Below are 57,671 nucleotides of genomic sequence, written 5' to 3' on the forward strand. Positions count from 1 at the left end.
TGTAAACGTAAATTTATGTTTAACGGTACTATCAATGCACATAAATTGTTGGCCGTTTAATGTGAAAGTAGCATGTATTACTTTCCCTTCAAATTCACCCATATCTGCTCCATAACGCTTAATATTCACAACCTCTGAATCGTTAAAAAGTGACATATAAAAATTCATTGCTTCTTCTGCTTGTCCTTCAAACATTAAAAACGTTGTAATTTTTTGCATTAAAGTCAACTCCCTTTTCATTTATATTAAAAATTCATTGTTTAAACAATCTTGGTTTATAGTGATTTCATTTCTTCGTTTAATTTGTTAAAAATACTGCGCAGATCCTCTTTAGAAACTGTTGAATATAAATCTCCAATACTAATTTCGCAATAACAAACTTCCTCATTAACTGGTCTTAAGTTACCGGTAATACCAATTTTTGTTTCTTCATGAATAGATTGTAGTATGTTTTTAACCTTTTCGATCGGAGCATTAAAATGGACATGAAACATATTAGAAACAGGGATAGTTGGGACAGTATTGATTGCTTGGCAACTATTAAAAAATTTGGCTAACTCTACTGCATCTTCATAGTATTGCCCCATCCTATTTGCTCTTTGATCAAAATAATAATTTGCACTTATTATGTAAGGATAAAGACTAATTAAATCTCCTCCATGTCTTCTTTTCCAAACTTTCGATTCGTCGATAAAATCTCGGTCACCAGCAAGAATTGCTCCTGCTACTCCACCGACGCCTTTATAAAATGACATATAAACACTATCAAATAAGCTACATAATTCAGAAACTGTCTTATTATAGTATGGGAGAATTTCCAATAATCTAGCACCATCTAAATGCAATTTAATTCCCTTTTCACGGCAGTATGAAGAAATCGATTCTAGTGTTTCATATGATGGTAGTTGTCCCCCAATTTCTCGTTGTGGTAATTCTAGTAATAAACAAGAGATTTCCTCATCCATTGCTAAAACATCCTCTAACTTAATAACACGACTTTTATCCGCTAGTAAAATAGGCTGTATATTATGTAATTTTTTCAAACCATCTTCTTCATGAATTTCTAAATGTGATAAAGGATGATAAGCAACTTTATTAATTCCTTTTTGATCGCACCAAATTCTTAATGCGATTTGCTGCGCCATCGTACCACTTGGAAAAAACACTGCTGATTCCTTACCTAAAAACTCTGCCATTTTGTTTTGAAAATCTTCAATAAAATTCCCTGCACCATAAAGATCGCTTTCTTCACTACCATTGAATTCGTTTAGAGCATCCTTTAGTACTTGGATATTTCTGAATCCATTACCTGCTAATTGTTGGTTTGTATTTTTAAACGATTCTATAAAAGGATTAATGTTATTCAAATTGAACTCTTCCTTCCGACTATTTAATTTACTGTTATCCCACTTAAAAAAATTCTCCATAACGACCAATAAATCCTTGAATCTTATAAAATTAGTAAGTTAATCGATAGACTAAAAATCTTTCATTTTGATTTTTCGTATAAGCATCTGCTAATAGGATCTCTTGTTTTAATTCAAAGGCAGTCTGGTTTTCTAAAAAATAAATATAATCATCCGAACTATAATACAAAATGATTTCAACATTTCTTTTTGTTTGCTCAACTGAAATTAAAATATTATTTATGATATTCATAAAAATTTGGATTGAAAATGGATTAAAAAAATAGAAACAATTATCTAATGGATTAACTTGATAATCTTCAGCCAAGCAGCAATAAAACAGGATCTTGTCTTCGCTTGTCTTTGTTTTTTTTATGTAATTCTTTTTATTTTCAATCGCTTCATTATAATATTTTTCACTCATTTCAATTCCAACAACAGTAGCATTAAATAAGCTATTTATATAGAAATTTAATCTTCCTTTACCGCATCCGAAATCAACTATTCGGTCATTGCTGGAGAGTATGTATTGTTTAAATAGTTGTTGTAAAGCGCTATAAGGTGTTGGCTCATATCGATGATAATGAAAAGATTCATTAAATCCTTTTTGCTCTCCCTCTGTTTTTATATTCAGTAGGTTATCATAATACTTATCGTCCATTTTTCCACGACCATTCGAACTAATATTTTGTAAATATCTTTATCATACCGTTTCTAAATAGTTCAGTCTAACCTTACAAAAAGAAGCGTGTTATTTAAACACGCTTTAACTTAAACTTCTTACCCGCTCCAATATATTGTAATAGCGATAGATCGTCTTCAATAATCATTCCTATTACATTTACTTTCTCATCGCTTGGTAGATTAGTAAGCATAATTTGTAGTTCTCCTCCATATCTGCCATATAATTCATTATCGATTGTAATAGAACCCCTGTTTCTTATGATCATATTTGCTGGTTTTAGACTATTCTCGCCAAAGCTACCGTATAATCTAGATTCCATTGATCGAATACAATCGCGTGCAGGGTCTTCGCGATTCGTGTGGACTTGCTCCACTATGGAAAGGGTTTCTTCTTCTTGTGTATACGGTCTATATCTTAATTCAATAAAATCCTTTGTTCTCGAAAGTGCTTCCATCGTTTCTATTTTTATACTAATATCACCAACTAAAACTTTATCAATGTAACAGTTTTGAGTTAGGTCTAAGTAAGCTAGCAGTGGGTTAATTCCACGATGCTTTTCTAATGTTGGTAGTCCTTTAAAAAGTGGTCCTCTCATTTCATCATTTCCTGGAATAAATGCCATTGTTGAAATACCAAAGTTTTTTAACCATTTGTTTTTTTCGATTAAATAAGTTGTTGCTAATCCGGTTTCTGGGCGGGGATAAAAATTATGCCAAGCCTCTACATTTTTAGTTTGTAATCCATATTTAAGTAATTCGTCTAAAAATGCAGGCGTAAGTGTACTAGCATTAAGTGCAATCTTCATTTTTTTAGAAAGATCTGCTATTTGTTTTTCATTTAATCCGTAATCTACTCGTAATCCAGTAACTCCCCAATTTTGTAATTCGCTGACGTTTGAGTAATCTAACCCTAAATGTGTAAGTGTTTTTGCTGAAATATCTGCCATAAGCTCCATATCATTTTCTATTGCCCATGTACCTAGTAGTTGAAGAAGTTTTTTATAAGTTGAAGGGTCATCTTCTGGTATGTGTAGTGATGTAAAGATTGAATGAAATCCATTTTGTTTTGCTATTTCGATATATTTTTTATTGTTCTCAATATTTTTTTCAGATAAATAGATTGATATACCTAGCATAGTCTCTTTCCTTCTTCCTACTATTAGATTTATACTATTTGGTTATCATTTTAAACTTCCGAAATAAAAAGTCAATATAATACATTATATATACGAAATTTTATTTCATATTAAAGTAATATATTCTTAGTTTGTCTAGTGTTTTCCTATTAATCACTTAAAAACAAAAAAAGAAAGACAACATTAAGTTGCCTTTCTTAAGTTCATTATTATTTATAAACTACGATTGATCCAACTGATTTGTCAGTAGATTGACCATTAACTCGAACTTTTAATCCAAAGTGTCCGATGTTACGACCAGCATCTGGTAAGAATGCATTATTGTAGTCTTTGCTATCATTAAATAATGAGATACCTTCTAGACTTGGAGATACTAACGATCCTGTAGGTGCAACAACATTATACCCTGATGTTGGATTTAATCCGAATGCTGCATCCGCAACAGCGTATCGTGAAACTGCTTGATCACCATAGCTCCATAATAAATTCGTATCATCGTGTGCATCTACAACACCTAAGAAACCGTCTCCTGGGTGAATACCTGTCCAGTTTTCTGTAAATGTATCATCGACATACCATACTACTAAACCGCCATCATAGCTTACTAAAGAGTTTCCGCGTTTAATATGAGCTAAACCTTCGTCAGCACCTTTTTGGTTACGCCATTCTAATAAGTAGTAATGATCTGAATATTTGTTACCATCAAACTTAGTAAATCCTTTTAAAGTAAATGGAGAAGTTGCATTTTCAGCACCATCATCAACAATTGTAGCTCCATCTGCTACTACTTTAATATTGTCAGCAAAGAATCCAACGTTCGAAGTACCCCAGTCAGTTGCAGAACGTAAACGAAGCTGAATTTTTTGGCCTTTATATGCTGATAAATCAAAGCTTTGTGCTTCCCATCCATTTGATTTTCCAGTGAAACCAGGCATCGAATTTAAGATTGTTGGATATCCTTCAGCTACAACATCACTTCTAGTGTGGCCGTTTCCTAATGATTTCCAAGTTGCTCCATTATCAGTTGAAACTTGAACAAATGCGAAATCCCATTGTGCTTCCATATCGTACCAAGCATCAAAAGTTAATGTTGCTGAAGCTTTTCCTGTTAAATCTACATTTGTTACTAAACTATTATCCATTTCATCTGCTTGTCCACCCCAATACTCATAAGTGCCAGCAGCTGGTTTATTAATAGGTGTTACTTTTTTCGGTAAATTCACTTGAATTGCTTGGTTGTTTTGACCAAGTGGTGAATTTGCTTGATCTAATAAGAATTGAGTACCTTTTGTAGATACATCTTCCCAATTTACAACAGTTGGGTTAGTCCATTTTCCACCTAAAGTTGATTGGAAATATGATTTTGCCCAAGGAGAGAAACCTGTTGGCTCTGTTCCAGGGATTTTTCCTGCCCAAGAACCAGCTGACATGATTGACCAATATTCAACAGCTTCACCAGCACCTGAGTAGATTGTATCGTACTCATCTGGTAAACCTAAATCATGACCGTATTCGTGTGCGAATACACCTGTTGCACCGTCTTCAGCCATCATTGTGTAGTCATAGAATCCTGGTTTACCTTTTCCAAGTCCATCTGGATCTACGAATTTAGCAGAACGATGTGACCAAATTGCATTGTCTCCAAGTGTTCCACCACCAGCATCTTGTCCCATACCTGAGTGAATAATTTGTAGGTGATCTACTAAACCATCTGGCTCCCAGTAGTTTCCATCGCCATCTAAATCATGTGGATCTTCTAAATCATAATCTTGTAAAGGAATTCCAGCAGCTATTGCAGCATTATAAGTATCGACTACTAATTGTTTTGATCCACCTGGTGTTACATTATCATGTCCAGTTGCAGAATCCTTTCCGTAATATGCTGCAGTACCAGGTACTTTTAACCAACCGTAAGCTTTACCATCAATCGTATAAGTTCCACCAGATTGTTGTTCATAATATTGTTTTTGTGAAAGGAATGTTTCACCGTTTGGACCTTTCACTCCATTTTTACCAAAAATCAAATCTTCATAGTGTTGTGTATTGTAATCAGTATAGTAATTGTTTGTATCTTCCTTCTTTAGATTATTATGAGGAAAATCAGAATACTCTACCATTAATGTTAAAAGTTTACCCTTCTTTTGAACACCTGGAGAAGCTGATTCCGAAACTGGATCAGGAGTACCTTTTAATTGACCATTTTTCTTACCGTTTCCGTGTAATAGGCCATTATTAAAGTCTTTAAATTCACCATGTTTAGCAGCTTCTGCTTTTTTTACTTTGCTAGCAATTGGATCTTTTTCTGTTACTAGATCCGCTTGACCTTTAACCGCTAAATAATTCTGTAATGCGGCTTGTTTCTGAGCTTGAGAAGCATTTGCAGAAATCACCCCACGTTTAACTAATGCAGCTAATAACTCTTCGTCATTAACTAACGATAAATCTAAAGTACTTTTTGAATGCTTAGCCAATGCACTATGTACTTTACTTAAGCTTTCAGATGATGCTGTTTTTAATGGAAGTCCAGAAAATAAAGTTCCGGCAACCATTACTGATGCAAAACTAGTTACGACAAACTTGTTCAAAATAAGCCCCCCTTAATAATTTTCAAAGTACATTTTAATAATATTCTAAAAATTCTAAGGATTATAGAGGGTTTTATTCATCAAATACTTACAAAATTCACAATAATTTTACAAAAAAAATACTTTACTACATAAAAGCTCGTCGAATTTCGTCAGTTTTTATAACTTGCTTTTTCGACATTGCGTTCTTTAGTCTTATATTATTCTTTTAATCTAATTTTTAAAATTAGCACTTTAGAATTATTAAAATCACATTAAAACTAAAAATAAAAAAGTAATACATGTAATTGTAACTATATACAAAAATTACCTTCTTCAAATCTTGACATTTTTTTCCTTTTCCAATATAAAAAGAAGATAAGTCAAAAATTCACCTTTGCTTATCTTCCTTGAATCGTTATTAAAATTGGACTACCTTCTTAACTTGCCTGCTTCTTCACTATACTCATGAAGTTTACTAGATACTTTGTTACCAATTCGGTTAAAGCATATGACATATAATGAATCGATTATATTTTGCTGGGCCATTTTAGAGGCAATACTTCCTATTCGATTATCTTGTTCCATATCAGGTGTGCAAAGCTTGATATCAGCTTCCTTAAATAACGGAGACTTGCCAAGCTTAGTAATCGCAATGATCGTTGCTCCCTTTTTCTTAGCAAAGCGAGCAAGCTCTAATACATCCTTTGTTTTCCCTGAATTAGAAACGGCAACAAAAATATCGCCTTCCTCCATATGACCTACTAAAGTGATCACCATATGGAAGTCAGGAGACATAATCGCATGGTAGCCAATTTTCCCAAATTTATATGCTCCGTCCATAGCTGATACAGCTGAACCGCCTACTCCATAAAATATAATTTTCTTAGCTTTTACAATTTCTTCAGTTGCTTTATCTAATTCTCTTTTATCTAAAGTTGATACCGTCGCTTCAATAGCCGCTTTATTTACATAAGTTACTTTATTAAATAAATCATACGGTGTGTCTTTCTTATCCATTACAGAAAAATCATTAATATTCATTTCAGCTACAGTCAAATCTCGAACTAATGCTATTTTAAAGGCTTTAAAACTACCGATTCCTATTGTTTTACAAAATCTAACAACACTTGCTTCACTAGCTCCAGTATTATTAGAAATATCTTTAGTCGTTAAGTTTGGTACAATTTCAGCATGATCCATTATATAAACAGCGATTTTCTTTTCGGCCTGCGTAAATCGATCCATATAATTTTCAATTTTTGATAAGATTGTTAAATGTTTCATTTACTAAACACCTTTCTGTAAAAAACAAACAAAGTACTATTATTCTCTATTATGAACCAAATGTTTAGAAAATCATATTAATAACCAAATTAATGTTGTTTTTTAGTACTTTTTACATTTAAAAACTTATTAAAAATAAAAAAGTGTAGGAAAAATTCTTCCTACACTTTTTTGTCATTATTGTTGTACTGTAACTGTTTGTGGTTTTACTGATACTTTAAAACCATCTTTACTAGATACATCCGCAGATATTGTATATGTACCATTTGGAACATCTGCTTCTGGAGTCCATTTTAAGTGAATTTCATTTTTATCTTGTACATCCATTGAGTCAATTACATTACCATTTGCATCTTTAACATAAACTTTCCAATTTACATTGTTATTTGCAAATGCATTGATTCCTGCAGGAGTTTTTGTATTTACATTTTTATTCGGATACACACTGAAGTAGCTAACAAGCATTCCATCGTTAATATAAGAAGGATCTCCCCAAACTGTATAGCTTTGGTTTAGTGCATAGTCTGCTCCTAATACTACAACGCTTTTTGGCTCTTCTTTTACTAGAGTAGATGTTGCACCTTGAGGTAATGACTTATATTTTCCATTGTACCAAACAATCGCACCATTATAACCACTTCCAACATCATCCGCTTTGAACGAAATTTCATATTGACCGTCTTTAGGCGTTACTTTTATATCTGTGACAACTGGTGCAATTGAGTCAATATGCAATGGAAGTTTTACGATCTGTGGCTTCGCATCATTGTAATCAAGCGTTGTTTTGATTACATAATTATAAACGCCATCCTTCACTACTTGCCCATTTTGATCTTTTAAATCCCAACCATATCCAGTATTCAAATAGTCTCTGTAAGACATAATGTTTTTACGGAATTTCCATGGCTTACCAGTATATTCACTAAAATCACCTAAGTATTGAAGTAGTTCACCCTTATCATTTTCAACATACATTTCAGTTTTAGCTAAGTTTCGTAGCACTGTAAATGATGGGTATACTTCTTTCAATGGAGTATTTGGAGACATTACAATTCGATCCATATTAAAACTTCCTGTTCTTGGATCATACCCTAATGGGAATACCCCTTCTGCTCCTATTTCATCATTCCAAAGTGTTGTATAGCCTAAGAATGCATCTTTCTCATATGCTGCTGGATCAATGTTTTTTGGTTGATCCCATTTGCCGTAATACCCCATGTAAGGTACTGATAGCGGTACTGCTGAATCGCTATTATTTCCAGAAGGAACTAGACGTACGTATCCCTCGACAAATGAACCATCTTTTAAGCTTGATGGAAGTTGAATCTGAACATCTAAATTCTTTTCTTGTCCTGGTTTAATTTTTATTGTCTTTCCTTCTGTACTTGTTACTGTTTCACCATTTACAGTTGCCTTAGCACCTTGTACACGTTCACTTTTTAATGTTAAATATTCTTTTGAATCTAATTTCCCATCATTGTCTAGGTCAATTTCTTTTGTTTCTCTACCATCTGTATATACATCTACATACACTTGATACTCTAAATCTTTTACAGACAGATTTTGAAGAGCTTCTGCATTTAATTTGAAGTGAATATTATTATTAACTTCTTTTAGTGCAACTGCTCCAGCTTGCTCAAGTGGTGTTTTCTCTCTTGTCACAAGTACAGGCGTTTTAATTGCATTTTCAATTTGCATTAGACCAGAACCTTGTACACGAGGTGAATATGGTACTTCATTATTTGTACTTGGATCCTGAATTAGTTTAGAAGTATTCATTAAAGCAATTTTTGCTTTTAACACTGTTTCTTCTGAGTGCTTTAAGCCTTTTTCGTAAAGTGATTGTAGTACTAAAGCTGAGCCACCTGCCACATGTGGAGTAGCCATCGATGTACCACTCATTACCTCATAGCTATTACCAGGTATTGTTGAGTAAATATTACCTCCTGGCGCAGATATTTCAGGCTTAAAGTCTAATGTATGCGGAGCCCCGTATGATGAAAAATATGACATTGTATTCTTATTTGGATTGTCTACATATACACCTTTAGACGGTTTCATTTTTACAATATAACCGCTCTTTAATTTCGAAATTAATGCATCACCGATTGCTTTACTTGTCGTAGCTGCTTGTGGAAATGTTGATATAGGACTCCAATAAACTCTTGGGTAATCTATATCTTCATTAGCAGGGACCATAATAACTGCTTTTGCGTTCTTCTTTTTCGCTTCAGATTGAATATACGAATATGTACCATACTTTACATTTGGTTTCGCTACAACAATCTTGCCTGTTAAATCTGGAAGATTTTTAAAATCTGCTGTTTTACCTTCTCCAACATATACCATTTCATAAGAATCTAATGGTGATAATACTTTCGAAAGGTTAAAATTATATTGCGTTTGATCTTTGTATGGAAGTTGTAATCCATTTTCCTCTTGTAGCGTACTCATATGTATACTTGTATTTTCATATGAAGCAACAGATAACGCGAAAGGACTTACACCTGGTTCCCCAACTGTACCAATATCTGGATTTTCAGCATATGGCTTTGCAGAAGATTGTAACAAATTATTTTGTGTACTATAAGCAGAATTTCCTCCCGCTACAACTACAAGGGTACCTTGCTCAGTTGCTTCACGAATCGCTTTTTGAATTGGATCATCTATCTCACTAACAAATCCTGAATCAGAACCTAAACTCATATTAATGACATCTGCGCCCATCGTTACAGCGTGCTCGATACCTGCTATGATATCATCTTCATACGCACCACCGTTTCCTTTATCAGAGAATACTTTTTCTGCTAATAACTGAACGCCTGGAGCAATACCTTCTACACCATCATTTGATTCATCACCGTTTGCACCTATTGTACCTGATACGTGCATACCATGCTCATTTCCAGCAACACGCGGAATAACATCTGTATCATGATCTGCCCAGTCATATCCAGTTGGAACTTTGTCACTATACCAAACTTCTCCTACACTTGTCTCAGCAAGTTTACTTTTAATGTTTTCTTGATTCCATTTTTCTTTTGCTTTTCCTTTTTCAGTGATTGTCATGTCTTTATGCGTATAATCAATACCTGTATCGACAACCGCTACTAACAATCCTTCACCTTGATATCCGTAACTTTGCCATACTTTTTGAGCTTGTACTAATTCTTTACTTGCTCCCATTGAAGTCTGGAACTTTCTTGCAATATGTACATTTGTTACGCCCGATGTTTCTTGAATTTCTTTTAAGTTACGATATTCTGTCTCCATACTAAAACCATTAAATCCTTCATAAAAGCGTTGATTTATTTTAGGTACGGATCTTTCCTTTGTGATCTTTGAGATGACTTGATCTTGCTTTTCTTTATAGCGTGCTTTTTTAGTTTGAGTAGAATCCTCAGAAGTTGTTGGTTGCTCTACCTCAACGATTACACGTACCTTTTCATTTGGTTTATAAGCATGAGCATCATTTAAATTATTATAGCCAAATGGATCTACAGCTTCTTCCCCAGTTTGTTTTTGTTCTTCAGTAAAAATCTTTTGACCTTGCTTTGCGATTTCATCTAAACTTGGAGCTGGAACTTGATTTTCATCTGTTCCTTCAGCAAATCCAGTTGAAGTAAATAACATTGAAGCTAAAGTTGTCGTTGCAAGAACTTTGTAAGGAAAGCTTTTTCTCTTCTTCATTTCTAATCTCCTCTACAGTAAACTTTAATGTTCTTAATCTATTAAAATAAAAATAGATTCAATCCAAACAGATCCTATGAATTGCTAATGCTTTACTAAGAAACTTGGTACTAGTTTAATTTTAATTACGTTGTCTCTATAATCATATTGGGTTATTCAAGCGGACTTTTGGCATATTCAATTTGGAGAGAACTTAAAGAATTCAAGTAGAAAAAAAGTGGATTTTGACATATTCAGTCGAGGATGTTCGAAAAAATTTTATTAACTTGGGAAAATTGTATTAATTAGGTTATGACAAATTGGAGTTATATTAGTTTTTATTAGATAAAAAAAGCATTTTTCCATTTTCATCTGGGTCTATTATTTTATGAATAGGTAAAAATATGCTATTAATAGTAGTCAGAGTAATCTGTCTTCACTATATTTACGACAAGTTTCTACTTATTTTTCACCTGAACTTTGGTAGTGTTGGTGAGTTGAACTAAAATGGAGCATTTTTATGTAAAAATTGTTTTTAGCTTATTAATGAAGTAGTTTACAGAAAAAACACTTCAATTTAGGAAGTATCTTAATGGTATCTAATAAAATTTGATTGTTTTGATGTATTTATTGGTTATGTCCTTGTATTAATTGGGGTTTAGCTATTTTAATTGCATTTCCACGTTTTTAATTACCGTTTCCCATTTTAAAACTCCACTATTATTTCATTCCACCTCAAAAAAATCAGAATTTTTCATACAATTTTTAAATCTTAGTTTGTTAAATTACCTTTTTTTGGATAGAATGGATTTGTAGGCTTTTAAAGTCTTAATACATAACATTAGGAGTGAAAAAAATGCCAATCGATGTTTATTTAAATTTTAATGGTAATACACGTGAAGCAGTTGAATTCTACGCGGCTGTATTTAACACAGAAACACCAAAAATTATGACTTTCGGTGAAGCACCCCCAAATCCAGAATACCCACTTCCTGAAGAAGCGAAAAATTTAGTTATGCATACTAGACTGAACATTAGCGGTAGCAACGTTATGTTCTCTGATACTTTCCCTGGTTTCCCATTTAACCAAGGTAATAATATTCATTTATCTTTTTTAAGTGAGGACTTAGAAGAACTTAGATCTGTCTTTACTAAATTAAGTGATGGCGGTAAAGTAGAAATGGAACTTCAAGAAACATTTTGGAGTAAAGCTTATGGTAGCCTAACAGATAAATTCGGCATTCATTGGATGTTTAATCACGGTACTGGTGAATTTTAATTTATAGATAAAAAAAGGAAATGAACCCTGTTAATAGGATTCATTTCCTTTTTTTCACATATCTCTACTACACTTCCTCAATTGAGATCTCTCTCATCTTGCTCCTCAATCTATATTTCTTTTCATTCAGAATATTTACTATATAATAAAGTATATTTCTAGTTCTCTAAAAGTAGGTGAAATTTTATGCAAATACTATTAAAACGATTATCACAAAATAGAGAAAAACTTAGCCAGCTTGAAAAACAAGTATTGGATTATATTTTACAAAATACGGATTATATTACGAAGCTGAATCTTGATGAATTATCAAAAGAGCTTTATGTATCTACAGCAACAATTAGTAGAACATGCCAGCAATTAGGCTTTCGTGGGTTTCAAGATTTAAAATATACCCTTTCAATGGAAACAAATAAAGTTCAAAGTCCAGTTTCCTCTACCTCCTATCTACTTAATACGCATATGGAGAGAATGAAAGAAGAAATGGAAAAAACATTGGAATATATTGATGAAGAAAAGATTAAGCTAGCTGCTAATTATCTAAAGCAAAGTACACATGTTGAAATATTCGGAGTTGGTAACTCACTTCCCACTTGTGTCGACGCTTCTAGAAAACTCATGTTTGCAGGAAAGTTATGTAATGCGCGAACTGATTGGGACGAGCTACGTAGTGCTGCAAATAGTTTAACAGAAAATGATTTGGCCATACTAGTTTCATTTAGTGGGGAGACTTTACATATGTTAGAATTTGCCCATATTTTAAAGAAAAGGAATGTTAAAACGATCGCCATAACTGGCAACCACTCAAATCGTTTACAAAAAGAAGTTAATCTATCACTTCAAGCTTATATTACAAGCACATACTTTGGTGAGCTTGATATGACTTCAAGGTTTCCATTAAGTATGGTACTAGATTTCATTATTATTGCCTATTTAAACGAAATGAAAATATGTTAGGTATTCAAAAGAGACAGAAGTCGTCTATTACCAGACCACTACTGACTCTTTTTATTTATGAACTTATTAAGCTACTTAAAGTAAGCAATATACAAAAAATGTACACGCTTACATAAACACCTCAAACGGTTGTTAAACGATTTTGCCGTGAGTATTTTTAAAACATAATAAAAAACGAAGGAGCTAAAAACATGGCAAAGAAGAAGTCCGTTAAATCACAACTTTGGGAATTTTTTCAAGGGCTAGGTAAGACCTTTATGGTGCCTGTAGCATTATTAGCCTTTATGGGGCTTATATTAGGGATCGGAAGCTCATTTACTAGTCCGACAACTATCGAGACATTCCCATTTTTAGGAAACTCCGTACTCCAAGTTATTTTTAGCTTTATGTCCACTATTGGTGGATTTGCATTTTCATACTTACCAGTTTTATTTGCAATGGCAATTCCGTTTGGACTTGTACGATATGAAAAAGGTGTTGCTGCTTTCTCTGGATTTGTTGGCTACGTCATCATGCACTTATCGATTAATTTTTATTTAACTGAAACAAATCAATTAGTAGCAGCAGATAAAATGCGTCAAGCTGGTCAAGGTATGGTTATGGGTATACAAACAATTGAAATGGGTGTATTAGGCGGAATCATCGCTGGTATAGTTGTTTATTTGCTACATAACCGCTTTTATAGTATTAAACTCCCAGATGCATTTGCATTTTTTGGTGGTGCCCGCTTTGTTCCAATCATAACGACACTTGCTTTATCAGTAGTTGGGATCATCATTCCGATGATCTGGCCGATTTTCGCAATTGCGATTACTGGAATCGGAAGTTTAATTCAAAAATCTGGCGTTTTCGGACCATTTTTATTCGGTGCTGGTGAGCGTTTACTACTACCATTCGGTCTTCACCATATTTTAGTTGCAATGATTCGTTTCACGGAAGCTGGTGGTACTGAAGTCGTTAATGGTCAAACGGTTTCTGGAGCTTTAAATATTTTCTATGCACAATTAAAAGCTGGTGCTCCGATCAGTCCATCAGCGACCGCTTTCTTATCTCAAGGAAAAATGCCTACATTCATGTTTGGTTTACCTGCAGTAGCGCTTGCGATTTATCATACTGCCCGTCCAGAAAATCGTAATAAAATTAAGGGGCTATTAATCTCTGGTGTTATTGCAACTTTTGTAACCGGTATCACTGAGCCAATCGAATTCTTGTTCTTGTTCGTTTCTCCACCTTTATATTTCATCCACGTTATTTTAACGGGACTAGGTTTTATGGTAATGGCTTTATTACATCTAACAATTGGTAACACAGATGGTGGAATTTTAGACTTTATTATCTTTGGCGTTTTACAAGGAGTAAAAACAAAGTGGTATCTTGTACCTGTAGTAGGGGCAATTTGGTTTACCGTATACTATTCAGTTTTCAGATATGCAATTTTGAAATTTAATTTAAAAACTCCTGGTAGAGAAGAAAAAATTGATGATCAACAAAGTGAGGAACCATTGGTGAAAGGCACAAATGCCCAAGCATTAAAAATTCTTACTGCTTTAGGTGGCAAAGAGAACATTCAATCACTAGATAACTGCATTACAAGATTAAGACTTGTTGTAGATAATATGAATATAGTTAATGAAAAAGTTCTAAAGGATTGTGGTGCACTTGGTGTTGTAAAGTTAGACGAACACAATTTACAAGTCGTTATTGGTCCACAAGTTGGTATTCTTAAAACACAATTAGAAAAATTATCATCTTAAATTGGGGTTGTACGAAATGAAATACAAATTTGATCAGATCGTTGATCGGACCGGTACTTATTGTACACAGTGGGATTATATTGAAGATCGATTTGGAGTACCGGATTTACTACCATTCTCGATTTCAGATACTGATTTTCAAAGTCCCGATGAAATAATATATGCGTTAGAAAGGCGAATGAAACATGGTATATTTGGCTATACGCGATGGAATCATGCTGAATTTAAAGAATCAATAATAGACTGGTTTCGTAAGAGATTCTCCTGTGATATTAAAGAAGATTGGATTGTTTATAGTCCTAGTGTCATTTATTCAATTTCAAAAATAATTGAATACTTAACGAATGAAGGTGATCATGTCGTTGTCCAAACTCCTGCATATGATGCTTTCTTTAAAGTAATTAAAGATAACAATCGTTTCATTTCTGACAATCAATTAATCTACGAAAATGGAAAATATCGAATCGATTTTGATGATTTAGAACAAAAACTATCTCACGAGCGTGCCAAGATTCTTCTACTATGTAGTCCGCATAACCCTTCAGGACGTGTTTGGACAAAGCATGAATTGGAAAGGATTGTAGGTTTATGTAATAAACATAATGTATTTATTATTTCTGATGAAATTCATATGGATATCGTATATAAACCTAATTTCCATATTCCGATTATAAACACAAGCATCAATTTGGAGAATGTATGTATTTGTACTTCTGCAAGTAAAACATTTAATACTCCTGGGCTAGGTGGATCATATATGATTTTACCAAACCAAATGATCAACAAAGAATTTCTTCTATCTTTAAAAAATCGAGATGGCCTTTCATCCGCAAGCATTTTTGGGACACTAGCGACGATCGAAGCCTACAAAACCTGTGAGGACTGGGTTGATGAATTATCGGAATATACTCATGATAATTTAAAAACAGTAGAAAATTATCTTAACAATTATCTTCCAAAACTTAAATTTACATTACCAGAATCAACCTACTTAGCATGGATTGATATTTCCGAGCTATCTTTTTCTAGTGAGCAATTACAACATGCACTAGTTCATCACGCAAAAGTTGCCATTATGCCCGGGGAGACATATGGTGAGATTGGGAAAGGATTTATCCGTATGAATATTGGATGTCCCAAATCTAAAATTATTGAAGGATTAAATCGTCTAAAAAAAGCAATAGATTACTTAGAAGGTAATAATTAGTTAATTTAATGACCCTCTAAAGGTAGGAGATCAGTAAACTACTTTTAGAGGGTCATTCATTTGAGAAAATAGTTAAAAATTGCTAATTCAATTTTGTGAACAAGTAGTAATTAATTAGCGAATTAACATATATTCTATTAAGTCGTTTTTTTTTAGAATATAAATTAGGGAAGTGTTAGAATGACATCCACTAAAGTTATTAAGCCATTCTTATTGAACTGGTATGTCTTACTTTCGTTTGCTGTACTTGCTGGAATTAGTCAAATGCTTTGGTTAAATTTTGCACCTCTAATTTCATATTTAAAATCGCATTATGAAGTTTCAGAATCAGATATTAATTGGTTATTAATTGTATTTCCATTAATTTATATCGTATTTTCTATTCATTCAGGTAAAGTAATTGATCGAGCTGGATATCGATTTAGTATTTTACTAGGTGGCATTTTCATGTCCGTTTTTTCTACTATTAGAATTTTTGATTCAAGCTTCTCATTTTTACTAATTGGTCAAGTAGGAATTGCGATTGGCCAACCTTATATTTTAAATGCAATATCAAGTTTAGTAGTTGACTGGTTTCCGAAAAATAAACAAGCTACCGCTACTGGCATTGGCACAGTCGGTATGTTCTTCGGTATGGCAGTAGCCTTAGCAGGGACACCGCTTCTTGTAGATCTTTTTGGATTCCAAGCCACATTAGCCATTATGGCAATTTTAACAATTCTTGCAACACTCGTCTTTTACTTCATCGGTCACCATAATTCAGATTTCAACCGAAATTCCAGTACTTCAGGAAGTTCTAGTACTACATTTAAATTATTGAAAAACAAGAATCTTTTACTATTAAACATTGTTTCCTTTCTAGGCTTAGGAGTCTTTAATGGACTAACATCCTGGCTTGAACAAATCTTAAAGCCGTACGGAATTTCATCAGAACAAGCCGGAATCATTGGAGGCACTTTAATAGTCGGTGGTATTATTGGTTCGATCGTTATCCCGCTGTTTTCAGATAAAGTTGGTAAAAGAAAGCCCTTCTTATTAGTTACTATAATCGGCTCCCTATTATTAATCTATCCTGTTTGTACTTCAGGGAAATTTACTTTTCTAATTGTGATAGGCAGTGCACTTGGATTCATATTTTTACCGGCCTTTGCTTTACTATTATCTGCTACAGAAGAGCTAGTTGGTGAAAAAGTTTCCGGTGAAGCTACAGGACTACTTTTAATGGCAGGGAATTTAGGAGCTGTAATTGTAATTGGAGCGATGCAGCTAATTAAAGGCGAGCATACAACGTGGAATCATTCAGTTTTTTTCATGCTATTTTTAATGCTTATTGGATTTTTCCTTATGACTTTATTTAAAGAAAGAGCTTGTTTGATAGTTGAAAACAAAAAAAATGATAACGAACAAAAGTAAAAAAAGCATTGGAATCCATAAATTCCAATGCTTTTTAAAATTATGACTTAAATTCTATCTTCTCCAAGTATAACCCGCCTGGATCTGCTAGATTACTCACTTGAGCACGATCTTTTAATTCAATTATTTTCGATATATTTTCAGCTTGTAATCTACCTGCTCCAACTTCAATTAGTGTTCCCACGATTTTTCTTACCATATTGTATAGGAAACCATTTCCGCTTATTCGTATTTGAATAAATCCGTCTATCTTTTCAAAATCAATCGAGTAAATTTCTCTTACCATCGACTTCTTTTTAGATTTAGCATTTGAAAAGGCTGTAAAATCATGTTCACCTAAAAAGTACTTGGCTGCAGCCTTCATTTTTTTAAGATCTAGTTTTTCTTCTACATGCATACTATATTTGCGCATAAATGGATTCGTATATTCCTCATTCCAAATTTTATATATATACGTTTTTGCACTAGTATTATATCTTGAATGGAAACGGTCAGATTCAATCGAAACTTCCTTTATACTTATATCTCTAGGTAAATAACGATTTAAATAACTTTTAATTTCTATTTCAGGCATGTTCTCTTTTATTTTAAAATTAGCAACCTGTTCAAATGCGTGTACACCTGCATCAGTTCGACTACTTCCAATAATTTCAATTTCTCTTCCTACCATTTCTGATATTACATTCTCGATTTTACCTTGAATTGTATTTTCACCATTACCAAGCCTTTGCCAGCCTTTATAACGGCCCCCATCATATTGTATGACTAATTTATAATTGTTCATCTCTTGCTCCTTTACCTAACACTATGTATGTACTATTTTCCTACTTCCTGCTCTTAACACTTTACCACTTTTTTATTACATATCCTATTTTTAGCCCATTCAAGCTAAGTTCATAACTTGTTTTACTTTTTCACAAACTACTTTAAGACTATATAGTAGAAATGTGATATTTTACATTATACTAATAGTAACAATTTTGAGGGAGTTTGACATGGTACTTGATGAGTTGGCATTAAAGATCATTAATGAAGTTAGAAAGTTAATACAAGAAGATATCATTATTATTAATACAGATGGCATCATTATAGCAAGTACAGACCCAGCACGAACTGGCACATTTCATGAAGGCTCATTAATTGCAATTAATGAAAGAAAAACGTTCACAATTACATCTGATGATGAAAATCGTTTAAATGGTGTGAAGGCTGGAATTAATCTTCCTATTTATTTTCAAAATGAAATAGTCGGAGTAATTGGCATTACAGGAAATCCCGAGCAGATTTCCCCTTTTGGAGAAATGCTCCGTAGAATGACAGAGTTATTGATAAGAGAAAACTATTATACAGATCAAATTGATTTGCAACAAAGAACGTTAGAAGCATTTGTATTTGATTGGATTCAAGATATTGAGTGGGATGATTATTTTTATGAACGTTCTACTATGCTAAATATTGATTTAAATTATATTAGGCAGGTTATTATTTTTGAATGGGAAAATACCAATATGGTCCCTATCGATACAAGACAACTAATAATTGATTTGGCGAATCGAAATAAAGATGACGTATTTGTTCGTTGGGGTAATAATCGAATTGTATTTTTGATGAAAGTTGACGATACGAATAAAGATATTCATAAACTACAAAGAATGCATGATTTATATGAGATCATAAAAAGCCGATTAAACTCACCCATTTCTGCAGGCGTTGGGCAACAAATCTCTCCAAAACAATTGCATCAATCATATCATCAAGCAGATCGAGCATTAAAAGTTGCATTACAATCAAGTTCAATTATTTTTGATGAAGATTTAACAATTGATTTAATTCTGCAGGAACTTTCACAAGAGATTAAGAAAACATTTATAGAACGGACAATTGCACCTTTATTAAGTGAAGAAGATTTATTTATTACAATTAAAGAGTATTTAAATCAAAATCAATCTCTTAAAAATACCGCACAATCCTTACATATTCATATAAACACACTTCTATATCGCCTAGGTAAAATTACTGAATTAACGAAATTGAATCCTAAAGATATCCAAGATTTAGTTAAATTGTATATCGGAACATACCTACTAGATGATTCTACAAAAAAACACCGGTAAATGGTGTTTTTTCTGTATGTTCCTCTATAGTAAATTCATCTATTAACTCTTTATACTTGAATTAAGATAATGGGAGGAATTTATTTATGATTACAAATGACATTGCACAAAGTTTTATAGCAATTGTTGGAAAAGAAAATTATGATGATTCAAAAGTGGAGAGACTCGTATATTCTTACGATGCTACACCAAATTTGCAAGCTCTTCCGGATGCAGTCATTAGTCCTCGCTCTACTAAAGAAGTATCCGAAATCGTTAAAATATGTAACGAAAACCACATTCCAATCGTTCCTAGAGGTTCTGGAACGAATTTATGCGGTGGTACTTGTCCAACAGATGGCGGTATCGTTCTCTTATTTAAACACTTAAATAATATTCTCGAGATAGATGAAGAAAACTTAACAATTACAGTTCAACCTGGTGTAGTGACTCTTGATATGATCAATACAATCGAAGAAAAAGGTTTATTTTATCCACCAGATCCAAGTTCAATGAAAATTTCTACAATAGGTGGAAATATTAATGAAAATTCAGGTGGTTTACGTGGATTAAAATATGGTGTAACACGTGATTATGTAATCGCACTTGAAATCGTATTAGCAAACGGAGACATTATTCGAACTGGTGGAAAGCTAGCAAAAGATGTTGCAGGATATGATTTTACTCGTTTATTTGTTGGTTCTGAAGGAACTTTAGGTATTATTACCGAGGCTACATTAAAGCTTATTCCAATGCCAGAAACGAAAAAAACTATGCTTGCATTATATGATAGCTTGGAAGATGCAGCCAAAACGGTTTCTAAAATTATCGCTAATAAAATTATTCCTACTTCCCTTGAATTTATGGATCAACCTACTCTAGAAGTTGTTGAAAACTTTGCGCAGATTGGACTACCGACCGATGTAAAAGCTGTCCTATTAATTGAACAAGATGGTCCTAGTGAAGTTGTAAACAGAGATATTGAATTAATAAAATCAATTTGCCAGCAAGAAAAATGTATTTCAGTTAGTGTAGCTAAGTCCGAAGAAGAAGCAGTAGCATTACGTACGGCTAGACGCTCTGCTCTTTCAGCTCTTGCACAATTAAGACCAACAACAATTTTAGAGGATGCAACTGTCCCTCGTTCCAAAATTGCTGAAATGGTCTCTGCAATAAATGTGATTGCTGAAAAACATAATGTAAAAATTTGTACATTCGGCCATGCAGGCGATGGAAATCTACACCCTACTTGTCCTACCGATGCTCGTGATCACGAAGAAATGGAACGCGTTGAAATGGCATTTGCAGAGATATTTGAAAAAGCAATTGAACTAGGTGGCACAATAACAGGTGAACACGGTGTTGGTATCGTAAAAGCTCCTTACCTTGAATTAAAGCTTGGTAAAGAAGGCATTAACGCCATGCTTGCAGTTAAATCAGCTTTAGATCCGAATCATATTATGAACCCAGGCAAGGTCTTTGCAAAAGACAGTCGTAAAAGAATGGTGGTGTCAAAATGACAACACTTCAAGAAAAACAAGCGATCGGTCAACAATTTAAAGAACGTATGAATGAAGATGAGCTTTTAAACTGTATGCGATGTGGTTTTTGTTTACCGAGCTGTCCAACTTATATTGAATCAGGTCAAAAAGAATCACACTCACCACGTGGTCGCATCGCTTTAATGAAAGCAGTAACGGATGGATTAATTGAACCGGATGAAGATGTGGAACGTACACTTGAGCTTTGTCTTGGATGTCGTGCATGTGAGCCTGTTTGCCCTTCTGGTGTGAAATATGGTCATCTACTAGAAGAAGCTAGAGATATTATTGCTCAACACAAAAAACATTCACTTCCTGCACGAGCTGTTCGTAAAGTTGTATTTAAAGAACTTTTCCCGCATCAAAAACGTATGAGACTTGCAGTTGGTCTATTAGGTTTATATCAACGAACAGGCCTTCAAGTCGTAGCAAGAAAAGCTGGAATTATGAAGTTGATCCCAAACAATTTATCTGCAATGGAAAAGGTTTTACCAAAGGTCCCGACTATGAAACAAATGAAGTCACGCCCTGACTATTTGCCACCACTAAAAGAAAAAGTAAAGAAGGTTGCATTTTTCTCTGGATGTTTAATGGATACAATGTTCTTAGAAACAAACAATGCAACGATGAAGCTTTTACAATTAGCTGGTTGTGAAATTGTCATACCAAAAGACCAGGCGTGTTGTGGTGCATTACATGGTCATAGTGGTGAAAAGTCCATTGCAAAAGATATGGCAAAGAAAAACATCGAAGCCTTCGAAAATCTCGGAGTAGATTATATCATTACAAATGCAGGTGGCTGTGGTGGTTTCCTAATTGACTATGATCATCTTCTTAAAGACGATCCAAATTGGAAAGATCGAGCTCTTGCGTTTAAAAATAAACTAAAAGATATATCAGAAATTCTAGTAGAAGTTGAGTTTCATAACAAAGTAAAATTAAGTTTACCAGAACAAATTATTACGTATCAGGATTCATGCCATTTAAGAAATGTCATGAAAACCGCTTCTGCTCCAAGAACATTATTGAAATCAATTCAAAATGTATACTATCACGAAATGAAAGATGCAGATCGTTGCTGTGGCTCAGCTGGTATTTATAATATCGTCGAATCCGAAATGTCGATGCAAATACTAGATTACAAGATGAAACAAGCAACAAAAACACAGGCTACTACAATTGTAACTGCTAACCCTGGATGCTTATTACAAATGAAGCTAGGTGTAGACCGAGAGAATCAATCAGAACATGTGGAAGTGGTACACATAGTTGATTTACTTTTAAAAGCTGCTGAATATAGAGCAAATTAATTCAAAAAAACACAAGGAGATTAATTTCCCTTGTGTTTTTTTACTGCCCTACTATACGTTTTGTCTTTATACAATCAAGGGCCAAGGAAATAATCCTTGGCTCCCATGTAAATATTAATGATTTACAACTGTATATGTTGCAGCAGCACTAGTATTACCTGCTTTATCTTTTGCAGTTACAGAAATAACTGTTCCTTTTTTCTGTGCTTTGATACTAACTGAATAAACTCCACTAGAGTTAGTTGTTGCAGATCCCAATACAGTAGTACCTTTCTTAACCGTCACAATTGAACCTTTTTCAGCTTTTCCAGTAACTTTTAAATCATTGTCGTCTACACGATTAATCGTTGGTTTAGATGGTGGGATTACATCCACAACCACTACACTTGTACCTGCACTTACATTTCCCGCAGCATCTTTAGCAGTTACAGTTAATGTTGTACCCGCATATTGAACAGGGATTATCACTGAGAAAGTTCCAGTCGATGTTGCTTTTACAGTTCCTAAGATTGTTGTTCCTTTCTTAACAGTTACAGTCGAATTTGCTTCCGCTTTACCTGTTACAACTTTATCGTTGTTATCAACTCTGTTAACAGTTGGTTTTGCAGGCGCAATTACGTCTACAACTTTTGTTGTAGCAGCTACACTAGTATTACCAGCAGCGTCTTTAGCATAAACACTTAAAGTAGCTCCAGCTTTTTGAACAGGAATCTTAACAGAATAAGTTCCAGTAGATGTTGCTTTTGTAGGAGTTCCTAATACCGTACTACCGTTTTTAACTGTTACAGTAGAATTCGCTTCCGCTTTACCTGTTACCACTACATCGTTATTATCAACTCTGTTTACAGTTGGTTTTGCAGGTGCAATTACGTCTACAACTTTTGTTGTTCCAGCCACACTCGTATTCTCAACAAAGTCTTTAGCATAAACACTTAAAGTTACTCCTGCTTTTTGAACTGGAATCTTAACTGAATAAGTCCCATTATATGTTGCTTTTGTAGGAGTTCCTAATACCGTACTACCGTTTTTAACTGTTACAGTAGAACCGGCTTCGGCCTTACCCGTAACGACTAGATCATTATTATCAACTTTATTTACAGTAGGTTTACTCGGTGCTACGTTGTCATAGAACTCTGTATAAACTGAATAGTAGTCATCCTCTGTATTGTCATTAAGATTGTCGCGATCCCAGACACCAACATAGTATGTACCAGCTTTTACTTGAAAAATATAATACTCACCATACTCATCGTAATCGTTCTCTAACAGTTTTATTTTCCCAGTGTCTACACGGTCTTTTTCATATAAATAAAATTGTAGATCAATAAAATCAGAGCTGATATTATCCCCTTATAGTAGACAAGAAAAAAAGCCTATCCCTTTTAATGGATAGGTATTCTACAAATAGTGATTAGAATTTGGAGTGTCCTCCATTGAACCTTGTTGTAAATGTTCATATTCCATTATTAACACCCCAGATTATTATTAAGTTCTTCTGTACAGCTTAGGTAGTTAGCACATTTCTCTTTGAAGCATTTAGTTACCGTTCCTGGTTTAAGTTTATCTTTAAACTTCTCATAACAGTAACACATTTCATCGTCCTGTTTAGGCGCATTCTTTCGACCAAAGACCATTGGTCCGATATCAGACGGTTTTAAGTCTTCTATTCTATTATCTTCTTTGTACTTATCTAAACACGACTTACATATACAAGACTTTCTTACCTCTTCTGATGATATCTGATTAAATATCTCTCTTGGGAAATACTCACCATTACACCAACAAGTCTTCCCACTCGAACACTTATTCTCATTACCGCACATGGGACAGAGCTTAATTGCCATTATATACCCTCCTCAATAATCTGGTTAACAAAAGGAATTATCATTTAATTCTATTCAATCATTTAATTGGTTTACTAAATTTATCCATTTAATTATATCATTCATTATTAAACTAAACTGCCATATAATTGATTAAGAAATTCAACAATCTACTTTAATAGAGCAGCTTAAAAATAAAAACACAAGGAACTTTAATTTCCTTGTGCTTTTTCTTAAATTACCTAGCCCTGTATTATCCTTACCCCTGAACTATTTACTTTTTTAACGAAGAAATAGCAGTTCTTGTTTGATCGATATACTGGATTGTTTGATCGTATTCTTGTGTCGCGACAGCCATAAATAAAATATCGATGACATGTAGTTGAGCCATCCTTGATGACGTTGCTCCACTTCGAAATGTTGCCTCCCTATGTGGAGAATTGAATAATTTAATGTCCGCTAAGTTTGATACAGAATTGGAACCAAAGCCAGTTATACTAATGGTGTTCACGCCGTTTTCCTTTGCAATTTTAAGTGCTTTTTGGACCTCTAGCGTTTCTCCAGAAAATGAAATACCTACTAAGACATCATTCTCTTCGTGGTTCGCTATTTGAACAGCTAACAAATGCAAATCAGTAAATGCAGAGGTGTATTTTTTTATACGTAAGAATTTTTGTTGTGCGTCTAAGGCGACAACCATTGACCCACCTACACCGAAGAAATAAATATTTCTCGCTTTTGTTAAAGCTTGAACGGCTTCCTCTAAATCACTCACATTAATAATATCGCTAGTATCTTTGATAGCCTGGATATTGTTATTCATCATCTTTTTAATAATGGAACCAGTTGATTCCCCTAAATTGATATCTCTTGATCCTACTTCTGTTGTTGTGATAATATCACCTGCAATTCGTAGCTTAAGCTCTTGAAAACCCTTTAGACCTAATGAGCGACATAATCGAATAATTGCAGAATTACTTGTTTGACTTCTTTCTGCAAGTTCAAAAACTGTATACTGAATCGATTTTTCTGGGTTTTCAATTATATATTTAGCTGCTCTTCTTTCAGATGGTGGAAGTTTATACAGCATTTCGTTTAACATGATTAAACCGCCATTTAATGCATTCATTTAATCTACTCAACTCTCTCTTTATTTGTATAAATGATAGATTTGGAAATTTTCAACCGACATTTTCCCCTCTTTTAATCGGATTCGAAATATGACTCTAAACAAATTATAAAATAATAAGAATAAAATCTGAATTATATTTTAATATGAAATAGAAGGCGGCATTCTAGTATTACTAGTTGCCGCCCTCTAATTAATTTTTTACTACCTTGCTAATAAAACCACTGGCTTTATTCAAACTAATCATTGCTTCATCGTAATTCATTCCGGTTAAAATCATAACGATTGCTACTTTCGTTTGATTATTTGCTTTCAGTAAATAATTACTTGCCGTTTCATAATCACAGCCAGTAGCTTCAACTATTATTCTTTTTGCTCGATCAACTAGTTTACTATTCGTTAATTGCAGGTCTACCATTAGATTTTTATATACTTTTCCAATTCCAATCATTGAAGCTGTCGAAATCATATTACAAATTAACTTTTGAGATGTTCCAGCTTTTAATCGGGTAGAGCCTGTTAACACTTCTGGACCATTATCTACTTCAATTTTTAGGAGGGCAACCTCACCAATTTTTGAACCTTTATTACACGCTACCGCTACAGTTTTTGCTCCAATCTCGTTTGCATACTTTAAAGCACCTATTACATAAGGCGTTCGACCTGATGCTGCAATACCGATCACGATATCATTTTTTGTAAGGGATATTCGTAATAAGTCTTCTTTACCTAACTCTTCGCTATCTTCGGCACCTTCTACAGCTTTAATAAAGGCCCTCTCTCCACCTGCAATTAATCCAATGACTTCACTAGGATTCGTTCCAAATGTAGGTGGACATTCAACTGCGTCAAGCAGACCAATTCGTCCGCTTGTACCAGCACCTGTATAAATTAAACGTCCTCCGTTTTGAAATGCTTCAACAACTAGCTGAACTACATTTGATATCATCGGAATTTGTTCCCTAACTGCTAGAGCCACCTTTTGGTCCTCTTCATTCATTATATTTAAAAACTCATCAACGCTTAGTTGATCTAAGTTACTCGTACGATTGTTTCTAATTTCGGTTGTTAAGTTTTCTAACACAATTACACCTCAATCATAAGGCAGGATTTTAACTCTTTTATAATTCCTGCTCTTCCTGTTTTTACTGCACTCAATTATTCCTGACGTGAATTAACTTCTTTCATAGCTAATAGATATCCTCCGAAGGTCGAAGAGATTTCGTCCGTGTATAATGTTACTGTTGGATAGTGCTCATGTATTGTTTGAATAAACGTTTTCTGAACGACTGGTATTCGACTTAGTATACTTCCTTTTATTGCAACTCGTGGCTCTTCTCGAAGATTTAACTTTTTTATGGCTTGGATGGTCGTTTTTCCAAGAAGTTGACCAGCTTTTTCTAGAACTGATAAGGTCATTAAATCACCAATGTTGGCCATTTCAACTATAAATGGAACATGTGAAGCAATCTCCGCTTTTGTATTGTGATAAATATATTTTTTAAGTTCTTCTGCTTCTTTTAACTGCAATTTTTCCAGCATTTTCAAAGATAAATAACTTAATGAAACACCTTCATCAAATTCCTGTGTAATCTTTTTAAAGATTTCCATGCAAATCCAATATCCGCTTCCTTCATCCCCTAAAAGGTGTCCCCAACCGCCTGCCGTAACAGTCCGCTCTTTATGGATTCCGATACAAATTGAACCCGTACCAGCGATTGTTAATACACCACTTTGTCCATTTAGTAATGCTGCATGTGCAATTTGTGCATCATTAACAATTTTAAAAGGGATACGAAATGCATCATTTAGTGCCTTTTCTAACGGACCTCTGTCTTTCACTCCACCAATTCCAGCAATTCCTAAAAATAAGAACAGGCAATTCTCTTTTGATAAAGGGCTCAGGCAATTTTCAATTGCTTCTATAATGTGATTAATTCCATCTTCTTCATTGATTAGTAAATTACTAAAACCAGAATAACCTTGACTAATAATTTCACCTTTTAAATTATAAGCAATAGCCTCTGACTTAGTTCCTCCACCATCAAGACCTATAACATATTTCACAAAAACTGCCCCCTACCTTCTTTCGTTTATTCTATGACTATATGAATCAATTATTTCTCTGCTAATTTTTTATGTAAACGAATGATATGCTCTATAAGCTTTTGTTCACTCATTGCAGTCATTAAATGATCTTGAGCATGAATCATTAATAGAGACTTTTCACATGGCTGACCATTTAATTCAGCTTGAATTAAAGTCGTTTGGGTTTTATGTGCATGACCAATTTCTCGGTGAGATTCTTCAATTAAGCGATCTGCTGTTTCAAAATCATTTTTTTCTGCAGCCTCTAATGCTTCGTATGCTAGTGATCTTGCATTCCCTCCGTGTGAAATAATTTCAAAAATTTCCTGTTCATTAGTCATCATCATATTCATACTCCTTAATTTTTGTTTTTATTATCCTTATTGAATTACCAATTCTTCTTTATAAAATAATGGTAAGTATTCTTTATGAGCATCTAAAAGTGCATCTAGTACTTCTTTTGCAACTTCATCACTTGGAACTAAAGGATTAATCGTTAGTGCCAATAATGCCTTCTCATAAGATCCAGTAACGGCCGCCATGGCTCCAACTCGTTCAAATGATTTAATCTGCTGAACTAATCCATTTATTTGAGGTGGTAATTCACCTACTGATATCGGAATTGGTCCTTGCTTTGTAACGATACAATTTACCTCTACAGCTGATTCATTCGGAATCCCTTGTATTGACCCATTATTTTGAACGTTTAGTACTTGGATATCCTTTTTATCGTTATAAATAGATGTAATTAAGCTACAAGCTGCATCACTATAATAAGCCCCACCTCGTTTTTCAAGCTGAGGAGGTTTAATAGCTAAATTTTCATCTTTATATAATTCAAATAAATCATCTTCCAACTTCTTAACGACCTCTGCTCGAGTAGTGCCTGTTTTAAAAGACTCTAGCTCTTCATCTAATATATGTTTCGTTTTGTAATAGTAACGATGGTATGGACAAGGAAGTACACCTAATGATATGAGAAATTCTTTTTGCCATGGTAATGGTGCAATATTTTTCATTGTCATTTGTATTTCTGGATTCACTAATAACGCTAATACATGTTCAGTCACTTCTTTTCCATCAACATAAACATGAAGTCCATAAACCATATGGTTTAATCCAGCAAAATCAATATGTACACGACTTAGATCAACTTCTAACAATTTAGCAATCGTCATTGTCATATTGATAGGTACATTACAAACTCCAATCACCTTTTTATGTTTACTATATCGAAGTAATGCTTCTGTTACCATTCCAGCAGGATTTGTAAAGTTAATCAACCATGCATCAGAGCATAGTTGCTGCATTTCTTCAGCAATTTCAAGTAATACAGGTATTGTTCTTAGGCCTTTAAATAGACCACCTGCACCGTTCGTTTCTTGACCAATCATGCCGAATTGTAAAGGTATACGTTCATCTTTAATTCTTGCCTCTAATAAGCCTACTCGCATTTGAGTCGTTACAAAATCAGCATCCTTTAGCGCTAATTTTCGGTCTAACGTTAAATGAATTTCCATTGGAACTCCAGCTTCTTTTACCATTCGTTTAGCTAAATTACCAACGATCTCTAACTTTTCCTTCCCTGCTTCTATATCAACTAACCATAGCTCACTTACAGGTAGCTCGTCATATCTTTTAATAAAACCTTCCACTAATTCTGGAGTATAACTAGAGCCGCCACCTATTGTTACGATTTTAATTCCTCTTTTTTTATTCATCTAAAACACACCTTCATTTCATATTTTTTCTTATGAATTGAATACAACAAGATAACAAGTCACGGTGCAGAAAACTAATAATGTAAAAAATAAAATTAAAGCTTGTTTCTTATTCTTAAACTTACCTTCAATAAAAACAATCACGCTTGTAAGTCCTACACTCAAACCAATACTATTTGTAATAAATACAGCAAGATCTCTAGTCATTCCCAAAAGGAGTAGAACAGGATTAAAGATAAGATTAAACGCAAGAATAAATACAAAAAATGCAAATGCACCTTTATAACTAAAAAAATGGAGATTCTTTGTAGTGTTCATGTTAATCTTCCTTTCTTGATTACTTGATAATAAATAAAGGAAGCTGGGATTAATGATCCCAAACTCCCTTTACTATGAATTTATAAAGAAACTTTTACACTATTATCCATTTCAACTGTAGATTCTTGAGCTAACAATTTTTTATCGTACATTTTGAAGAATGGTAAATAAATAACAACAGATATTGCCAGATTGATTACTACTAGGATAATAGCTCTCCAATCTCCACCAGTTGATAAATATGCACCTATTGGAGCAGGTAAAGTCCACGGTACCATTACGTATGTTGGATTCACTAATCCTCCTGCTGTTGCAAGGTAAGAAATTGTTGCACCAATTATTGGAACGATCATAAATGGAATAATTAATACAGGGTTTAATACAATCGGCATACCGAAAATTACTGGCTCATTAATGTTAAAAATACTTGGGATAATTGCTGTTCTTCCAAGAGCCTTTGAATAACTAGATTTCCCCGCAATTAACATCGCAATTACTAAACCTAATGTTGCACCCGAACCACCAATCCAAATAAACCACTGGAAGAAAGTTTCAGGAGCAATGTGTGGTAACTGACTACCAACTTTACCAGCTGCAACAGCTGCAGAGTTATTAGCTAAATAAACTTCCCAAACAGGTCGTGCAACTGCACCTACTACTGATACCCCATGGATACCAAATGCCCAGAAAAATGTGATTAAGAATACAGGTACTAAAACACCCGGTAATGAATCACCTGCGCTAATTAGTGGAGCTACAGCTTTATCTACAAGTGAATGTGTATCAATCTTAAATACAACAGTTATTAAAGTCATTACTGTTAAAACAACCGTTACAGGAATAAGTGCTTCAAAAGAACGTGCGACAGAACTTGGCACTGAATCTGGCATTTTAATCGTAATATTTTTCGTTTTACAAAAACGTAATACTTCAACTGCAAAAATAGAAGTAATCATACCTACGAAAAGACCATGGCCACCCATGTTTGCCATCGGTAATACAAATCCCACTTTATCGATCATTTGAACCCCAGTTGTAAATAAAAATGCGGAGCCCGATAATAATGCGCCAGAAAGCGGATCTAGTTTATAGCTTTGTGACAAGCTATATCCAATCCCGAAGGTAATATACAGGGTCATTATGTACATTGTAAGTCGGTACGGAATTAAAATATCCGCAGCGTGTTTTGCTGCCCACACCCCAACCGCAGAATCTGCAGGCACTGGCGGAAAGGCAATAATTAAGAACAAGCTTCCAAAAATAATAAAAGGTAAAGCTGAAACTACACCATCACGAATTGCGCGTAAATGTTTTTGTTCAGATAGTTTTGCCATTGGTGTTGATAAATTGTTTTCCAAGAATGAAATAAACTTATCCATTTGTTCTTCTCCTTTTTTTTATTAAATTATTAAACTACTTAACTAGTTCTTGAACTAATTTTAATAACGTTGGCCCTCCAAGTGGACTATATGCTTGAGGTGGAATGACAGCACAAGGTACATTTGCCTCGTCAGATGAAGCTTTAAAACCATCAAATCGGTGTCTTACTTGTGGTGCAACCATCGCTACATCCCAACCATTCTTAACTTCTTCAGCAAACTCTTGAGTCCCTACTGCTAAAACATCTAGACTTAATCCGTTCTTTTCTCCCTCTTTTTTCAGAGCGTTTACTACAATTGCACTCGACATACCGCCTGCACATACAAATAATACCTTCATACTCTTATCCTCCTAATATAGATTCAATAAATAAAAGATTCGAAAAACTGAAAACGTTTTCTATGAGGCAATTATATTCTTAATAAAATAAAATTTCAATTATTTTCAATAAAAAATGAAATAAAATTTTAAGAAGATGTAAAAAAAAATTTCACATCTTCTTAAATAATGATTATTTAGTTTTCCTTAAACTGAAACTTACTCCAAGGATGTAAGAAATCTAGTAGGAAGATTTCTTCCTCTGCAATGCGTCCAACTACATTCGTTTTCCCTGAATTCTCCATATCCTGCAGCGCTATTTGCAATTCGCCTTTATACTGTCCATATAATTCATTTTCTATTAAAATATCGCCTCTACGAATATGTGGAGTATAAGTAGGTTTAAACTCTTCATCTCTATATTTAACGCGAGATTGGGTAGAACGAATTAAGTAATCTGATACGTCTCCGCGGTAAAAATGAAACTCCTCTAAAACAATCTTTTTCTCTAAATCTGTAATTGAATCATGTAAGTCAATATTTAGTGTAAATAAGTCTTTACCGTTCTGATTTAGCTCCGCAAGTTGTTTGAACTCTTCTTCAGATGCATAAGCATTTGCGATAATAACATCATCAATTAAGTCTGAATAAAATAAGTGTTTCGCTTGCGTTACGACTGATAGATTACGGTGCATCTCTAAAGTACAAAGACCTTCTGATACAGGCCAAGGTCCATATGTTGCAGCTTGTGAATTAATAAATGCTGCTGTACGGATACCATGCTTTTTAAACTCTTCACTACATTTTACAAAATGGGAATAGCTTAAACCTGCATAACGATGAGGATAAAAATTATGAGAACCGATTAAATTAGATTGATTTGGCTTATAGGCTAATATATTTTCTAAATATTTCGTAGCATTACTCATGTTAATTTCAATTTTCAACCCATATGGATTGTAAGTCATAATGGACTCTTCATTCCCAGTAAATCCCATATCAAGTCTAATCCCATAAGCTCCTAAATCAGCAAAAAATGATAAATCATTATATGAAATATTTAATGTGCCAAATACTCGCGGGGCAATATCAACAATGACTTCCATCTCTAAACTATTTGCATAATCAACTATTTCTTTGAACTCTTTTAAAATTTGTTCCTTGTCACCATTTACTGATAATAAACAAGTAAAGATTCGTTTAAAACCATATTGATGAGCTAATTTAATATAAGCCTTATCTTTTTCAACAGTTGAGTGCTCTGGATAAATTGAAATTCCTAATTTTTTCACGATTATTCCTCCTAGTATGGTATTGGTGTAATATTTCCTAAAACAACTAAACGATTTGCCTTTGTTGCTCCAGGTACATTACTTGGTAAATCGTTTAAAGTTTCATTTGCTAATATCGCAAAGGCAATTGCTTCTTTTGCATCCGAAGAAAAACCAATATCTTCTTGAACTAATACTTTTGAATCCACACCTAATAATTCTTGAAGCATACGTAGAAGCGTTTTATTATGACTACCTCCGCCGCCTACAATTACTTCATCAATTGGATGATCTGGTAAAATAAACTTTTTATAATTTTCAGCAATCGATTTTGCAGTAAACATCGTCATTGTAGTCACCAAATCAATCGGTGTAATATCACTAAACTCTTCCAATATTTCATCAACAAACTGTGTACCAAACAACTCTCTACCTGTTGTTTTAGGTATAGGTGCTAAAATATAAGGAATACTCATGCATCTTTCTAGTAATCTCTCATTTACATTACCTTTAGCAGCCAAATCACCATTAGCATCATATGGAACATTAAAATAACGCTTACAAATTTCATCAATAATCATATTACCTGGACCTGTATCAAAGGCTACTAAATCATCGATTGTAGAGTTCCTTGGAATGATCGTAACATTACCGATCCCACCAATATTTTGTAGTAAACGAGTTTTAGTCTTACTTTTATAAAGTAATAACTCAGAATGTGGAACTAAAGGCGCTCCATACCCACCAGCAGCCATATCCATCACTCGAAAATTGGAAACTACTTTCGTGTTTGTTTCATATGCAATAACTGCTGGCTCTCCTAACTGCAATGTAGATTGAATGAAATTCCCATGAGCTTCAGGCTGGTGATAAATCGTTTGACCATGAGATCCAATAAACTCAAGTTGATCTAATGAAAATTCGTTTTTACTACAAATTTGCTTTACTGCATCTGCAAAAGCATAGCCAAGCTTAAAGTTTAAACTACATAAATTCTGAGCGTTTGAAGAAACAAGTGTAATCGCATCTTGAATTTCTTTTAATAAACCTTCCTCAAGAGGAACTGTCATAAAATCAATCAATCTTACCTCTGTCTCAGGTCCACATCCAGTGATTTCTACTAAAGCTGCATCGATTCCATCTAAAGATGTACCCGACATTAATCCAACTGCATATCCCAATTCATTCACTCCTTCATATTTTTATTAATAATACCTTAAAACAGAATTTCAAATTTGTAAAAGAAAAGAGTGAAAGTTTATTTAGAATTTTTCAAAAAGTAATTGTTGATGTTTTTAAGAAATCAGTGAATAAAAAAAGTTTTTTTCAGGTTGATTTAGTCGCTACATACCTACCCTGTTTCATTCCATATCTTTAACCTAATAATGAATTATTACTCATTTCGCCCTCTCCCACAAAAAGAACACATAATAAAAACTCCATATAAAATATTTTCTAAAAACACATTCATTACTTTGATAAATAGGCATAATTATCTTGTACAAATTAGTAACTAGTAAAAAAGTATTGAATGAGCAACAGAATAATTATACAATTCTTTACATAATCAAACAAAAATTCTATCTAACAATAAGGAGAATCTAAGATGAAGCATTTAGAAACACAAATAGATGAATTAGCAGATCAATATTTTACGAGACTAATAGAGATCCATAGACATTTGCATATGTATCCTGAATTAAGTAATCAAGAATTTCAAACAACGAATTTTATCAATCAAGAATTAGAAAAAGCTAATATCAAAAAAATACAGTTGAATAGTCAAACAGGAACTGCAGCCGAGATCAGTGGCGATTCAGGGCCGATTGTTGCACTCCGAGCTGATATTGACGCACTTCCAATTCAAGAAGAATCTGATTTGCCGTTTCGTTCAGTTATTGATGGAATCGCTCATATGTGTGGACATGATGTTCATACTACTATTACTCTCGGAGTTGGATTTATTTTACAGGAATTAAAACACCTGATTCCTGGTACAGTTCGATTGATTTTTCAACCTGCTGAGGAGTCTGAAGGTGGCGCTGAGCAAATGATCGCTGAAGGCTTACTTAATGATGTAAAAGCAATTATCGGACTTCACAATATGCCGGATCTTCCAGTTGGTACGATTGGAATTAAAGAAGGCTTCCTAATGGCAAGTGTAGATGATTTTGAAATTAAGATTAAAGGGAAAGGCGGTCACGCAGCACTTCCTGAAAAAGCAATTGATCCGATTGTGATTGGCAGTGCAGTTGTCAACCTTTTACAAACTCTAGTTAGCAGAACAATTTCTCCAAAAGACTCTGCTGTCATAACTGTTGGATCGTTTCAGGCTGGGAATACAAATAATGTAATCCCTGAATTTGCAGTTTTAAAAGGCACAGTTCGAACTTCAAATGAAACAATTCGAAAGCAAATTCAAGAAAACTTTCAAACACTAGTTCAAAATCTTGTACATTCACTTGGAGGAGAAGTAGAAATAGATTATCAAGTATTACTGCCCCCAGTATTTAACCATTCAAAAGTTACTTCGGTAGTGCGAGAAGCAGCAATTTCAACAGTCGGAGTAGAAAATATTGTGACTGCAGAATCAACAATGGGCGGAGAAGATTTTTCATTCTATCAACAAAAAGTGCCTGGTTCTTATATATGGTTAGGCTCTGGAAATAAAGAAAAAGATATAACCTATGGATGGCATCACCCAAAATTTAAGGTCGATGAAAACGCAATAAAAATTGGTGTAAAACTAATGACTCGATCAGTATTAAAACTATTAACTGATACAACTCTTGATAAATAATAGACAAAAAAGTGAAATCATTGATTGAACAATGTTTTCACTTTTTTATTTTTCATATATTGGCTTGAATGTATTTTAAAATAACTATGTGAAAGGTCTAATGGATTATTCTTTTTTCCTAATAATCAATCTAGCTAACATATAGCCGAGGATTGTAACGAAACCACCAAATACTCCAGAAATATATCGATTATCCCAATTAAAATAATCTTCTAATATTGTAACTGTAAGTGCATAAAAGACAGACGCAAATAGTATATGAGAAATAGTCATTTTTCTTTTCAAATATTTTTTCATTAACTTTCTCCCTCTTAAAATTGCTAATATATTATTCTATTTAATTGATGGATAAACCTTTTTTACAGCCATTTAAACCTATTAAAAATCAAAAGAGTAAACTTAAGATACTCCAATCTAGTCACTACCATTTCCAACACTTCCAGCTAATATTTTAGGACATTCATTAATATAATTACCTTGTAAAGTTTATAGGGGGGATTATATGCAGGATATTGTACAAACTGCCAATTTTGAGCATTCGTTTTGGTTGCATGTGTTAAGAGATCATTCCCAATTTATATTGGATACATTACCGTCTAAGCAAGAGGAAGAAATTAAGATTGCAAAATCATTTTACGTAATTTTTAATAATTTATTTACTAGGGTAAATAACAATGAAAATATGAACGAAATTACAATTCAAGCAGAAAAAAGTGCTTTAGCACTACGCGATTTCAAACTTTCATTGCTAACGAAACATATTACTGACGCTAATTTTAAAATTTACTTAACACCAACATTTTTAAACCATATGGTTAATGAATTAGAAGAATATTTATTAGTCCTATCCTACTTAAAACAAAATCAAATCCCACCTATCTTCAATGAACTTCATCATCATTTATTATGGGTACTAGATGCAGCAGGTCATGCAGATGCCATTTATACTAATCTCGATAGTACAGAAAATATGTTAAGAAAGAAAAGCCACGAATTTACAAAGCATTTTGAACACTTCTATCTTAAAGCAGTAGAACTGACCGGATATTTACGTACTAAACTGAGTACATTTCCTGCATTAAAAAGAATGAATCAAGACGTAAAATTAGAAATTCAGCTATTTCAAATATTTCTAAAAGAAATTGAAGAATTAGATATTTCCAGCCATATGTTGAGTAACTTTTCCGCTTTAATGGCAGATCATATGTACAGAGAAGAAATGTATTTCTTAAAAAAATTAGAAGAGTCTTCATCCATTAATAATTAATATTATGAAAAATAAAGCACTCTATTTAACACGTAATATGATGTGTTAAATAGAGTGCTCTTTTACTTTAATTAAACTATTGTTTTATTGAAATCCAGTTATTTTTAATTACTTTTATGACTGCATTTAAACGATCTGGAACGTCTAATTTCATTAAAATATTGGCAACGTGATTTTTGACTGTTTTATTCGAAATAAATAATTCCTTACCAATTTGGATATTCGAAAATCCCTTTACTAAAAGGTGAAGAATTTCGTATTCTCTATTTGTAAGTAGCTCTTTTATATATGAATCATTGGGCGGCATAAAATGGATTGAATTATCCTTAAGAAATTTGTATTCTTTTATCAATTCATTCGTAAAGCGATTGTCTACCATGAATTGTCCACCCTGCACTAGCTTAACAGTATTCACTAAATATGCTTCGTCAACATCCGTTAAACAAATACCTTTTACTCCTACATTCAATAAACGATCTATTTCATAAAAGTCTAAAGAGTTTTTAATGGTAATAATTTTTGAAGAATCATCATGTAACATAATACTTCTTGCATGCCTTACCATTTCTTCTCCCGAAACTTGAGTTATAAGAATTGAATTACTTACTTCCTGGAACGAAAAACTATCTTCTAAATTAATTTTAATAGCATTTATTCGATTAAATTCTAATATTGTACGAATCCCCGCAACGAAAAGCGAATTTTCAACAAAAATAACAGTATTATTATTTCTTGGATGATTTGGAACTAATTTTGCTAACATTACTGCCACCTCCAATTTGCAAATTTTTTATAGCAACATTTGTATTGTACATATTTGAATTGATTAAATAAATTTAATATTTTTGAAATTAAAGTTAAGTACTTCTTAAACAAAAGATTATTGTTATTAAAATTTAAACTAAATCGTTAAAATAAAAGATTCAAAAACTTACGCTCTTATATTATGATATCTATGTACAGATATTTTTTTATTACTATAATTTTCCCAAGGAAAAATTTTACTTTGCACCGTTTCAACTTCTTGCTTTTTTAGTAAAAAGAGATTATGAACAAAATTCAAGAATTATTTTAATAATATAAATTTAACTATGCACAAGATTTTCCAGCAAAAAAGGTGTATCATTAAACTGTTTTCTTATCTTAAGTGTTTCTTCATACTGTATATCCACACAATATAATTTTATTAGCTCCTCTAAATTAATGAAATTACTAAATTTTAACCAACGATGTTCACTATCTTTTAAGTTTTTATGTTCTTAAGTTACTACATGTATTAGAATTTTTTATTATTAGGAGATTACTATGAATTTCGAACAATTAGAGTATATTGTTTATGTAGCAAGTGAAAAATCAATATCTAAAGCTGCCGAAAAGTTATATATCTCTACATCAGCTATAAGCCAATCTATTTCGCAACTAGAGAGAGAATTAAATATAACAATATTTAATCGCTCAAGGATAGGAACTACTCCTACACCTGAAGGAAATATTGTAATAATGAAAGCAATAAATATATTATCGAATATTAAGCAATTAAATGAGGAACTTTTTAACTTAAATATAAAAAAAGAAAAACAGTTAAAGATCGTTGCAGCAACTGCATTTTTTGATATTTTTCAAGAAGCAGTAACAAATTTCAATTTAGAAAATCCTCAAATCTCAATTGACGTTGAGGAAATGCTACAAGAGCAGTTACTAAAAAGTTTTAATCCAGACCGTTATGATGTTGGTTTCCTACCAATAGAGAAAGAAGAATTAGATAAATATCCAAAATTGGATAAAAAGTTAATCAATAGAGCAAGAGTAGGTATTGTAGTTGGAAAGAATTCTAAATTATTCAATTATGAATATGTAACACCTGCAGATTTAAATAATGAGAAAATAGTAATATTAAAAAATACAAAAAATGGCATAGTAAAAAAGTTTTCAAAATGTATTACTAATCATGTGATCTTAACGACAAATAATCCTAGACTACTATTAAACGTCGTTAAGGAAAGTGCTGGTTTTTCTTTTATTCATGAGTTTACAGTAAAAAACTACCCAACATTTCGTAGTGATGAACTCAAAGTAATACCAATTACATATACTGATGAAGCGAATTACATCTATCAGGATATATGGGCTATTTATTCGCGAGAACATGGACTATCAAGTTCATCCAGTGAGATTATTAAACACATATTATTTCAGTTAAATAAATAATGAAAAGGAATAGGAACAATCCACAAAAAGGCTTTCTATTCCTTTTTCATATTATTCATAAGTAACAAATGCAATCTGAACAGATATAATTTATAATAAATAAAAAGTTTTCATGATTTCTTTAGGAGGTGATCTATTATGACAAATACTGTTAGTTTGTCAGATAAATCAACATCCCATGCAAAGCCTAGATTCTGAAAGGCGATACTTTGCATGGGTAGGTTTTACTAATCGCCCAAGTAAGCAGTTCTGATTCAACGGCTTTGCACCTTATTTACTAAATAAGAATAAGGGGCTGGCAAAGATGGCATATATAAAAGCAACTGCTATTTTACCTGAAAAGTTATTATTGGAAATACAAAAATACGTACAGGGAGAAACACTTTATATTCCAAAATCTGAAAAAGTTCACAAAAAATGGGGCTCACGTTCAGGTACAAGAAAGCTAATTGATAATCGAAATAAAGCAATTAAAGAAGCATTTAAACATGGTCAATCAATTGAGCAATTAGCAAAAGAATATTTTCTCTCAATCGAAACAATAAAAAAAATTGTATATACTAAATAAATTAAAAAACACTGATAACATCATCAGTGTTTTTTTATGGCAACTTTGTTTCTTACATAAACTCAACATATATAAATTCACTTTTTTGATGTAAATTAAAGATGTTAAGTTATAAATCGAACTTTCCTCTCAAATTAGGAGTGATATAAATGAAACCTTTTATTAGAACAGAACAATATAATTTTATTAAACATCAACTTCAAGTCTTAACAAATGGACATTCTACAGTAAATGATAAAACTGTTTTAAATGCTTTGCATTCACTAGTTAATGATAAAATACTAAGTTTATTTCCTGAACTTACTGAAGATCAACATATACTCTTCAGTCCAATTAGCACAATTAAAAATTCTGATCAAGCAGATGTTTTACTGAACCGACTAAAGCCTTATATAATTCCTTTTAAAGAAGTATCAGAACAAACCATCAAAAAGCTTTTTCCTAAAGCTAAAAAGTTAAAGCTTCCTTTATTACAAACTATCGATTTAGTTGAAACAACCTATATTGGATGGGATGACTTAGGCTCTAATTCAAAGTTTATTGTCACTTATTTAAATGACAAACTAATTGGTTTACAAGGTACTTTTAATCCTATGAAAAAAAGAGGCAACTGCACAATATGTAATAAATACGGTGACTTAGGATTATTCATGACAAAAACAAAAGGAAAAATTGAAGGTACTTTTACACAAAGAGGAAATTACATTTGCAAGGATAGCCAAGTATGTAATCAAAATATTATGTCGCTAGATAAACTGCATGATTTTATTATGTTGGTTAAGTAGTGAATACTAAAAAATCGCTTAGTGCTACAAACCTAAGCGATTTTTCTATTATTTATCGTTTATTCTACGTTAGTATCTGTTGATTTCTTTTTAGAGAGAAACCAACCACCTAAAGCGATTAATAGCATGACTGACCAGAAAATCGTATTCCAGATTGGTCCTTCAACGAAATGATGTGAAATAATGTGTAGAGAAGGATGTGCCAAAGTATGCATTAGTAGTTTAACCCCTACCCATCCAACTAAAAGCATAGCTGCTGTTTCTAAACTTGGTCGTGTTGTCAGCAATTTAACAAAAATACCTGCTGCAAAGCGAATGACGATTAAACCGGCAATTGCTCCGATAACAATGACGATAAATTTAGCTCCATCCATGCCACCTATATTACTCATTTTTGTATTAGGTAGATCAATTACTAGCGCTACTGCTGCTAAAATAGAATCAATCGCAAATGCAATATCTGCTAATGATATTTGAGCAACTGTCATACCAAAGCTTTTTTCTTTTTTTCCTTTATCATCATCATGCTTTTTAAATAAATGCTTTAATGCTATGAAAATTAAATACGCCGCTCCGATTGCTTGAACCTGCCATACATTAAAAAGAAATGAAATAATAAAAATGGCACCGATTCGAAAAATAAAAGCTAAAAGTAAACCAATATTGATTGCTTTCTTTTGTTGTTCCTCTGGTAAATGTTTTGCCATAACAGCAAGCACTAGTGCATTATCGGCCGATAATAAACCCTCTAATAAAATTAGAATAATTAATACCCAACCGTACTCTAATAACAAAGATACTTCCATGTTTTCCCCCTATTTAATTTACTTTTAACCTTTTTTTAACTACTTTCTAATTATATTCCCATTTTTATAAATTCTTTATCCAAATTTTTGAATATTCTAGTACAATTTTCACCATTTACACTTTTATCAGCTTCAAATTAGTTGACTTAGTCAACTTTATTCATTTATATTATTAGTAATCTAAAATTTCAGAATATTGAAGGAGATAAAATTATGAATTATGTTGAAAAAATACGCAAATTTAACAGACATTATGCTAATGTATTGGGAAAAATTGATCAAGAAATCTATAATCACCCTTTTCCATTAACCGAAGCGAGAATCATTACAGAAATCAATGAAAACCACGGATGTACTGCCACAGATATTATCGAAAAACTCGGTATTGATCGTGGTTATTTAAGTCGCATTATTCAACGATTCGATGACGAAAACATCATTTCAAAAATCCAATCTCCTGAAGATAAACGTCAATATACTCTTCATATAACAGCAAAAGGAAACGAAATCTACAATAAATTGGTTAATGATGCGAACATTGGAGTAGAAAGTATGATTCAAAGCCTTTCTACTCCTGAAGTAAAAGAGCTAGTAAAATCAATGGAAACAATTGAATCCATTTTCTCATTAAATCAGTCACCTATTCCTGAAATATTAATTCGACCATTTAAACCTGGCGATGTTGGGTATGTCGCTTATATTCATGGAAAGATTTATAGTACAACCTACCAATTTGGACGTGTATTTGAATATTATGTAATGAAAGGATTAAGTGAATTTTTATTGAATCCCAACGGAGGCGAACTTTGGGTCGCTGAAGTAAATGGAGAAATCGTCGGATCAATTGCTATTACGAAGGCAAATGAGTTAGTAGCACAGCTTAGATGGTTTGTATTAGATGAAAAATACCAAGGATTAGGGATCGGTAAAAAACTAATCGAAACAGCACTCAACTTCAGTAAGGAAAACCAATTCAAACATGTATTTTTATGGACTGTAAGCACATTAGAGACCGCACGCTATCTTTATAAAAAATATAACTTTACTTTAACTGAAGAGAAACCAAACTTTGAATGGACTGGATCTGAGTTAATTGAGGAAAGATGGGATTTAGTACTATCATAAAAAAGTAATGAATATAAAAATTTTATGGGATATCTTTTAGACTTTAAGACGGAGAAAATAATGAAAAACAAATTGATAAAGACTATAAAAATATTTTCAATCATTGCGGGGGTCATAACTGCTATATCTCTAGTTGGTTATTATACTTTAGATTATCTATTTGGAGATATGTGCGGAAACGAAATTACCCATAAGGAAGTTTCTCCTAAAGGTGATAAAGTAGTTTATATTTTCCAAAGAAATTGTGGTGCTACAACTGGATACTCTTATCATCTATCTATAATGGATTCAGATCAGAAGCTAACGAATAAATCAGGAAATACATTTGTTTCAGACGGTTTATTTAAAATAAATTGGATAAATAATAAGAAAATACAAGTTAATTATCCAAAGTCCACTAAGACGTACGAAATGGATCAACACGTAAACGGAACTAAAATTGTATATGTAGGAAAATAATGTTACTTTTCCAATAATAAAAGAGCATCTATTAAGATGCTCTTTCAAAGTGTTGAAATATAAAATGGTCAATAGGGAAAACGGACATAGAATGAACATTTATTAATGATGAAATTATCATTTTTCGGATGTTCTATTAATGGTTTTAAATGTTAATATGTTTGAGCAATTTTATAATTCTAATAACACTAGGAATGTTTTTTTAGAAGTTAAAAATATTATGAGTTAATTTTTAGAAAAACATATTCAATTGATTAGTTTAATTAATGCTCCATATGAATTGACCTAGAAGCTGATTAATATACAACAGTTAAGTTACTCTAAGTAAAGGCTATTTGATTAGGATTTATTGCAGACTTTTTTTGTTGGATAAGTTGATTGGAATGGAGGGATGCTCGACTCCTATGGGATAAGCGGGAAGNNGCGAGCATCCTGTAGTGGAAATCAATATCACTCTACTCCTTTTACGAAAATTTGATAAGTTAATTGACAAGGTTGTTTTTCAACAGCATGAAAGAGCATCTATTAAGATGCTCTTTCATGCTGTTGCCATATCTACACAAAACCTAAATAACTTTTTGTAATATAAGGATAAATGATTTTGCCATTTATACTGTACTTATTAAATAAATTTGTAAGTGCAGTTCGATATGGCTCAAATTCTTCTTCCCCACTTAATGGAGAAAAAGAAGAAGATAAGTTTCTACCTAAAAATCCTTCTAAATCCATTTCCAAATCATTTCTAAAAACCATCTTTTCATAGTTCTCGTTTTTAAAAAATTGGTTATAAACATCTGGCGTATCTTCAATTCCGCCACTAAAACCTTTAAACCTAGGACAAGTTTCTTTGCAAATCTCCTGCAATTCAATCATTAATGGACTTAATAAATCTTTACTATTCCAAACTAGAGATACTTTTAAATTCTCTTTTAGGATCCGTTTGCATTCTAAACGGAATTTTTCTTTATCAAACCAATGAAATGCTTGCGCTACTGTTATTAAATCAACACTATTATTTTTTAAAGAAGTATTTTCAGCTGTTGCATTAATTGACTTATATTGATCGTATTCCTTCAAAGTCTTCTCTGCGATTCCTCGCATCTCATCATTTGGTTCAATTGCTAAAACAGTTAACTTTTTTTCAAGTAAAAGCCTAGTTAAAATACCCGTCCCTGAACCAATGTCTGCAATAACATTCCCCTCACCTAAATGATTTTCTGAAAGTAAATAATTGATATATTCATTAGGATAACTTGGACGAAACTTCGAATATAGATCTGCCTTACCAGTAAAATTTTCAATCAATACAAAACACCTTCTTTAAAAATGTTTTTTAGGTTAAATTTGATGAGCATGAAGTCTAGCAAAAATCCCATCTTCCTGTGATAGTAGTTCTGTATGTGTACCATCTTCAGCAATTCCTTCTTCAGTAATTACTAAAATACGATCTGCTTTTTTAATTGTACCTAATCGGTGGGCAATAACTAATGTTGTTCGATCTTTTGATAAATCATTCAATGCCTCTTGAATAATTGCTTCTGTCTCTGTATCTAATGCTGAGGTAGCCTCATCTAATATTAGGATTGGTGGATTTTTCAAAAACATTCTAGCAATTGCTAGTCGTTGTTTTTGTCCCCCAGAAAGCTTTAATCCCCTTTCACCAATTTGAGTTTCATAACCATCAGGTAATGAAGCAATTAAGTCAGTTAAGTGGGCTTTTCTAGCTGCTTCTTCTATTTCTTCATCGGTTGCATTTAACTTACCGTAAGCTATATTTTCTTTTAATGTACCTGTAAATAAAAAGACATCCTGTTGTACGATTCCGATATTTGATCGCAATGATTCTTTCGTCATATTTCGAATATCAATTCCATCAATTGTGATGGCACCGGTTAAAACATCATAAAATCTTGGAATTAATGAGCAGATTGTTGTTTTCCCTGCTCCTGAAGGACCTACAAAGGCAACTGTTTTACCGGCCTCAATAGAGAAGGAAAGATCATTTAAGATTCCACGTTTGTTTTCGTAACCAAAAGAAACATTTTTGAACTTAATATCCCCTCTTAGATTAATTACTTCAATTGCATCAGGAGTATTTACAATGTCTGGCTCATTATCAATTAATTCAGTAAAACGTTTAAAGCCTGCCATACCCTTTGGATATAATTCAAGTAATGCACTTATCTTATCGATTGGTTTAAATAAAATGTTTAAATATAAAATAAACGCTACTAATTCTCCATACGATAAAATTTTCGTATAACTTAACCAAGCTCCAAAAACTAGAATAACAAGTGTCATTAATCGAGTAGATACATAGATTCCTAATAAATTCACACTCATAACTTTATAAGCTTTTAATTTCGTTTTACGGAAGTATTGGTTATTTTTATTAAACCGTTTCATTTCATATTGTTCATTCGTAAAAGATTGAACTACCCTTACGCCTGAAACACTATCTTCTACTTGCGCATTTACATTTGCAATATTTCCATACATTTTACTCCATGAATTATTCATTTTCATGTTTGAGTATGAAATCAACCAAACTAAAAATGGAACGATTATGATTGCTACTAACGCAAGCTTCACATTAATTGTTAGCATAATCCAAAATGCACCGATGAAGGTCATAATTGCAATAAATAAATCCTCTGGACCATGGTGCGCTAATTCACCAATATCCATTAAATCATTTGTAATACGGCTCATTATATGACCAGTCTTCGTATTATCAAAGAAACGAAAAGATTGACGTTGTACATGATTAAATAACTCACGACGCATATCAGTTTCAATATTAATACCAAGTTTATGGCCCCAATAATTTACAACAAATTGCATACCAGAACTTACTAAATAAAGTACTAAAAGTCCGATACTGATCGAGATAATTTTACTCCAATTCCCTTCCGGCAGCAGTTTATCAATAAACCAAGACACTGCTAGAGGAAATCCAAGCTCCATTAATCCAACTAATATTGCACAGAAAAAGTCTATGTAGAATAGCTTTTTGTGCGGGCGATAATAACTAAAAAAACGTTTAATCAAAATACAGCACCTCGAATTCTATTGATTAATCTAGTTCGTTAGATGTTAATACCTTACCATATGTGTTTTAAGTGTGCTATCATTTCAGAATTTTCCAACTAACCAACAAAAATATCGAAAAACTGATTTTCATTAAACAAGTATAAAAGACCAATAGTCTCATATTTTAATAAAGTATGTACTAATTCATTTACCACTTTAACTCTTCAAATGTCGAATTGTGCTTTTAAATATTTTGTAAATTCTAAATAAAATATATTTTATTTTCAAGATTAGTGTGTTACGATTCAACTTGTGTGTTACTGGATATTTTTACCATAAAGGGGGATAACTTAAATGTCGTGGTTTACAAAATGGGCCTTTAATAATAAAGCCGCCATTACCTTTTTATCAGTTCTCATTTTATTAATTGGAGTACTAAGTTACAAAAAGCTTCCAATGGAATTCCTACCTGCTGCAGACCAACCAATTGTTTCTGTCATTGTTATGGGCCAAGGTACTGATTCAAAAACAATGGAGGATCAAGTAACTACTCCGATTGAAAGTGCTGTCTCTGGTGTGAAGGGTAAAAGTCATATTTATTCAAGCACAAGCAATGGTTTTTCAAAAATTGATGTATATTATGAATCAGGAACAAATATGAAGGACGCTAAACAAGAAGTCCAAGAATCTTTAAATAAAGTCACACTACCTCAAAATGTTAGTAAACCTACAATTGTCCAATTAAACACTTCCATGATCCCTATCGCTGATGTTGCAGTCACTTTTGAGGATGGTTTAAGTCCGAATAATATTGATTTTGCAAACAAAAAAGTTATTCCATATTTCAAAGACATAAAAGGCGTAGCTGACGTTCAAACATATGGTACAGAAAAATCTTTTGTTTCTGTAAAAATCGATAATGCGAAGCTTGCGCAGAATAAAATATCACTAGAAACTGTCATGGGTATTATTCGAGGCCAAAATTCTGCAGTTTCAGTTGGCGAAGGTATTATAAATGATAAAACTAGTAATATTAAAGTCGTTGGGAATTTAGATAATATAGACAAAGTAAAGAATCTTATGGTCGCTGATCATGTTAAGTTAGTTGATATTGCAACTGTTGAAGTGAAAAAGCCAGCAAGCAATCTAACAAGAATCAACGGAAAAGACGGATTATTATTAATCGTCACGAAGGATAGTAATTCTAATGCAGTTAGTATTACAAAGGATGTAAGAGAGGCTACTAAACACTTAAATAAAAAATATAAAAATATGAATTCAGATGTCATGGTCGCAACATCAGATATGGTTAAAACTTCCGTACATGCAATGATTAAGGAAGTTTTACTTGGTGCATTATTTGCTACGATTGTCATCATGTTATTCTTAAGAAATGTACGTTCAACACTAATTACCATTGTTTCAATTCCGCTATCGCTATGTTTAACATTATTTTTACTTGCAGAGTCTGGCATTACACTGAATGTTTTAACACTCGGTGGAGTAGCTGTAGCAGTTGGACGTTTAGTTGATGATAGTATTGTCGTTATTGAGAATATTTTTAGAAAAACTCAATCAGAGAAATTTTCAGTTCAAATGATTATTGACGCTACAAAAGAAGTCGGTAGTGCAATCACAGCCTCTACTTTAACGACTGTTGCTGTATTTTTACCAATAGGAATTATTAGCACTGGGCTTAAAGATTTCATGCTTCCATTTGCTTTAACCATTACTTACTCTTTATTAGCTTCATTATTTGTCGCATTGACCGTCGTTCCATTATTAAGTGCATTCTTCCTTAAAAAGGCTAAGTTAAAAGCTCATAATCCTTCAGTACGATATAAAAAAGTTCTTACTTGGTCATTGAATCATAAATGGGTAATTGTAGTCGTTTCATTTTTATTATTCGTCGGCTCAATTGGTACTTATTTCGCTATGCCAAAAGGTGCAACAGATAATTCTTCTTCAGATTTTGTTCAAACAACTTTAACGTATCCTAGTGATACTCCGGTTGAAAAAGTAAAAGAAAATACACTTAAATTAGAAAAGTATATTCTTGAACAAAAAGGTATAAAAGGAGTTTACACTCAATTAGGTAGTACAGCTGATGCTGCAAAATATGGGGATGTCCGCTCTTCTACCCAAGCAGTCTATTTAATTACATTAGATGATAAAAAACTTACTGATCAAGTCGTAAAAAAAATCAATACACAAAAATCTAACTATGCAGATGCAGAATTAACTACAATGGCATCTAGTTTATTTGGAGGTTCTAAAACTCAAATTACGATCGATGTTGTCGGAAATAATTTAAATGATTTAGAGAATACCGCAATTGAAATTAAAAATGAGATTAAAAATATTGATGGAGTTAAAAAGGTAACAACAAACGAGGAAGATAAAAAAACTGTTTATTCATTAGAGGTTGACCCTTCAAAAGGTAATGCTGAGCAACTATCGCAACAATTATTTGTTATGTTGAATCGAACTCCACTTGGGACAGTTACAATTGATCAACAACCGACTGATGTTTATCTAGAACCAATATTAGAACCTAAAACTCCTGAGGATATAAAATCAGTACCGATTATGACTAAAACTGGAATGATTCCAGTGTCATCAGTAGCTACATTAAAAGTAGAAGAAAAGTCTACTAATCTATACCATAAAGATGGCGATCCATATTTAAGTATATCTGCTGAAGTAAAACCAGATAAACTTTCAAAAATTAATGCAGATTTAAATAAAGTTATTTTTGGAGATAAAAAATCAAAAGGCATGAAAATTGCTGATGGTGTAAATGTATACATTGGTGGTGCCCTTGCACAACAATCACAAGATTTCTCAGATCTATATATGATCATGCTTGTCTCAATCGGATTAGTTTTCCTAATCATGATTATTACATTTAAAACATTCCGTGCACCAATTGCTATCCTATGCTCTTTACCTTTGGCGGCGATTGGGGCTGTGCTTGGATTAATTATAAGTCGTATATCGGTTGAACCAACAGCACTATTAGGAGCACTGATGCTTATTGGAATTGTCGTGACAAACGCAATCGTATTACTAGATCGAGTAAAACAAAAAGAAAAACAAATGATTCTACGTGAAGCAATTATCGATGCTGCAGTAACTCGTATTCGACCAATTCTTATGACGGCTGTTGCTACAATTTGCGCAATGCTACCATTACTATTCAAAAAAGCCGAAACCGGTAGCCTTGTATCCCAAAGCCTTGCAGTTGTTGTAATTGGCGGGTTAACTGTTTCAACATTATTAACATTGATTGTAATCCCTGTTATTTATGAGTTACTTTATTTTAGAAAATCTAGAAAACAGCGTAGACAGCAAGATACTAGTAAGCCAGTAAGTTTGTAAATAAAAAAGGGATATCTCGTTTTTTCGAGATATCCCTTTTTTTGGTTAGAGATCAGTCACGATCACTTTGTGAACTCAGCTTAATTCAAATAAAAACAAAAACACAAGGAAAATGAATTACCCTTGTGTTTCTGGTTTTTATCCCTATCAACTTCCTGGAGGTTTTGGATCATCTTCTTGCTTGTTGGATGCGTAAATATCATTGTTTGGCGAATGATGACTTTGAATAGTTTTTATTCCTACACTCACCAGAACTGTGATAACTAGGGAAAGAGCGATAAGTTTAATCTTCTTTTTCATCTGAGAACTCCTGTATTATGTGTCTTCTTCATTTGATGTAAACTGATTTGTAAATACTTATTAGCTAAAAGTGGATCACCTTGTCTTTGGTAATATTCAGCAATTCGTTCACTGTATTCATAAACCTTCATTCGATTACCGTGTTTCTCCATAATTGGTAAGCCGTCTGCCATTAAATACCAGATTAGTGCCTTCTCTTCATTTTTTGCTTCAAAATATAATACTCGTAATTTCACATATTCTAATTTTGTTGTATCTTCGAATGTCTCTAGTTCATGTTCTAGCATATTCACAACTTGTTCATTTTTTTGTAGCTTTAGCATATGAGTAGCAATATTTCCTAATGTAAGGTAATAACTCTCAGTATATTTCTCTATTAACACAAGTGATTTGTAATAACACTCCAATGCTTTTTCTGAAAAATTTTGAGTACCATATAAAAAACCTAAATTATGCCAAGCCATTTCTTCAATTGTTGTGTTTTGAATTAATTCTGCATCATCTAGTATTTCTTTTAATAAATTTTCTGCTCTTTCATATTCACCTGTTTCAGTTAAATGGATTGATAAAATTGTTTTCACATCTAACATTCTTATAATATTATTTCTTTTTTTGAAAACTTCTAGAGCTTTATTACCGAAATAGATTGCTAATGCAGATTGTCCTAATCTACAATGCATTAAGGATTTTAAATAATAATATTCAGTTATGTCATCTCGATACAGTTTCCTTAAATCTTTTACTTCTTCTAGTAAGTCTAAAGATTTAATAAAATTATTCCTTTTATGATTAAAAATTGCATTTAATACATTCCAAACAAATAGTTCAAACTCAGAAAACATCTTCGTATTCTGACCCATTTTTTCTATTAATTGCTCTGCCAAATCGACCTGATTTAAAAATAAAGTATACCTCAACATGTATAATTCAAATACATAAAGCAATTCCGTATATTGGACAAAATCCTTATATTCAGTGAGTTCTAGATAGAGTGTACTTGCTTTTTTATGATGCAGTCGTTCAATTGCGTCATAGAACTCTTGTAGTTTTATTTTAATATGACTAACTTTATTTTTTTCATCTTCAACTGATATACCTAACTTCATACACAATAAGTTTAAAGTTTCGATATTAACCTCTTTTGAGTTGTTCTCAATCTTACTTAAATGAGAAATTGAACAAATTCCATCACATAGTTGCTCTTGAGTCATCTGTTGTTTTTTTCGATGGTAATTAATAATTTTTCCAATTTTCATAGGTATTTTCCTTAAATATTATTTTAATATTATTAATATTCATTATAGTGTAAAACTACTCCTATTTCATCTTACATTTTTTCCCAAAATTATAAAACTCTAATTATATATATATACCAAAAAAAACATAGAGTCGAATTCAGACTCTATGCTATTTAATAAATTATCTATAATAAATCAATCTCTTTTGGTAGTTTAACAGCAGATAAAATTAGCGTCTCCTTTACTCGATCTTTAGCGTAAGAAGAATTGTTTAGTATCTCGTGATCAAGATAACCAGGATGACACATGACTTCAACAGATTGACCGTCCTGAACCCGTGTTAATAGCTTATCAAAATAGTCATCTGTCACGCCTTCCCCATAGAAATCATGAAGAAAAATATCCGTAAAAGGAGCGACTCCTTGTAAAGCATTTTCAGAAATGCGTCTAGCACTTAAATTATATTTTTGAGCTAACTTCTGTACGACTGGTAAAAACTCAGGTACGGTGTGAACATGGTGGTGGCTATCAAAATGAGTTGGTTTTAGTCCCGATTCTAAGAATTTTTCTATTTGTGCAGTCCATTCTCTTTCTAATTCATCTAGTGATATATTTTTATCTTCAAAGAACTCATGTCTACTTTTAAAGTTACCATTTCCATTAACAAGTGTTGGAACATCATTTAAAAGTGGCTTTCCACATGTTAGAACAAGATGGATTCCTACTTGAAGGCTTGGATTTTCTTTTGCTAGCTCTACTGCGTGACTTACGCCAGGCATATTCATCATCATCGTAGCTGAGTTAACAACTCCATTTTTATGTGCATCAATTATTCCATAATTAATTCCCCTTGAATAACCAAAATCGTCTGCATTCACAATTAATTTAATCATTTAACTTTCACCTCTTTAAAAAATTGAGGTAAATATTTTTTATGTGCTTCTAGCATTTCATCAACAATTTCCTTAGCAACTTTATCAGATGCAACTAACGGGTTAATCGTTAACGCTAGAATTGCCAAATCATAATCACCTGTTACCGCTGCTTCACAAGCTACTCTTTCAAATGATTTGATTTGTTGAACGAGCCCTCTCACAGATACCGGTAGATCCCCCATTACGATTGGTTTTGGCCCATCCTTTGTGATGACACAACTAACCTCTACCGCCGAGTCATTAGGAATACTAGCAATCGAACCATTATTCATCGTATTAACTGGTTGAATATCACCTTTATCGTTATAAATAGAAGAAATTAATCGAACTGCTGCATCACTATAATAAGCTCCGCCTCGTTTTTCGAGCTGAGGTGGTTTAATTGATAGATTTGGATCTTTATAAAGTTCAAAAAGATCATCCTCTAATTTTTTAACAACTTCAGCACGAGTCCCTACAGTTTCGGCATTTTTAATATCCTTTTCAACCATTTCACGAGTTTTATAATAATAGTTATGATATGGACAAGGTAATGCATTTAAAGCACGAAGAAACTCAGGTTCCCATCCATATCCTTGAATATTCTTAACAAAACTAGAGTTTTCTGGATTCGTTAATAATTCAATGACTTGATCTTTTACACTTTCGCCGTCAACAAACACATCTAATCCATAAACCATATGATTTAATCCAGCAAAATCAATCCGTACACGAGAATGTTCAACATTTAATAATTTGGCAATTCCCATTTCCATTCCAATTGGGACATTACATAAACCAACTACTTTTCGATGGTCGGTGTAACGAAGTACCGCTTCAGTAACCATACCAGCAGGATTCGTAAAATTAACTAACCAAGCATTTGGACATAGATCCCTCATATCTTTTACAATATCTAAAATTACTGGAATTGTTCGCAAACCTTTAAATAACCCTCCTGGTCCATTTGTTTCTTGACCAAGTACACCATATTTTAAAGGTATTCTTTCATCCTTTGCCCTCGCATCTAACAAACCAACGCGGAATTGCGTTGTAACAAAGTCAGCATCTTTAAGCGCCTCTTTTCGATCAAGGGTCAAATGAACTTCTACAGGAAGACCTGCCTTGTGAAACATTCGTTTTGCTAATTGACCAACAATCTCTAATTTCTCTTTGCCTTCTTCAACATCTACAAGCCATAGCTCTCGTAATGGAAGCTCATTGTACCGCTTAATAAAACCTTCTACTAACTCTGGAGTATAACTAGAGCCTCCACCAATTGTCGCAATTTTGATTGATTTACTCATCCTATGTACCTCCATTTATTGGTTGTTTACCTCTTGCCGCAGTTCAATAATCTCCCTTGCTAAGTCTTTAAGCGTCATTGCTGTCATTAAATGATCTTGTGCATGAATTAATAGAATTGGCGTATCAAAATCTTCTCCACCAGCCTCTGCCTGAATCAATTGAGTTTGAAAGCGATGTGCTTGACTAAACTCGCGATCTGCCTCTGCAAGCTTCTCAAAAGCTAGCTCAAAATTTTTTTCTTTTGCTGCATAGATTCCCTCCATTGAAAGACTTCTAGCATTTCCACTATGCAAGATTAACTGAAAGGAAAGGTTGTACAATTCTTCTTTTGTCACTAGAATCACATCCTTTACTAGAATGTAAGAAAACAATACCAAGAGCCTGCCTATAGGCAAGCTTCCAGTGTGTTTACGCAGAATCAAAAATCTGAGTACCCAGACTAATTGAAAGCGAGCGCTTCATAATAGTCTGGGCAATCCCCTTTTTGCATTTCTTATTTTGGTGAGCCTTGTTCAGTTTGTAAATTTTGTTTATCCCACATTCTAAAGAATGGGAAGTAAATTAAGAACGCTATAACAAGATTAATCAATTGCATTGCAGAGCCTCTCCAGTTACCTCCAGTTGCTAGCCAACCGCCGATAATTGGTGGAGTCGTCCAAGGAATTGCAATACCATGTGTTTTTGGAGCAAATCCCGTTTTCATTCCTATATATGTGGTTACAACAAGTACTAATGGCGTTAGAATAAATGGAACTAAAAGCAATGGATTCATTACTACAGGCGCACCGAATGTAATTGGTTCATTAATATTGAAAATACCAGGTCCAATCGATAGCCTTCCTAGTTGTTTTGCATGTTGACTCTTTGCAAATAAAAGCATCATTAGTGCAAAACAAATTGTTGCACCAGAACCACCCATGTAGATGAAGATATCAAAGAATTGTTGTGTAACAACATTTGGCATTGCATGATGACCTTGAAGAGCTAAACGGTTTGCATCAGTTGCTGCTAACCATACTGGACCCATTACACCACCAACAATTGCTGCACCGTGTAAACCAACTGACCATAATAATTGAATTAATAATACAGCAATTAACGCGCCAGCTAATGAACCACCAAGTCTACTAAGTGGATCTTGTAATAGATCCCCAACGACATTGTGTAAAGTTTCATAGTGTGTATGTTCAATTAATAAACGAATAATCCATACTAAGAGAATAACTAGAAATGCAGGGAATAATGCAACGAATGATTTACTTACACTAGGTGGTACACCATCCGGCATCTTAATAACAAAATTCCTTTGAATTACCCATCTATAAATTTCAGTTGAGAACAACGCAATTATAATAGCAACAAACAGACCCTTACTACCTAAAAATGCCATAGGGAGTACTCCGCCTACTTTAATAGCAGCAGTCGCTCCATCTGGAGTAAACATTGTGAAATATGGTGTTGATAAAATAAATGAAGCAATCGAGATCGCACCAGCATTCAATGCATCTACTTTGTAATGTTCAGCGAGTCGATATGCGATACCAAATCCTGCAATGAGCGCCATTATATCAAATGAAGCACTTACCGGATAAAGAAGCTTTGTTTGCCAAGCGGCACCGAATGTTTTTGCCATAAAATCTGGATATCCGTCAAATGGTAAGAAGCCTAAAATTAAGAAAATAGAACCGACAATAATAAGAGGCAGTGTCAAAATGATTCCATCACGTAATGCTTGCAAGTGTTTTTGACCTGCAATTTTTCCAGCTATAGGCATTACTTTCTCTTCTAACGTTTGAGTAAAGTTGGCCATCACAAATCACCCCTATATGAAATTATGAACCTATTAAATCGATTGCGAATTTCAGGACCTCTGCTCCTTTACACATCCCGTAATGAACCGGATTGATGGCATCAACTGGTATTCCTTTTTGTAAACCTTCTTTTTTTAATTGTGGGAGTAGATACCTTACTTGGGGACCTACAAGTAATACATCTGCTTGATCAAGATGATTTTTAACATCATTAGCACTCACTGCCCAAATCCTTGCATCGATTCCTTCAGATTTTGCAGCAGCTTCCATTTTTGTAACTAATAAGCTTGTAGACATACCGGCAGCACAACATAATAATATGTTCATTTAATCCCCCTTTCTCTCTAAAGGAAACGCTTACAATACAATTAAACTTCTACTAACAAGCAGAATCTACCCCTTACCTCTCTCCCTCTAGAATTTTAATCTCAAGAAATATATATTCACCATTTTGGACATTAGGACAAATATAAAAAATATTTTTTCACTAATCGTACTCTATAAGTTCCTGTTCCTAAAGTCGCTTAAAATAAAGCTTTGTACAAGCCTAAAGTACGATAACTTGCCAGACTTAACTGACAGGATTTTGCATTTAATCTATCTGAAAAAAGTCTCGTATTTGTAATAAATAATGAATGTATTTTGAACTGAAATGCTAGTTCCTACCATTTTTAAATCTAGTAACAAGAAAAAGGAAATGGTTCTAACTCAAACCATTTCCTTTTTTATCTTCATTACTATTAGGAAAAATAAAATCAAATAGAGGACTTAAGTTACATACTTAAGTCCTCAGCGTTAAAAAGTATGAGCTTCAGTCGTAGTTTTCGACTAAGACATTCAATTTTTTAATCTGTTCTTCTACACCCGTATCCGCATTAACGAATATTTGATATGTGTCATTGCCTCGTGTTCCTACAAATTCATAGCATAGTACTTCTTGATTCAGTTTATTTAAAATGATCGCTTGGCGCTCTTCCATTATTTTCAAGTTTGAACTAATACTATTTCTCGCTTCTTCAACTGATATTTTCGGCTTTGGAATCGTTCGTTTTGTGTATGCTGCTAAGTAATTTCTTGATGAAAATCCTACAATGCTTCCGTCATCAAGAGCAATCTTCATCGTTACAGATTCAGGATAGATTCTTACGCCGTCCTGTTTTGTCACATATGTAAATACACCAATCGTATCATATTGTGAGCTTTCAGTTAGCTCCATATTAGAGAATTTATTGCGTTCTAAAAATTTAAGCCCATTAATAGAAGCCTGATTTAAATCGATTTTTTGTGCCTTAATATTTCGACTATCAATCACCCAAACTGGATATCCTCCTTTTTCGGTAATATCCATATAAATTTCGCTATTTGTTTTTGGTTCCTTAATTTCTAAGCTATAGTACCGATCTGCTAATTTTTCACCTGTAAGATCAGCTTTTATTTGTGCTGTACTATTTAATTCAAGAAATTTCCTCGCAATTTCTTTCGCTTGCTCTGTCGTTATTTTTTCTCCTTTTACATTCGAAAGGCTTGCACGATTTACTTTATAATTTGTCAGTGAAGGGTCTGCATTTGCATCGGAATATGACATTACATTCCTTTCCACTGTCTTAAATCCATCAATAATTACGTTATTTTTCGGATTTTGATCTTTTGCATAAGCAAGCTCTACATCCATCCAACGTAATTTATTCTCAAATACCATATGTTGAACTTTTCTAATCTCTCCTTGAATTTCAGCAGAGTTATCATATAACTTTTGCAGTGTTGCGTATTCATTTTGGGTCAATGGTTCTTTATCTAAATCTCTTACTGCAGTTCGATAACTAAAATCGCCAATATTTGTTAGAAATTCCTCCGTTTTATTAACTGGTAATAGTCTCAAAGGAAGTTGCCCTACGTTAGATCTAGCTTGAGAAGTTAGTCCCCATACTTCAACTAGTGCTGGAGAGAGGGATGACTTTGATTTCATTGCTAGAGTATCGCCAATTTTATCATGTAATAAATCTAATTCATACGTTAGTTCATGAAATGCCCGTTGATAGTTGTTTTCTGCTTGGATATTGATTTCGTTTTTAGCCTTATGCTCTGTATAACCCCAATATGATGTTCCGATAAGTCCAATTGCTAACACGCCTATTGCAGCTTCCTTAATCACTTAAAACACTCCTTTCTTATCGGCAAAATATATGTCTACCAATTTGTTTTATTTGTGGTCTGCTCCAAATCCAAGCACTTGTCGCTGTGTCTGGATTAAAATAATAAATTGCACTTTCACTCGGATCCCAACCATTTACAGCGTCTAAAACAGCTTTTTTGGCCGTCTCATTTGGAGTTAAATAAATTTGTCCATCAGACACAGCGGTAAATGCACCCGGCTCAAAAATAACACCTGACACTGTGTTTGGAAACGATGGATTGCTAACGCGATTCAGAATTACTGCAGCAACTGCTACTTGTCCGATATACGGTTCACCACGCGATTCACCATAAACTGCATTAGCCATTAGCTGAATATCATTTTGCGAATAACCATTCGGAACATTCGATCCAGCACCTGCATTTTCACCTTTTTCATATTTTGTAGCTTTTACGAGCATCGCTTTTGTCTTAGCTCCAACAATCCCATCGACAGGCATTCCGAAATTATTTTGGAAATTCCGAACCGCCCAATATGTGTTGTAGCCAAACACCCCATCGACCTTGCTAGTGTAATAACCGTTGTATTTTAAACGAGATTGTAATTCAATGACATCTTCTCCTGTAGCACCCATTTGAAGTACTTGGCTTGTAAAAGCATTTACATTTTTAAGTTGTACATTACAAAAGAAACTAATAAATACGATTAGTAATATTAAAGGACCTTTTAAGAAAACTAGTTTCCTCATCACAAACCTCCTAAAGTATAATTATCTCTTTTTGTATTTTTTTCAAGAACGACCAATTTATGTAAATACTTTTGAAATACAATAAGATTTCTTTCCGAAGTTAAAAACAAATCAGTTTTTTATCCAATAAAAAAGGGACCTTTTGGCCCCATTTTTACATTTTATTAAAGGTTATACCTTCACCATATACTCGATCATAGATTACCCAATCCCATATATCATTTGATTGATTTTGAAGTACCCAATCATACCATGAATGTTCAATCTGACCGTTTGTTAAAACCCTCATTAGAAGAGGTGCAATTTCGTATGATTCTAATTTAAGATTTCCTTTTTCTAAAAATGGCTTAGAAAAGTTTCTAATCTTGTCCATTGTATATTTGTCATTACTCCAAATCCACATCGGTGTTTCATTATACCAATCTTCTCCTTCACTCT

The 57,671-nt window shown here is 33.1% G+C and carries 51 protein-coding genes (2 of these 51 cut by a window edge); 16 read left to right on the forward strand and 35 right to left on the reverse strand.

What is annotated here, in order from left to right; translation table 11 throughout:
- The 7 genes from ABEY15_RS03045 to ABEY15_RS03075 form a co-directional block, all read right to left on the reverse strand.
- A protein-coding gene (locus ABEY15_RS03045) for a VOC family protein (RefSeq protein WP_429888369.1) crosses the window boundary here: on the reverse strand, positions 1 to 219 show its 5' portion. Its footprint begins 180 nt before the window's first position; the window shows 219 of its 399 coding nt (coding positions 1–219); the start codon lies at positions 217 to 219; the stop codon falls past the left edge of the window.
- Between the two features lie 56 nt (positions 220 to 275).
- Positions 276 to 1,367: a threonine aldolase family protein gene (locus tag ABEY15_RS03050; RefSeq protein WP_429888371.1), complete on the reverse strand. Its 1,092-nt coding sequence runs from the start codon at positions 1,365 to 1,367 to the stop codon at positions 276 to 278.
- A gap of 91 nt (positions 1,368 to 1,458) precedes the next feature.
- A complete protein-coding gene (locus tag ABEY15_RS03055; RefSeq protein ID WP_429888372.1) occupies positions 1,459 to 2,067 on the reverse strand; it encodes a methyltransferase domain-containing protein in 609 nt (202 codons plus the stop codon).
- Positions 2,068 to 2,161: 94 nt separating this feature from the next.
- Positions 2,162 to 3,226 (reverse strand): DUF871 domain-containing protein, encoded by a 1,065-nt coding sequence (locus ABEY15_RS03060; RefSeq protein WP_429888373.1) that lies wholly within the window; start codon positions 3,224 to 3,226, stop codon positions 2,162 to 2,164.
- 209 nt (positions 3,227 to 3,435) lie between these two features.
- Positions 3,436 to 5,811: an immune inhibitor A domain-containing protein gene (locus ABEY15_RS03065; protein WP_429888374.1), complete on the reverse strand. Its 2,376-nt coding sequence runs from the start codon at positions 5,809 to 5,811 to the stop codon at positions 3,436 to 3,438.
- Positions 5,812 to 6,222: 411 nt separating this feature from the next.
- Entirely contained in the window at positions 6,223 to 7,077 is an 855-nt protein-coding gene (locus tag ABEY15_RS03070) for a MurR/RpiR family transcriptional regulator (protein ID WP_331224481.1), read from the reverse strand.
- Positions 7,078 to 7,254: 177 nt separating this feature from the next.
- Positions 7,255 to 10,767: a S8 family serine peptidase gene (locus ABEY15_RS03075; protein WP_429888376.1), complete on the reverse strand. Its 3,513-nt coding sequence runs from the start codon at positions 10,765 to 10,767 to the stop codon at positions 7,255 to 7,257.
- 835 nt (positions 10,768 to 11,602) lie between these two features.
- On the opposite strand from ABEY15_RS03075, the gene ABEY15_RS03080 reads away from it, so the two are divergent.
- From ABEY15_RS03080 to ABEY15_RS03100, 5 genes are all read left to right on the forward strand, one after another.
- Positions 11,603 to 12,025, forward strand: coding sequence for a VOC family protein (locus ABEY15_RS03080; protein ID WP_097978269.1), 423 nt, complete (start codon positions 11,603 to 11,605; stop codon positions 12,023 to 12,025).
- A 186-nt stretch (positions 12,026 to 12,211) separates the two neighbouring features.
- On the forward strand, positions 12,212 to 12,982 hold the full coding sequence (locus ABEY15_RS03085; protein ID WP_429888378.1) for a MurR/RpiR family transcriptional regulator: 771 nt from the start codon (positions 12,212 to 12,214) through the stop codon (positions 12,980 to 12,982).
- Positions 12,983 to 13,173: 191 nt separating this feature from the next.
- A complete protein-coding gene (gene malX / locus ABEY15_RS03090; protein WP_098233835.1) occupies positions 13,174 to 14,736 on the forward strand; it encodes a maltose/glucose-specific PTS transporter subunit IIBC in 1,563 nt (520 codons plus the stop codon).
- A gap of 16 nt (positions 14,737 to 14,752) precedes the next feature.
- A complete protein-coding gene (locus tag ABEY15_RS03095; RefSeq protein WP_429888379.1) occupies positions 14,753 to 15,943 on the forward strand; it encodes a MalY/PatB family protein in 1,191 nt (396 codons plus the stop codon).
- 180 nt (positions 15,944 to 16,123) lie between these two features.
- Positions 16,124 to 17,356, forward strand: coding sequence for an MFS transporter (locus tag ABEY15_RS03100; RefSeq protein ID WP_429888380.1), 1,233 nt, complete (start codon positions 16,124 to 16,126; stop codon positions 17,354 to 17,356).
- 40 nt (positions 17,357 to 17,396) lie between these two features.
- Here ABEY15_RS03100 and truA read toward each other — a convergent pair whose 3' ends face one another.
- The gene (gene truA, locus ABEY15_RS03105) at positions 17,397 to 18,140 is read right to left on the reverse strand and encodes a tRNA pseudouridine(38-40) synthase TruA (protein WP_429888381.1); all 744 of its coding nucleotides are present in this window, start codon (positions 18,138 to 18,140) and stop codon (positions 17,397 to 17,399) included.
- Positions 18,141 to 18,351: 211 nt separating this feature from the next.
- Between truA and ABEY15_RS03110 the strand changes: the two genes are divergently transcribed.
- The 3 genes from ABEY15_RS03110 (at position 18,352) to ABEY15_RS03120 (ending at position 22,300) form a co-directional block, all read left to right on the forward strand.
- Complete coding sequence (locus ABEY15_RS03110; protein WP_429888382.1) at positions 18,352 to 19,470, forward strand: CdaR family transcriptional regulator; 1,119 nt, start codon at positions 18,352 to 18,354, stop codon at positions 19,468 to 19,470.
- An 86-nt stretch (positions 19,471 to 19,556) separates the two neighbouring features.
- Positions 19,557 to 20,969, forward strand: a complete 1,413-nt coding sequence (gene glcD / locus ABEY15_RS03115) for a glycolate oxidase subunit GlcD (protein ID WP_429888383.1) — start codon at positions 19,557 to 19,559, stop codon at positions 20,967 to 20,969.
- Positions 20,966 to 22,300: a (Fe-S)-binding protein gene (locus ABEY15_RS03120; protein WP_429888385.1), complete on the forward strand. Its 1,335-nt coding sequence runs from the start codon at positions 20,966 to 20,968 to the stop codon at positions 22,298 to 22,300. The genes glcD and ABEY15_RS03120 overlap by 4 nt, the downstream gene beginning before the upstream one ends.
- 114 nt (positions 22,301 to 22,414) lie before the next feature.
- Here the strand turns inward: ABEY15_RS03120 and ABEY15_RS03125 are convergent, their stop codons facing one another.
- From ABEY15_RS03125 to anmK, 12 genes are all read right to left on the reverse strand, one after another.
- Positions 22,415 to 23,641, reverse strand: coding sequence for an Ig-like domain-containing protein (locus ABEY15_RS03125; RefSeq protein ID WP_429888825.1), 1,227 nt, complete (start codon positions 23,639 to 23,641; stop codon positions 22,415 to 22,417).
- 125 nt (positions 23,642 to 23,766) lie between these two features.
- Complete coding sequence (locus ABEY15_RS03130; protein ID WP_429888386.1) at positions 23,767 to 24,144, reverse strand: cysteine-rich CWC family protein; 378 nt, start codon at positions 24,142 to 24,144, stop codon at positions 23,767 to 23,769.
- 253 nt (positions 24,145 to 24,397) lie between these two features.
- Positions 24,398 to 25,252: a MurR/RpiR family transcriptional regulator gene (locus tag ABEY15_RS03135; protein ID WP_429888387.1), complete on the reverse strand. Its 855-nt coding sequence runs from the start codon at positions 25,250 to 25,252 to the stop codon at positions 24,398 to 24,400.
- 193 nt (positions 25,253 to 25,445) lie between these two features.
- On the reverse strand, positions 25,446 to 26,336 hold the full coding sequence (murQ, locus tag ABEY15_RS03140) for an N-acetylmuramic acid 6-phosphate etherase (protein ID WP_429888388.1): 891 nt from the start codon (positions 26,334 to 26,336) through the stop codon (positions 25,446 to 25,448).
- 74 nt (positions 26,337 to 26,410) lie between these two features.
- Positions 26,411 to 27,319 carry an N-acetylglucosamine kinase gene (locus ABEY15_RS03145; protein ID WP_429888389.1) on the reverse strand — a complete coding sequence of 303 codons (909 nt, stop codon included), beginning with the start codon at positions 27,317 to 27,319 and terminating at the stop codon, positions 26,411 to 26,413.
- A 50-nt stretch (positions 27,320 to 27,369) separates the two neighbouring features.
- Positions 27,370 to 27,687 carry a PTS lactose/cellobiose transporter subunit IIA gene (locus ABEY15_RS03150; RefSeq protein ID WP_429888391.1) on the reverse strand — a complete coding sequence of 106 codons (318 nt, stop codon included), beginning with the start codon at positions 27,685 to 27,687 and terminating at the stop codon, positions 27,370 to 27,372.
- A gap of 33 nt (positions 27,688 to 27,720) precedes the next feature.
- On the reverse strand, positions 27,721 to 29,061 hold the full coding sequence (locus ABEY15_RS03155; protein ID WP_429888392.1) for a 6-phospho-beta-glucosidase: 1,341 nt from the start codon (positions 29,059 to 29,061) through the stop codon (positions 27,721 to 27,723).
- 30 nt (positions 29,062 to 29,091) lie between these two features.
- A complete protein-coding gene (locus ABEY15_RS03160) occupies positions 29,092 to 29,379 on the reverse strand; it encodes a hypothetical protein (protein WP_429888393.1) in 288 nt (95 codons plus the stop codon).
- An 80-nt stretch (positions 29,380 to 29,459) separates the two neighbouring features.
- Complete coding sequence (locus tag ABEY15_RS03165) at positions 29,460 to 30,758, reverse strand: PTS sugar transporter subunit IIC (protein WP_429888394.1); 1,299 nt, start codon at positions 30,756 to 30,758, stop codon at positions 29,460 to 29,462.
- A gap of 34 nt (positions 30,759 to 30,792) precedes the next feature.
- Positions 30,793 to 31,098, reverse strand: coding sequence for a PTS sugar transporter subunit IIB (locus tag ABEY15_RS03170; RefSeq protein WP_098230765.1), 306 nt, complete (start codon positions 31,096 to 31,098; stop codon positions 30,793 to 30,795).
- Positions 31,099 to 31,274: 176 nt separating this feature from the next.
- Positions 31,275 to 32,369: a DUF871 domain-containing protein gene (locus ABEY15_RS03175; RefSeq protein ID WP_429888396.1), complete on the reverse strand. Its 1,095-nt coding sequence runs from the start codon at positions 32,367 to 32,369 to the stop codon at positions 31,275 to 31,277.
- An 11-nt stretch (positions 32,370 to 32,380) separates the two neighbouring features.
- Positions 32,381 to 33,529, reverse strand: coding sequence for an anhydro-N-acetylmuramic acid kinase AnmK (gene anmK / locus ABEY15_RS03180; protein WP_429888397.1), 1,149 nt, complete (start codon positions 33,527 to 33,529; stop codon positions 32,381 to 32,383).
- 425 nt (positions 33,530 to 33,954) lie between these two features.
- Between anmK and ABEY15_RS03185 the strand changes: the two genes are divergently transcribed.
- Positions 33,955 to 35,148 (forward strand): M20 metallopeptidase family protein, encoded by a 1,194-nt coding sequence (locus ABEY15_RS03185; RefSeq protein WP_429888398.1) that lies wholly within the window; start codon positions 33,955 to 33,957, stop codon positions 35,146 to 35,148.
- A gap of 105 nt (positions 35,149 to 35,253) precedes the next feature.
- On the opposite strand, the gene ABEY15_RS03190 is transcribed toward ABEY15_RS03185, so the two are convergent.
- Positions 35,254 to 35,445, reverse strand: coding sequence for a hypothetical protein (locus ABEY15_RS03190; RefSeq protein ID WP_429888399.1), 192 nt, complete (start codon positions 35,443 to 35,445; stop codon positions 35,254 to 35,256).
- Positions 35,446 to 35,650: 205 nt separating this feature from the next.
- Here ABEY15_RS03190 and ABEY15_RS03195 point away from each other — a divergent pair, with 205 nt between their 5' ends.
- Positions 35,651 to 36,415, forward strand: a complete 765-nt coding sequence (locus tag ABEY15_RS03195; protein WP_429888400.1) for a DUF2935 domain-containing protein — start codon at positions 35,651 to 35,653, stop codon at positions 36,413 to 36,415.
- A gap of 76 nt (positions 36,416 to 36,491) precedes the next feature.
- On the opposite strand, the gene ABEY15_RS03200 is transcribed toward ABEY15_RS03195, so the two are convergent.
- Positions 36,492 to 37,178, reverse strand: a complete 687-nt coding sequence (locus ABEY15_RS03200; RefSeq protein ID WP_429888401.1) for a response regulator transcription factor — start codon at positions 37,176 to 37,178, stop codon at positions 36,492 to 36,494.
- A gap of 542 nt (positions 37,179 to 37,720) precedes the next feature.
- On the opposite strand from ABEY15_RS03200, the gene ABEY15_RS03205 reads away from it, so the two are divergent.
- The 3 genes from ABEY15_RS03205 (at position 37,721) to ABEY15_RS03215 (ending at position 39,976) form a co-directional block, all read left to right on the forward strand.
- Positions 37,721 to 38,623, forward strand: a complete 903-nt coding sequence (locus ABEY15_RS03205; RefSeq protein ID WP_429888403.1) for a LysR family transcriptional regulator — start codon at positions 37,721 to 37,723, stop codon at positions 38,621 to 38,623.
- Positions 38,624 to 38,927: 304 nt separating this feature from the next.
- Positions 38,928 to 39,191, forward strand: coding sequence for a CD3324 family protein (locus tag ABEY15_RS03210; protein ID WP_429888405.1), 264 nt, complete (start codon positions 38,928 to 38,930; stop codon positions 39,189 to 39,191).
- A 149-nt stretch (positions 39,192 to 39,340) separates the two neighbouring features.
- A complete protein-coding gene (locus tag ABEY15_RS03215; RefSeq protein ID WP_429888407.1) occupies positions 39,341 to 39,976 on the forward strand; it encodes a FusB/FusC family EF-G-binding protein in 636 nt (211 codons plus the stop codon).
- Between the two features lie 59 nt (positions 39,977 to 40,035).
- Here the strand turns inward: ABEY15_RS03215 and ABEY15_RS03220 are convergent, their stop codons facing one another.
- On the reverse strand, positions 40,036 to 40,782 hold the full coding sequence (locus tag ABEY15_RS03220; RefSeq protein ID WP_429888409.1) for a TerC family protein: 747 nt from the start codon (positions 40,780 to 40,782) through the stop codon (positions 40,036 to 40,038).
- Between the two features lie 213 nt (positions 40,783 to 40,995).
- Between ABEY15_RS03220 and ABEY15_RS03225 the strand changes: the two genes are divergently transcribed.
- Positions 40,996 to 41,907 (forward strand): bifunctional helix-turn-helix transcriptional regulator/GNAT family N-acetyltransferase, encoded by a 912-nt coding sequence (locus tag ABEY15_RS03225; protein WP_429888410.1) that lies wholly within the window; start codon positions 40,996 to 40,998, stop codon positions 41,905 to 41,907.
- A gap of 60 nt (positions 41,908 to 41,967) precedes the next feature.
- Positions 41,968 to 42,366, forward strand: a complete 399-nt coding sequence (locus ABEY15_RS03230; RefSeq protein WP_429888411.1) for a DUF5412 family protein — start codon at positions 41,968 to 41,970, stop codon at positions 42,364 to 42,366.
- A 555-nt stretch (positions 42,367 to 42,921) separates the two neighbouring features.
- On the opposite strand, the gene ABEY15_RS03235 is transcribed toward ABEY15_RS03230, so the two are convergent.
- Positions 42,922 to 43,671: a class I SAM-dependent methyltransferase gene (locus ABEY15_RS03235; protein ID WP_429888412.1), complete on the reverse strand. Its 750-nt coding sequence runs from the start codon at positions 43,669 to 43,671 to the stop codon at positions 42,922 to 42,924.
- A 33-nt stretch (positions 43,672 to 43,704) separates the two neighbouring features.
- Positions 43,705 to 45,417: an ABC transporter ATP-binding protein gene (locus ABEY15_RS03240; protein WP_429888413.1), complete on the reverse strand. Its 1,713-nt coding sequence runs from the start codon at positions 45,415 to 45,417 to the stop codon at positions 43,705 to 43,707.
- Between the two features lie 336 nt (positions 45,418 to 45,753).
- Between ABEY15_RS03240 and ABEY15_RS03245 the strand changes: the two genes are divergently transcribed.
- Positions 45,754 to 48,780 (forward strand): efflux RND transporter permease subunit, encoded by a 3,027-nt coding sequence (locus ABEY15_RS03245; protein ID WP_429888414.1) that lies wholly within the window; start codon positions 45,754 to 45,756, stop codon positions 48,778 to 48,780.
- Between the two features lie 147 nt (positions 48,781 to 48,927).
- Here the strand turns inward: ABEY15_RS03245 and ABEY15_RS03250 are convergent, their stop codons facing one another.
- From ABEY15_RS03250 to ABEY15_RS03295, 10 genes are all read right to left on the reverse strand, one after another.
- Entirely contained in the window at positions 48,928 to 49,080 is a 153-nt protein-coding gene (locus ABEY15_RS03250) for a hypothetical protein (RefSeq protein ID WP_429888416.1), read from the reverse strand.
- Complete coding sequence (locus ABEY15_RS03255; protein WP_429888417.1) at positions 49,077 to 50,336, reverse strand: helix-turn-helix domain-containing protein; 1,260 nt, start codon at positions 50,334 to 50,336, stop codon at positions 49,077 to 49,079. Before ABEY15_RS03255 ends, ABEY15_RS03250 begins: the two co-directional genes overlap by 4 nt.
- 167 nt (positions 50,337 to 50,503) lie before the next feature.
- A complete protein-coding gene (gene chbG / locus ABEY15_RS03260; RefSeq protein WP_429888418.1) occupies positions 50,504 to 51,211 on the reverse strand; it encodes a chitin disaccharide deacetylase in 708 nt (235 codons plus the stop codon).
- Positions 51,208 to 52,539: a 6-phospho-beta-glucosidase gene (locus ABEY15_RS03265; protein ID WP_429888419.1), complete on the reverse strand. Its 1,332-nt coding sequence runs from the start codon at positions 52,537 to 52,539 to the stop codon at positions 51,208 to 51,210. The genes chbG and ABEY15_RS03265 overlap by 4 nt, the downstream gene beginning before the upstream one ends.
- 15 nt (positions 52,540 to 52,554) lie before the next feature.
- On the reverse strand, positions 52,555 to 52,911 hold the full coding sequence (locus ABEY15_RS03270; protein WP_429888420.1) for a PTS lactose/cellobiose transporter subunit IIA: 357 nt from the start codon (positions 52,909 to 52,911) through the stop codon (positions 52,555 to 52,557).
- 122 nt (positions 52,912 to 53,033) lie between these two features.
- A complete protein-coding gene (gene celB / locus ABEY15_RS03275) occupies positions 53,034 to 54,350 on the reverse strand; it encodes a PTS cellobiose transporter subunit IIC (protein WP_429888421.1) in 1,317 nt (438 codons plus the stop codon).
- Between the two features lie 22 nt (positions 54,351 to 54,372).
- On the reverse strand, positions 54,373 to 54,678 hold the full coding sequence (locus ABEY15_RS03280; protein ID WP_069035316.1) for a PTS sugar transporter subunit IIB: 306 nt from the start codon (positions 54,676 to 54,678) through the stop codon (positions 54,373 to 54,375).
- A gap of 484 nt (positions 54,679 to 55,162) precedes the next feature.
- Entirely contained in the window at positions 55,163 to 56,503 is a 1,341-nt protein-coding gene (ypeB, locus tag ABEY15_RS03285) for a germination protein YpeB (protein WP_429888423.1), read from the reverse strand.
- A 16-nt stretch (positions 56,504 to 56,519) separates the two neighbouring features.
- Positions 56,520 to 57,233 carry a spore cortex-lytic enzyme gene (gene sleB / locus ABEY15_RS03290; RefSeq protein ID WP_429888425.1) on the reverse strand — a complete coding sequence of 238 codons (714 nt, stop codon included), beginning with the start codon at positions 57,231 to 57,233 and terminating at the stop codon, positions 56,520 to 56,522.
- A gap of 154 nt (positions 57,234 to 57,387) precedes the next feature.
- Positions 57,388 to 57,671 carry the 3' portion of an LTA synthase family protein gene (locus ABEY15_RS03295; protein WP_429888426.1) on the reverse strand. It continues 1,483 nt past the right edge of the window, so only the last 284 of its 1,767 coding nucleotides appear in the window; its start codon lies beyond the right edge, outside the window; its stop codon occupies positions 57,388 to 57,390.

The sequence above is a fragment of the Gottfriedia acidiceleris genome (assembly GCF_050457485.1).
Taxonomy (GTDB): domain Bacteria; phylum Bacillota; class Bacilli; order Bacillales; family Bacillaceae_G; genus Gottfriedia; species Gottfriedia acidiceleris_D.

Coding starts and splice junctions, on each gene's coding strand:
- ABEY15_RS03150 (WP_429888391.1), bottom strand. CDS start 27,687: ATGATGATGACTAATGAACAGGAAATTTTTGAAATTATTTCACACGGA.
- truA (WP_429888381.1), bottom strand. CDS start 18,140: ATGAACAATTATAAATTAGTCATACAATATGATGGGGGCCGTTATAAA.
- glcD (WP_429888383.1), top strand. CDS start 19,557: ATGATTACAAATGACATTGCACAAAGTTTTATAGCAATTGTTGGAAAA.
- ABEY15_RS03135 (WP_429888387.1), bottom strand. CDS start 25,252: ATGAATGCATTAAATGGCGGTTTAATCATGTTAAACGAAATGCTGTAT.
- ABEY15_RS03250 (WP_429888416.1), bottom strand. CDS start 49,080: ATGAAAAAGAAGATTAAACTTATCGCTCTTTCCCTAGTTATCACAGTT.
- sleB (WP_429888425.1), bottom strand. CDS start 57,233: ATGAGGAAACTAGTTTTCTTAAAAGGTCCTTTAATATTACTAATCGTA.
- ABEY15_RS03230 (WP_429888411.1), top strand. CDS start 41,968: ATGAAAAACAAATTGATAAAGACTATAAAAATATTTTCAATCATTGCG.
- ABEY15_RS03070 (WP_331224481.1), bottom strand. CDS start 7,077: ATGAAACATTTAACAATCTTATCAAAAATTGAAAATTATATGGATCGA.
- ABEY15_RS03155 (WP_429888392.1), bottom strand. CDS start 29,061: ATGAATAAAAAAAGAGGAATTAAAATCGTAACAATAGGTGGCGGCTCT.
- ABEY15_RS03110 (WP_429888382.1), top strand. CDS start 18,352: ATGGTACTTGATGAGTTGGCATTAAAGATCATTAATGAAGTTAGAAAG.
- ABEY15_RS03130 (WP_429888386.1), bottom strand. CDS start 24,144: ATGGCAATTAAGCTCTGTCCCATGTGCGGTAATGAGAATAAGTGTTCG.
- ABEY15_RS03190 (WP_429888399.1), bottom strand. CDS start 35,445: ATGAAAAAATATTTGAAAAGAAAAATGACTATTTCTCATATACTATTT.
- ABEY15_RS03185 (WP_429888398.1), top strand. CDS start 33,955: ATGAAGCATTTAGAAACACAAATAGATGAATTAGCAGATCAATATTTT.
- ABEY15_RS03220 (WP_429888409.1), bottom strand. CDS start 40,782: ATGGAAGTATCTTTGTTATTAGAGTACGGTTGGGTATTAATTATTCTA.
- malX (WP_098233835.1), top strand. CDS start 13,174: ATGGCAAAGAAGAAGTCCGTTAAATCACAACTTTGGGAATTTTTTCAA.
- ABEY15_RS03095 (WP_429888379.1), top strand. CDS start 14,753: ATGAAATACAAATTTGATCAGATCGTTGATCGGACCGGTACTTATTGT.
- ABEY15_RS03280 (WP_069035316.1), bottom strand. CDS start 54,678: ATGAACATATTATTATGTTGTGCTGCCGGTATGTCTACAAGCTTATTA.
- celB (WP_429888421.1), bottom strand. CDS start 54,350: ATGGCCAACTTTACTCAAACGTTAGAAGAGAAAGTAATGCCTATAGCT.
- ABEY15_RS03170 (WP_098230765.1), bottom strand. CDS start 31,098: ATGAAGGTATTATTTGTATGTGCAGGCGGTATGTCGAGTGCAATTGTA.
- ABEY15_RS03055 (WP_429888372.1), bottom strand. CDS start 2,067: ATGGACGATAAGTATTATGATAACCTACTGAATATAAAAACAGAGGGA.
- ABEY15_RS03160 (WP_429888393.1), bottom strand. CDS start 29,379: ATGAACACTACAAAGAATCTCCATTTTTTTAGTTATAAAGGTGCATTT.
- ABEY15_RS03205 (WP_429888403.1), top strand. CDS start 37,721: ATGAATTTCGAACAATTAGAGTATATTGTTTATGTAGCAAGTGAAAAA.
- ABEY15_RS03120 (WP_429888385.1), top strand. CDS start 20,966: ATGACAACACTTCAAGAAAAACAAGCGATCGGTCAACAATTTAAAGAA.
- chbG (WP_429888418.1), bottom strand. CDS start 51,211: ATGATTAAATTAATTGTGAATGCAGACGATTTTGGTTATTCAAGGGGA.
- ABEY15_RS03245 (WP_429888414.1), top strand. CDS start 45,754: ATGTCGTGGTTTACAAAATGGGCCTTTAATAATAAAGCCGCCATTACC.
- ABEY15_RS03210 (WP_429888405.1), top strand. CDS start 38,928: ATGGCATATATAAAAGCAACTGCTATTTTACCTGAAAAGTTATTATTG.
- ABEY15_RS03100 (WP_429888380.1), top strand. CDS start 16,124: ATGACATCCACTAAAGTTATTAAGCCATTCTTATTGAACTGGTATGTC.
- ABEY15_RS03165 (WP_429888394.1), bottom strand. CDS start 30,758: ATGGATAAGTTTATTTCATTCTTGGAAAACAATTTATCAACACCAATG.
- ABEY15_RS03255 (WP_429888417.1), bottom strand. CDS start 50,336: ATGAAAATTGGAAAAATTATTAATTACCATCGAAAAAAACAACAGATG.
- ABEY15_RS03075 (WP_429888376.1), bottom strand. CDS start 10,767: ATGAAGAAGAGAAAAAGCTTTCCTTACAAAGTTCTTGCAACGACAACT.
- ABEY15_RS03215 (WP_429888407.1), top strand. CDS start 39,341: ATGAAACCTTTTATTAGAACAGAACAATATAATTTTATTAAACATCAA.
- ABEY15_RS03195 (WP_429888400.1), top strand. CDS start 35,651: ATGCAGGATATTGTACAAACTGCCAATTTTGAGCATTCGTTTTGGTTG.
- ABEY15_RS03265 (WP_429888419.1), bottom strand. CDS start 52,539: ATGAGTAAATCAATCAAAATTGCGACAATTGGTGGAGGCTCTAGTTAT.
- ABEY15_RS03060 (WP_429888373.1), bottom strand. CDS start 3,226: ATGCTAGGTATATCAATCTATTTATCTGAAAAAAATATTGAGAACAAT.
- ABEY15_RS03085 (WP_429888378.1), top strand. CDS start 12,212: ATGCAAATACTATTAAAACGATTATCACAAAATAGAGAAAAACTTAGC.
- ABEY15_RS03225 (WP_429888410.1), top strand. CDS start 40,996: ATGAATTATGTTGAAAAAATACGCAAATTTAACAGACATTATGCTAAT.
- ABEY15_RS03080 (WP_097978269.1), top strand. CDS start 11,603: ATGCCAATCGATGTTTATTTAAATTTTAATGGTAATACACGTGAAGCA.
- ABEY15_RS03200 (WP_429888401.1), bottom strand. CDS start 37,178: ATGTTAGCAAAATTAGTTCCAAATCATCCAAGAAATAATAATACTGTT.